This is a genomic window from Rhodoferax sp. (genome assembly GCF_013297935.1).
GTDB lineage: Bacteria > Pseudomonadota > Gammaproteobacteria > Burkholderiales > Burkholderiaceae_C > Allorhodoferax.
The window spans coordinates 57,381-112,265 of sequence record NZ_JAAFIX010000004.1 but is presented as its reverse complement, the minus strand read 5'-3'; the positions used below and the strand labels follow the sequence as shown (position 1 = coordinate 112,265).

Sequence of the window (54,885 nt, the reverse complement as noted above, 5' to 3'; positions counted from 1 at the left end):
CCTGCGCGAGCGCGGCTTCGGCACTTTTGAGGGCAAAACCTGGGCCGACATTGCCGAGAAGTGGCCCGACGAGTCCCGCCGCTGGAAACAGCGCGACCCGCACTTCGCCCCGCCCGGCGGTGAAACTCCGACCCAGCTGCTGGAGCGGGTGCGCAGCACCGTAGACGACATTGCAGCGCGGCACCCGGGCGAGCACATCGTGCTGGTGGCCCACGGCGGCGTGATGGACATGCTGTACCGGCTGGCCACCCGCCAGGAGCTGCACGCCGCGCGCACCTGGCACCTCGGCAACGCCGCCATCAACCGCCTGCTCTGGACGCCCGATGGCCTGAGCCTGGTCGGCTGGGGCGATGCGCGCCACCTCGAAGACGACACGCTGGACGAAACCACCACTTAAAGGCCCAGCGCCCCATGCTCCATTACGTGCTCCACGCAGGCTCAGTCCCTTGGCAAGACCAACTGCTGTATGCGGGCCTCATCGTCGCGGTCATCGCCGCAGTGTTCTTGGGTCTCTGGTGGCGCAAGCGGGCAACTCGCCCGCAACAAGGCGACTTTGCGGCGCTGGTGCAACAAGGCAATGTGGCTGAGGCGCTAGAAGCCCAAGCCCAAAGCCCGTTAGCCGATGCGGCGGATGCCTGGCAGGAAGCCCGGCACACCATGGAAAACGTCAAAACCGGCGTCGAGCGCTTTCTCGCGCTGCTGTGGGCCCTGCTCGCCGGGCTGCTGTGCTTGATCAGCGTGTCGGCCGTTGTCAGCGATGTCTGGCACTTTCCGGCAGTGGACTGACCTTTGTTTGCCTTTTATTTCGTGCTCGCCGGTGTCACGGGCTGGTTCACCCGAGACCAGTGGCGCACTTTCCGCGGACGGAAATAGACGCACGCCCACAGCGCGGCCTAGGGTTCCCCCGATCGGCACCAAGCGCTTGCTCGGCAAAAATGCCGCATGAGCAAAATCATCGTTTTCGCCACCCCGGTTTTTTTTCTGCTGATCGCGCTGGAGTTCGCCTGGAGCCGCCGCGCCACGGCTCGCGTGCCCGGCAGCCGCGCCTACCGGCTCAATGACGCCATCAACAGCATCAGCCTTGGCATCTTGAGCCAGGTGGCGGGGGTGCTGTCTAAGGTACTCACCGTCGGCATTTATACGGCGGTGTTTCACGCTGTAGCGCTCTACCCCGACCTTGCTTTTTGGAGCACCTGGTATGGCGTGGTGCTGGCCTTGGTGTTTTACGACTTCTGCTACTACTGGCTGCACCGCGCCGGTCACGTCGTGGCCTTATTCTGGGCCGCCCATGTGGTGCACCACCAGAGCCAGCACTACAACCTCTCGACCGCCCTGCGCCAAACCAGCAGCGGTGCATTTTTCGGCTGGGTGTTTTACCTGCCCATGGCAGTGGCCGGTGTGCCACCGCTGATTTTTGGCATCGTGGCGCTCATCGACCTGCTCTACCAGTTCTGGGTGCACACCGAGCAGGTGGGCAAGCTGGGCTGGTTTGACCGGGTGTTTTGCTCGCCCAGCAATCACCGGGTGCACCACGCGGTGAACGACCCGTACATCGACAAAAACTACGGTGGCATCCTGATGGTCTGGGATCGCCTGTTTGGCACCTTCCGTGAAGAAGATGAGCCTTGCGTCTACGGCACCCGCGGCGCGCTCAACAGCTGGGACCCGGTGTGGGCCAATGCCGAGGTGTACTGGGGCCTGGCCAAAGACAGCTGGGCCACCCGCCGTTGGATCGACAAGGTACGGGTGTGGTTCATGCCCCCCGGCTGGCAACCCGCTGACCTGGCCGCGGCCCACCCCAAACCGGCCTTCCGGCTGGAGCAGGTGGAGACCTTTAATCCGCCGCTCAGCAGGGCGCAGCAGTGGTTTGCAGCGCTGCAGTTCTTAGTCGTTTTAGGGGGTGTCGCCGCATTTTTGTGGGTCGCGGACAGCCTGCGCTTTGCCGACGCGGCCCTGTACGCCAGCGCCTTGTTCGCCTCGGTCTGGGCCATCGGCCGCTTCATGCAGCACGGCTTGAGCGCTCTGGAGGTAGTGGCCGTGGAGGCTGCGGCTTGGGCCAGTCTGAGCGCCGTAGACTTGCTGCCCGGACACCTGATCGCTAAGCCACTGGTGATGAGTATTGCTATTATTTTCGTAGCTATTCGCGCTTATTCTACGGGGTCTACCGCTACATTTGGCTTAAAAACTACCGCTTTGTTGCTGACCGCCCTCGTGTTTTCACTGGCGGGCGACGTGTTCCTGATGCTGCCGGGCGACTACTTCATTCCCGGCCTGGCGGCGTTTCTGGTGGCGCACGTGTTCTACATCGCGCTGTTCCGACAAGATGCACCCTGGTTTGCCAACCGCCGGGCCTTGTACGTAGTGCTCGCCTTCGGGGCCGGGGTCTACGCTGTGTTGTGGAGCCACCTGCCCGATACGGGGCTGCAACTCGCCGTGGCAGCCTACATCACCGTGATTTGCCTGATGACCGCCCAAGCCCTCGGGCGCGCCACACACACCAAGCTCCACGCTGCCCGCTGGGTGGGTGCCGGCGCCTGCATCTTCATGGCTAGCGACGCGCTGATCGCGGTCAACAAGTTCCTGGTGCCTTTGCCGCTGGCCCCGTTTGCGATTTTGGTGACTTACTTTGCTGCGCAGTTGCTGATCTGCCGCCACTGCAGGCCATGAAATTTATCGAGGGACATGAGCCGGCACACCGTTACTGGGCGGCTTACACGTCAGCGCAGTCCTATTCCCAGCCGCACCTTCAGCAATAAGGTTTTCCGTAGTTTTGCATGCAAAGGTTGCGGATGCGCTGTTGATCGATTGCCAGATTTCTTTGCGCTTCAGCTTGCGCTTGGTACTTGGCGTTTCTTTCGGCAGACTCTTTCCGCTGAGCTTCTGACCGCTCTAGATAGGCGCGTTGATTCTGCTGCGACAGGGCCAGGGAGTTTTGGTATTCCACATTTCTAGAGGAGACCAAGCTCTCACGGCGAAGTTTTTCTTCGTTGGCCTTTGCTTCGGCGTTCAATCTCGAAACCATTTCTTCGCGTTTAGCTTCCTCTGCCAGCTTTTGCTGAGCTTCCTTCTCTTCAATCTTGCGCTTTTCCAACTCCATCAACGCAATCTCACGCTTTCGCTCTTGGTTTTTGTTCTGCAGATAAAACCCTGTAGAAAACAGCGCTGCGACCAGCAGAGCGCCAATCAAGACAGGGCGCTGGTACCAAGCAGTCTCCGGAGCTTCTTCCACATAGCGCATCGAAAGTTTTGCAGTTGCGGAGCTCGCCAACAGCTTTCGGTCATGGGCGGCCCGCATTTCCGGATTCAAAAGTATCTTGGCCGCCTCCCGAATAGACAAGAGGCGTTCCATGTCCTCGGGGTGTTGGACCAGATGCTCCTTGGTGAACCTGGCTTGAGCAGTCGCAAATGCTTGTCGAATCTCTTCTGCTCGCGCATCGCCCGGCAAGCCAAGTGTCAAATAGGCAGACTTCATTTTTATTCCCTGTGATCATCACCAAGTCCACACAGAGATGTGGCGATTAGTGTGCTTTTCTGTGTTCTAGATTTATTTTACAAATCTTTACTTGAGATTCTGGCATCACCGCGCCCCTTAATGCGGCAGGGGACAACCAGCAGTGCTCCAGTGAGCTTTCGCTTAATCGCCCAACAAATCCACCGCCGGCCCGGCCGGGGCCGTCACCCCCAGGTGGCGGTAAGCGGCTAGCGTGGCAATGCGGCCACGCGGGGTGCGCTGCAGGTAGCCTTGTTGAATGAGGTAAGGCTCGATCACGTCTTCAATGGTTTCGCGCTCTTCCCCGATGCTGGCCGCAATGTTGTCCAGCCCTACGGGGCCGCCGTCGAAGCGGTGAATGACGGCCTCCAGCAACTTGCGGTCCATCAGGTCAAAGCCTTGCGGGTCAACGTCCAGCATGGCGAGTGCGCGGTTGGCAATATCGAGCGTGATCTTGCCGTCGCCCTTGACTTCGGCGTAGTCGCGCACCCGGCGCAACAGGCGGTTGGCAATACGCGGGGTGCCGCGCGAGCGGCGGGCAATCTCAAAGCCACCGTCTTCGTCCATGGGCACGCCCAGTAAGCCTGCACTACGTTTGACGATGCGGGCGAGCTCTTCATTCGTATAAAACTCCAGCCGCGCCACGATGCCGAAGCGGTCGCGCAGCGGGTTGGTCAGCATGCCGGCCCGCGTGGTGGCGCCCACCAGTGTGAAAGGCTGTAAATCGAGTTTGATGGAGCGGGCGGCCGGGCCCTCGCCGATCATGATGTCGATCTTGTAGTCCTCCAGCGCGGGGTACAAAATTTCTTCCACCACCGCAGAAAGGCGGTGAATTTCGTCGATGAAGAGAACGTCGTTCTTTTCCAGGTTGGTCAACAGCGCTGCCAAGTCCTTGGGCTTTTCGAGCACCGGGCCCGATGTCTGGCGCAGGTTCACGCCCAATTCATGGGCAATGATGTGGCTGAGCGTGGTTTTGCCCAGACCGGGCGGGCCGAACAGCAGCACATGGTCCAGCGCCTCCCCGCGCTTTTTGGCGGCACCGATAAAAATTTCCAGCTGCTCGCGCACCTTGGCCTGGCCCACGTATTCGTCGAGCAGCTTGGGGCGCAGGGCACGTTCGATGGCCTCTTCACTGCTGGACACAGGCGCCGCCGACACCATGCGCGACGCAGGAGGTGGTGGAACAGCAAAATCGTCGGTCTGAATGCTCACAGCAGCGGCCTATCCAAGCAGTAAAAAACAAGAACCCCAAGCGGGGTGCCCACTATAGCGTGCGGCTTGCGCCGCTCAAGTGAAGCGCGCAAACTGCCGATAGAAAACGCATCGTCTTCGTGCGCCCCGCTACCGGCGCCTGAAACCTGCACCCGTGTTTGCTTGAAAGGCAGCGTACAACATGCCCATCCGCCCCTCGCTACCCGCCCACCTGTTGCGCTACTGTGCGGCCCCCCTGCTGCTTTTGGGGACCCTAGGCATAGCACTCGCCAATGACCCGCCCGCTGCCGCCAAGCCCGCCAAAAAGCCGGTGATGGGGGAAATTTCAGCGACCAGCGCCTCCAACCCCAAAGAGGTGGGCGACCAACTCCGCGAAGCGCTGGGCACTGAGGTGGCCGGCAAAAAGAAGCTGCTCATCAATGTGTCCAAAGTCCCCGGGGCCGGGGGTTCGCCCGCCACCGGCAGCAGCAAAGCGGGAAGTGGCAGCGGCAGCAAAGGGGACAACAATCTCAACAGCCGCCAATACATCCAGGCACGTGCCGCTGCCCTCGCCGGTCATGGCGGTGACATGCCCACCACGACCGGCGATGCCCATGGCGGCGAAGTCCACTGGGCCTACGAGGGCGAAACCGGCCCCCAGGCCTGGGGCAAGCTCAAACCGGAGTTCAACCTGTGTGCGCTGGGCAAGAGGCAGTCCCCCATCAACATTGAAGACGGCACGACCTTACAAGGCCCGGCCGAGGCGGTGCAATTCAACTATGTGCCCAGCAATGGCACTGTGGTGAACAACGGGCACACCATCCAGGTCGATGTCCAGGGCGACAACAGCATTAGCGTGCGGGGCTCACGCTACCGCTTGCTGCAGTTCCACTTTCACACGCCCTCTGAAGAGGCCGTGAACTTCAAGCGCTTTGCGATGGTGGCGCACCTGGTGCACAAAAATGACGAAGGCCAATTGGCGGTGGTGGCCGTTTTGTTGGACCCGGGCACCACCAACCCGATGATCGACAAGGTCTGGACCTACATGCCGCTGGACGCCGGCGACCGGGTGCGCATGCCGCGCGAACTGCTCAACCTCAACGAGCTTTTGCCCGCCGACCAGCGCTATTACCAATTCATGGGTTCACTGACCACCCCCCCATGCTCGGAAGGTGTGCTGTGGATGGTGATGAAGCAACCTGTCAGCATCAGCCGCAATCAGCTCCGCCTCTTCACCCAGCTCTACCCGAACAACGCGCGACCGGTGCAGCCCATTAACGGGCGCCCCGTGCGCGATGCCCAGTAGCAGCTTAGTTGCGGGTGTAGACGATCTTCTTTTTGCCCGCTTCGCAGGTGCCGACCACCCGCTTTTTGCCGGAGTCGGCATCGCGGTCCATGACGTCGAGGGTGAAGTTCTTGGCGCCGTGGGACTCGATTTTGGCGCTGAGTTCGGTTTTCAGAACTTCGCAATCTTTGGCAGCCCACGCATTGGCCCCCGTCAGGGCAAGGGCCAGGGTGCTCAGGGTCAGCAAAGTTTTCATGGGGAAGCTCCTCTCTCGGTCAGTCTGTGGGATGGTGCAGCCTCTGCGGGCCGTTGCATCGCATAGTAGCCAAGTGCCCGCCCCGCCCCACCTATCGCAAACCCGCACAGGCGAAGGCCCTATTTGCTATAGAAATAATAGCTACTCGCGCAATTATTACCGGGGCCAGTGCCCTATTTGGCCAAAGATTTGAGTGCCATCTTGATACCATCGCTGACACCCACATCCTTGGGCAGGGCCTTCAGCGCAGCAGCGGCCTCTTTGTCGCTGTAGCCCAGCGCCAGCAGCGCCTGCAAGATGTCAGACTGCGCATCGCCCACGGCGCCCAAAGGCAGCCCAAGATCTGCCCCCAACTTGCCTTTGAGTTCCAGCAGCAAGCGCTCGGCCGTCTTTTTACCAATACCCGGTACCTTCACGAGTCGCCCCGCCTCCTGGCTAGTCACCGCCTGCGCCAAGTCCCCTACGCTCAAGCCCGACAGAATCGACAGCGCAGTGCGCGGCCCGACCCCTGAAATCTTGATGAGTTCGCGGAAGGCTTCACGCTCGGTGCTGGTGGCAAAGCCGTACAAGATTTGCGCGTCTTCGCGAACCACAAAGTGCGTGAGCAGCGTGACCTTGTTGCCATCAGCCGGCAGGTTGTAAAAGGTGCTCATGGGCACCTGCACCTCGTAGCCCACGCCGCCGCAGTCGATGATGACTTGCGGTGGATTTTTGTCGCTGACGATGCCTGTGAGTTTGCCGATCATGGTGCGGAGTCCGGGGTTCTTGGGGTGGTGGGTGGCCGTGGGGGCCAACATTAGGGACAATGCGGGGGGGGCGCACCTGTGACGCCCCTGTTGCAGTCCTCTGCTTTGCCGGATTATCAGCTTGATTCTCAAACACATCTTCACCCCACTCAACAACACCCGCCTCTCGCACCTGTGCGGCCCGACCGACGAGCACCTGCGCACCATTGAGCGCGAGCTGGCGGTCAAAATCGCGCACCGGCATGAGCAGTTCAAGGTCGAAGGGCCCAAGGACAAAGCCCAGCGCGCCATGGAAATGTTGCAAGCGATGTACGAGATTGCCGGCCGCCCGATTGCCGCCAGCACCGTGCAGCTCATGCTCAGTGGCGATGGCGGCATGGACGACGGCGGCCCCAGCCTCTCGACCCGCCGTGCGGACCTCAAACCCTGCAGCCAGAACCAGGCCCTGTACCTGGACAACATTGCCGAGTTCGACATCACCTTCGGCATCGGCCCCGCCGGCACCGGCAAGACCTACCTAGCCGTGGCTGCGGCCGTAGACGCGCTGCAGCGGAGCAGTGTGCAACGCATTGTGCTGACCCGCCCCGCGGTAGAAGCAGGTGAGCGCCTGGGCTTTTTGCCCGGCGATCTGAACCAGAAGGTGGACCCGTATCTGCGCCCCCTGTACGACGCGCTCTACGACCTGATGGGCTACGACCAGGTGCACAAAGCGTTTGAGCGCCAGCAGCTGGAAATCGCACCCCTAGCCTTCATGCGCGGGCGCACGCTGAACAACGCGTTTGTAATCTTGGACGAGGCGCAAAACACCACGCCCGAGCAAATGAAAATGTTTTTGACCCGCGTGGGCTTCGGCACCAAGACGGTGATCACCGGGGACGTGAGCCAGATCGACCTGCCCAAAGCGCAGATGAGCGGCTTGGTGGAGGCCGAGCGCATTCTGCGCCGCACGCCGGGCATTGCCATCACCCGCCTGACCAGTTCCGACATCGTGCGCCACCCGCTGGTGGCCCGCATCGTGGATGCCTACGAGGCCGCGCGGCTGGAAGACCTGCCGCAGATTGCCATTCCGGAGCCGGAGCCCGAACTCCCCCGCGTGGGCTTGCCCAAAACGCGCACTGCATCACGAACCGTGCGCCGCAGCTAAACCTTTTTTAATCCACTGAACCCCATGCTTCCAGAACTCAGCCTTTCCCTGCAATTCGGCAAAATCCAAGATGCCGACAAACACCGCGAGGCACTCAAGCGCCACAAAGTCATCCGCTGGATCCGCAACACCCTGGAAGTGGACGGCGAAATCACCGTGCGCATCGTGGACGCCGAAGAAGGCCAGACCTTGAACCGCGACTACCGCCAGAAGGACTACGCCACCAACGTGCTGACCTTCGACTACACCCAAGAGCCTGTCACCGCCGACCTAGTGCTGTGCGCGCCGGTCATTGCCAAGGAAGCCAAAGAGCAAAAGAAAACACTGGAAGCCCACTACGCCCACATGATCGTCCACGGCACCCTGCACGCCCAGGGCTGGGACCACGAGTTGGATGAAGACGCGGAAGTGATGGAGCTGCGCGAGAGCGAGATCATGGCGCGGTTGGGGTTTAAGAATCCGTATTGACTTGGCTTGAAATTGCGCTCCGGAGTAGCTGCCTCGGGCGCTTTGCTCCGTGTCCCCCGCGCTACGCGCTCCTCCTTGACCTGCGCAAAACACCCGAGGCAGCGCCTCCTGCGGGTTATTGTTTGCGAGAGCGGGCCTGCGGGCCTCAATCAGCGTAACGTGTCCTGCCGATGGTTGCGCGCTTACGCATACGCCCGATCAGCAGCAAGCACACGGCAGCCAACACCACCAGAGCCACCATGCCGAAGGTCCAGATCACCCACAACAGCGGGGCTACCCAATCCAGCAGCGGCGTGATCCAAGGCATGGCAGCGCCCAGCATTTCCACGGACCACACGATGCTTGCCCGCACTGCTTCCGCGGTGCCCGCGTCGGTCCACAGCGCGATCCATGGGGGCAGCGGCCACTGGGCGATGGTCTGAAGCCCGCCTTGCAGGTCCACGCCTTGGCCCGCCACCCAGTTGGCCAAGGCCGCTGAGAGGGCGATAAAGCCGGTCCACAACAGGGCGAGAAAGACTGTTCCGATAGCGAGTGCGATTTTCATGCGCAAATTATCGGGACCGCGCGTGAATTCACCGCGACATGCCGCGGCATGAGCCCTCGCTTGCAGGGGCCTTCGATGGGGAGCGGGCGCTCAGCTTTTTGAGTCTTTTAGGCCTCTAGCCCTTATAGAAAATGCGCGAGTCGCTACTAAATGCATAGCATCTAGACAGCAGGTTCCACCCGCATCGGAATCGTTACTGGCCCGTCATTCACCAGCTCCACCTGCATGTCCGCCGCAAAAATGCCGGTCTGCACGATGGGGTGCACGGTGCGGGCCTGGGCCACCAAATAGTCGTACAAACGCCGCCCCTCGTCGGGCGCGGCAGCCGCCTTGAAGCTGGGCCGGTTGCCGCCCGACGTGTCGGCCGCCAGCGTGAACTGGCTCACGATCAGCAGGCCGCCGTGCTGGCCTGCGCCGTCCAAATCCTGCACGCTGCGGTTCATCTTGCCCTCTGCATCACTGAAGATGCGCAGCTTGAGCAGCTTGGCCAGCAACTTGTCAGCCTGCGCCTCGCTGTCACCCTGCTCGGCGCACACCAGCACCAGCAGCCCCTGCTCAATCTTGCCGACCGTAGCGCCGTCCACCACCACTTGTGCGCGGCGCACGCGCTGTACCAAAGCCATCATCCCGAGTCCCCTTGAAACCTGTTGGCGGCCATGGTGCCGCGTACCCCTGTGCCACAATGAATCATCATGTTTGCACACCTTCAACGCCTCCGATTGTGGCTGCTCGCCTGGGCGGTGCTGTCGCTGTTGAGCGGTGTTTACATCGCGCGCGGGGAGCTGGCGCGCCAGCAAGATGTGTTCGACACCAACGCCCGCATCGTGCACCGCTTGCTCAGCCAGCAGGTGGTGCAGCACGATGCCATTCTGGCCACGCTGGCGCTGCTGCACGGGGGCAATGCGGCCGACCGGCCCGAGCAACGCTTGCCCGCGCTGTATGGCCAGATTGCGGCGGCCGCCCACCGGGGCGCGACTGAAGCCTGGCCCTCGCCCGAAATTGCCAAGGCCGAAGCCGAGTCCCTGCGTCTCAAGCGCGCGGTACTGGCCGATGTGGACCTGCAAAAAGGCACATACCAGCTGGTGCTGGCCGCGCAGCCGGACAGCTATGCCCTGACCATTGCCCTGCGCAACATGGTGCCGTGGACCGAATGGCCCATGAAGCCGGACACCAGCCCGGTGCAAGTGCGCCTGGATTTGGGCGACAAGAGGTACACCGTGCAAGCCGGTCGCTCTTTTGCCCCTGAGGATGCAGGCTGGACCTTCGCAGCCCGCAAAGTGCTGGCCGCAGAGAGCCAGCCGTTTGAGGTGGTGTCGCGCCTGCACGTGCCGTGGTCCGCGTTGCCATGGACCTATATGCTGATCAGCGCAGGCGCCATTGCGCTGGCCTTGCTGCGCGGTCGCATGCTGGTGCAGCAACGCACACAACAGCGCCGCGAGGAAGAACGCCAGCGCGTGGGACAGCGCACCCGGCTCAACACCTTGGGCGAGCTGGCAGCCGGCATGGCGCACGAAATCAACCAGCCCCTGACCGCCATCTTGGCCAACACGCAGGCCGCCAGCCGCCTGCTGGACGACGCCGAGCCAGACCTGAGCGCCGCCCGCAGCGCCATGCACATGGCCGCCCAGCAGGCGCGCCGTGCGTCGGATGTGGTGGGGCGCCTGCGCCGCACGGTCGAGCGCCCTGGCAGCGCCGCAGCGGTGCAAAGCGTGGACCTGCACGCGGCCTGCCAGCACGCGCTGTACCTGCTGGAGCCCGAGCTGCAGCGCAGCCGCTGCGCGCCCGTGCTGACCCTGGACGGAGCGCCCTTCCTGGTGCAGGCCGACCCGGTCGCGCTGGAGCAAATCATCCACAACCTGCTGACCAACGCGCTGCAAGCCATGGAGCAGGTGCCACCGGCGGCGCGCAGCCTGCAGCTGCTGCTGAGCCACACCGCCACCTACGGGGAGCTGCGGGTGCAAGACAGCGGGCCGGGCATCCCGCCGGACGCTCTGGCCAAGGTGTTTGAACCCTTTTTCTCCACCCGTGAAGGGGGCTTGGGTCTGGGCTTGAGCCTGTGTGAATCTTTGGCGCAGGGCATGGGGGCGCACCTGAGCGCGGCCAACCACTCCGCGCAAGGCGCTGAGTTCACCCTGCAAATGCCCCTCGCCACGCGCGCCCCATGACCGGACCGCTCTCCCCGCTCATCCACCTGATCGACGATGACGAAGCCGTGCGCAGCAGCTTGGCCTTGCTGATCAGCACCGTAGGCTTGCGCGTGCAGCCGTGGGGCGACCCGCAGACCTTTATCGACTCTTTTGACCGCGAAGGCATTGGTGCCATCGTGCTCGATGTGCGCATGCCCGGCATCAGCGGGCTCACAGTGCTCGACACCCTGATGGCACAAAAGGTGGACCAGCCGGTCATCATGCTCACGGGGCACGGCACCATCGACATGTGCCGCCGCGCTTTCAAGTCCGGCGCCGCCGAGTTTCTGGAGAAGCCGGTAGACGACGAGCGCTTGCTTGAAGCGCTGCAAACCGCCGTGCGCCAGCATGTGCAGTCCCGCCAACGCAACCAGGCCGACCGCGTCACGCGCCAGCGCTACGCCCAACTGTCGGAACGCGAGCGCGAGGTGCTGGGCCTGATCGTGTCCGGGCTGACCAACAAAGAGATTGGCCGCGCGCTCAACGTGTCCCCCCGCACCATAGAAACCCACCGCGCCAACCTCTTCGCCAAGCTGGAGATTGAGTCACTGGCGCAGCTGGTGCGCCAGTACGCGGCGCTGGTCGACGAAGACATCGCCACCTGACCCGGCGGGACTGACTCCGTAGTTCTACGGAGGTGCGGGCGTAGCGCTACGAATGGGCAATGTGCACCCGGATTTTTACAGTACGTACACGGTTGATCGAACCGCTTGTACCCCTCACTATCCGGAGCATTCCATGCGTACTTCCCACCTCCTCGCTTTGATTCTTTCCACCGTTGCCGGCGCAGCCAGTGCACAAGCTGTGCGCACCGAGCGCAACATGTCGCTGGAGCTGGCGAACCAGATTGCCACCGCCACGGTGGCTGCCTGCACCACCAGCGGCTACGCTGTGACCGCCACCGTGGTAGACCGTGCGGGCACCGTGCGCACCGTGCAACGCGCCGACAACGCTGGCCCCCACACCTTGGCCGCCAGCCAGCAAAAAGCCTTTACCTCGGCCTCTGCCAAAAACACCACCCTGGCCATGATGGAAGGCGCCCAGAAGAACCCGGCCGCGGCTAACTTGGTCTACATCCCCGGTTTCTTGCTGGTGGGTGGCGGTGTGCCGGTCAAGGTGGGTAACGAAGTGATTGGCGCCGTAGGCGTGGGCGGCGCACCCGGCGGCCACCTGGACGAGCAGTGCGCTATGGCTGCGCTGGAGAAGGTCAAGGAATCTTTGAAATAAATCGACCCCTAGCCCTCGTAGATATTGCGCAAGCAGCTCCGGTTTTTATAGCAATAAGGGAAAAAATCATGTCCAATCCTGCTAGCACCCGGCTCGCCCGGACCCTCCGATTCGCCCTGCTGCTAGCAGGTTTGGCATGGCTGCCGCTGTCTCAGGCACAGGTGGCGCCCACGGCCGCTGAGACTGCGGCCTACCGCGGCCTGCACGCTGCGGCAGCGCGGGGCGATATGGCCACGCTCTCGCAACTGCTGAGCGCCAAAGCCGACATCAACCAGCGCGATGCCTATGGCCGCACGCCCCTGCACGTGGCCACTTTTGCCAAACAGCGCGCGGCAGTGCGCGCCTTGATTCAAGCCGGGGCAGACACGAGTGCTATGGAAAATGACCGGTACGACGCTGTCACCATCGCTGCGGTGGCTGATGACGAAGAAACCTTGCGCACCCTGCTGAGCCTGGGTGCCAGCGCCAAGCTGGTGACCAGCCCCGCTATGGCGGTACAGCGCTGATCGCGGCCGCCCACCTGGGCCACGACGGCGTGGTGCGCCAGCTGATTGCCGCCAACGCCCCTTTGGACCATGTGAACAACCTGCACTGGACCGCGACCATTGAATCCATCGTGCTAGGCAACGGGGGCCCGCGCCACCAAGCCACACTCAGGGCATTGGTAGAAGCAGGCGCTAACTTGCAACTCAGCGACCGCCACGGCAAAACGCCGCTGGATCTGGCGCGCAGCTATGGCTACGCAGAGATGGTGCGCCTGCTGGAGAAGCGCTAAACCCGAGCTCAGGCCAGGGTCACACGGGCAAACTTACGCTTGCCCACTTGCAGCACATAGGTGCCCGCGCCGAGCTTCAAGCCCTTGTCGCTGACCACATTGCTGTCGATGCGTACACCGCCACCGTCAATCAAGCGGTTGCCTTCGCCGCTGCTGGCGGCCAGGTTGGCAGACTTGAGCAGCGCAGCAATACCCACCGCCGCACCACCCTCGCCCAGTGGCAAGCTGATTTCGTCGATCTGGTCCGGGATGCCGCCCTTGCTGCGGTTGATAAAGTCCTGTTCCGCCGCATCGGCCGCAGCAGCACTATGGAAGCGCGCCGTGATTTCTTTGGCCAGCGCCACCTTGGCGTCCTTGGGGTTGCGCCCGCCGTCCACCTCGGCCTTGAGCGCGGCAATTTCCGCCTCGCTCTTGAAGCTCAGCAGCGTGTACCACTTCCACATCAGTACGTCGGAAATGCTCAAGACCTTGGCGAACATGGTGTTGGGCTCTTCAGAGATGCCGATGTAGTTGTTTTTGCTCTTGGACATCTTCTCCACGCCGTCCAGCCCTTCGAGCAGCGGCATGGTCAAGATGCACTGAGGCTCCTGGCCGTATTCAGCTTGCAGGGTGCGGCCCATGAGCAGGTTGAACTTCTGGTCGGTACCGCCCAGCTCCAGGTCGCTGTGCAGCGCTACCGAGTCATACCCCTGCATCAGCGGGTACAAGAACTCGTGCACCGCAATCGGGGTGCCGGCTTTGAAGCGGTCGTGGAAGTCGTTGCGCTCCATCATGCGCGCCACGGTGTAGCGGCTCGCCAGCTGGATCATGCCGCGCGCGCCCAGCGGGTCGCTCCACTCGCTGTTGTAGCGCAGCTCGGTTTTGGACGGGTCCAAGATCTTGTCGGCCTGGGCGCGGTAGGTTTCGGCGTTGACCTTGATCTGCTCGGCGGTGAGCGGCGGGCGCGTGCTGTTGCGGCCCGACGGGTCGCCGATCATGCTGGTGAAGTCACCGATCAAAAAGATGACCGTGTGGCCCAGATCTTGCAACTGACGCATCTTGTTCAGCACCACGGTGTGGCCGATGTGGATGTCCGGCGCGGTGGGGTCCAGCCCCAGCTTGATACGCAGCGGTTTGCCCGTGGCTTCCGACTTGGCGAGCTTTTTCACCCACTCGTCTTGCGGGAGCAATTCTTCCACGCCGCGCAGGGTGACTGCCAAGGCCTCGCGGACACGGTCGGTTACAACAAATTGAGGGCTTAAGGCTTGATTCATAAGGGTTTTTCTTGTGGCCGGAGCAAGCGTGGCGGCTATACTGCCCGCTCCTTTGCGCAACGCTTTCGTTGCCAGCGGCTGGATTTTAGTCGGGCCGCATCCCCCACACCGGAGTCTTTGATTTGAAGCATGGACTGAACCAGGCTGTTGAGTTGTGCGTGGCGCGTGCCACGGCATTCATTCAGCACTACCCCAAACAGATTACTGCTGCGATTGCCGCCCTTTTGGTGGGCGGCACAGGCGCCACTTTCGCCGTCGCCAATTTCGCACCCAACGCCTCGGATTTGCCCGTGCGCACCGTGGTGGAAGTCGTCAAGAGCGAAGCCCTCGCCGCACTCACTGACGACATTCGCGACCAGGCCATGCGCCTCTACCGGACCGAGACCACCCGCTCCAGCGATACGGCCGATACTTTGCTCAAACGCCTGGGCGTCGTAGACCCGCAAGCCGCTGCATTTTTGCGTTCAGACAGCCAGAGCCAATCGGCACTGCTGGGCCGCGGTGGCCGCAACGTGAGTGCGGAAGTGAACGAACAACAAGGCTTGCAGAAACTCACTGCGCGCTGGAGCCCGAGTGATGACGGCACCTTCAAACGCCTGACCATCGAGAAAACGGTTAGCGGCTTCCGCGCTCGCACCGAGACCTTGCCCTTGGTCGCCAATAGTCGCTTGGCCAGCGGGGTGATCAGCAGCTCGCTGTTTGCCGCAACAGACGACGCCCGTTTACCCGATGCTGTGGCCACGCAGGTCGCTGAAATATTCGCCGGCGACATCGACTTTCACCGCGCATTGCGAAAAGGCGACCGCTTCTCGGTGGTCTACGAAACCCTGGAAGGCGATGGCGAGCCCCTGCGCTCTGGCCGGGTGCTGAGCGCGGAGTTTGTCAACGCCGGCAAGCCTTTCCAGGCCATGTGGTTCAAGGACCCCTTGGCCGCGGGCAAGGGCGCCTATTACACATTGGCTGGCGAGAGTTTGCGTCGCGCCTTTTTAGCATCGCCACTTGAGTTTTCGCGGGTGACGAGCGGTTTCAAAATGCGCTTCCACCCGATTCTGCAAACCTGGCGGGCGCATTTGGGCGTGGACTACGCTGCAGCGACCGGCACGCCCGTGCGCACGGTGGGCGATGGCGTGGTGGACTTTGCCGGGGTGCAGGGCGGCTTCGGCAACGTCGTGATGGTCAAGCACCGCAACAACCAAACCACGGTCTATGCCCACCTCAGCCGGATCAACGTCAAAAAAGGACAAACGGTAAGCCAGGGCCAGAACATCGGAGCTGTCGGCGCAACCGGCTGGGCCACGGGCCCGCACCTGCACTTTGAGTTCCGGGTTAATGGTGCCCACCAGGACCCCCTCACCATCGCTCGCCAGAGCGAGTCCACACCGGTTTCTCCGGGCGCGAAGCCCGTCTTTGAGCAAACTGCAGCGCAGGTCCGTAGTCAGTTGGCCAGCGCAGCGCAAATGTTGCCCGCCACGGCCGAATAAGTCCGCCCCGTGTCGGAGCTTTTTATCGGCCTGATGTCGGGCACATCGCTGGACGGCGTGGATGGCGTTTTGGTGGAGTTCGGGGGCGCATCCCCTGTCGTGTTAGCCCACCAAGCAATCGGGTTCCCCGAGGGTTTGCGCGCGGATTTTCTGGCCTTGAACACCAGCGGCCCTGATGAAATCCACCGCGGCGCCCTGGCGGCCAATGGCCTGGCCAGATCGTACGCTGCTGTTGTGCACGCGCTGCTGGAGTCGACCGGCGTATCCACTCACGCTGTGTGCGCTATCGGCGCCCATGGGCAGACAGTAAGGCACCGGCCAGGTGAGTTTGATGGCGTGGGCTACACCACACAGCTGAATCAGCCTGCACTGCTGGCAGAACTTTGCGGCATAGACGTGGTGGCTGATTTCCGCAGCCGCGATGTCGCCGCTGGCGGACAAGGGGCGCCCCTGGTGCCCCCTTTCCACCAGGCTTTTTTCAGCCCGCAGGGTGAGCGACTCGCGGTACTGAACATCGGTGGCATCTCCAACCTCACGCTGCTGCACGCCACACCACAGGCACCGGTCTTGGGCTTTGATTGCGGCCCTGGCAACGCGCTTATAGATGCTTGGTGCCAACAGCACACAGGCCAGCCCTACGATGCCAATGGCGCTTGGGCTGCGAGTGGCTCGGTAGTAATCGGGCTGCTGGAGTTGCTGCTGGCCGAGCCTTTCTTGCAAAAGCCCCCCCCGAAGAGCACCGGCCGGGATCTCTTCAACACCCCTTGGCTCGAAAGTCGCCTTAGCGAGTGGTCGAGGGCACATGGTGCACCCGCCGCGGTGGACGTGCAGTCCACCCTCACCGAGTTCACCGCACGGACCTGTGCAGATGCCCTGCAACGCAATATGTCTGCTTGTTCGCAATTGGCGGTGTGCGGCGGCGGGGCTTACAACGGCTCGTTGATGGCCCGCCTGCAAGCACTGTTGCCGGACACCAAGGTGCTGAGTTCGGCAGACCTAGGGCTCCCGCCTTTGCAGGTAGAGGCTACTGCATTTGCATGGCTTGCCCGGCAAACGGTGAAGCGAAGTACCTCCAGCCTTCCAAAAGTAACGGGCGCCCAAGGCGCCCGCATACTCGGTGCAATCTACCCGGCTTGACGGTCAGGTCGAGAAGGACGATCCGCAGCCACAGGTTGTCGTGGCATTGGGATTTTTGATCACGAACTGCGCACCCTGCAGGTCTTCTTTGTAGTCGATTTCTGCGCCCACCAGGTACTGGTAGCTCATCGCATCGATCAGCAAAGACACGCCATTTTTTGTCATGGTGGTGTCGTCTTCATTGGTGATTTCATCGAACGTGAAACCATACTGGAAGCCGGAGCAACCACCACCCTGCACGAATACGCGCAGTTTTAAATCGGGGTTGCCTTCTTCGGCAATCAGGTCCGCCACTTTGGCCGCGGCGCTGTCGGTAAACAGAATCGGGGCAGGCATGTCAGTTTGGATGTTTTCAGCAACGGCGCTCATGGCGACTCCATTCAGATACGGGAATTGGCAAATAGTACAGGAATTCGCTCGGGAATTCTCTTACTGGTTATTTGCCGCTAGTTTCAATGTGGGTTTTTCTTCATCAAGAAGCATCGGTCGCAATTGTCCTGAAATCAGGGCGCCCTGGTGCATTTCGAGTGCGGCGTATTCAATATCGCCTTCAATGCGCGCTTTGGGCTGCAATTCCAACATGCGGCGGGCATGAATCGGGCCCTTCACAGTCCCGTTAATGATGATGTGGTCTGCGGTGATTGAGCCGGTGATGCTGGCTGAGTCTGAAATCACCAGGATGCTGGTGACCGCTTCCGCAGCATGCACATTCCCCACAACGGTTCCGTCGACCCGGAGCCCGTCGGAAAATGTCAGGTTTCCTTGAATTTCTGTTCCGTCTGCGATCAGACTTTTGATGGGTGGCTGCTTATTTTTGTTAAACATGGCGTACCTCTGATTGGCTTAAAGCTTGAGGGTTTGGGTTGCACGGACCAAGGAACCCTCAAGGACACGCGCTGACACACTTTTCACCACGGTCTGTGGAGGAATAGGAAACTCCCCTTCCAGACGCCCGTACTGCTTCACCTTGAGAGCCAGCGCCCCTTCAGGGAGTGAAGCATTCCACGGCTTTCCGTTCGCCGTACCGACCAGAGTTATTTCCAAACGACCTGCAAACTCTGTGCTGTTACGGCCGGCTTGCATGACCAGCGCTTGCCATTTTAAGGTGCCCGGCGATGTAAGTTCCGCCTGAAGACCGCGGATGGCGATTCCCTCAACGCCACCCGCCGGAATGAGCTTTTCAAAAAAGCCGAGGTCGTCGCGCAAAGACCGGTTGTCTGCCTCCAACTGCTTCACTTGGGCAATGAGTTTCTCCTGGGAGGCTTTCTCGGCAGTCACCAAGGTGTCGGCAGTGTTGGCGACCGATTGCGCTTGATCGCGCTCCGTCTTGAGGGTGAGCATTTCGGCTTGCAGCGCAGCGGCAGTTGCGCGGAGCTGCACCAATTCGTCTTTGGAGCCCTTTTCAAGCCCGGCAATGTCTTTGCCGAACTCAAAAGCCCACAGCCCGATGGCGGCACAAAAGCCCAGGACGATCGCCAACAAGGCCCAACGGAATGGCCAAGGCATGGCGCTGCGGACAGCCATGCGAGGAGCGCTGATGGTGAGGCGGCGGCGGAGTAATCGAAATCTCATGGGAGGCGAAGTCTAGCAGCCAGAATAAAAACAGCCGCCGGAGTTTGACCTCGGGCGGCTGTAAATGTGCAACGTAATGTTGCAGCGTGATTAACGCTTGGAGAACTGCTTACGACGACGAGCGCCGTGGAAGCCGACCTTCTTACGTTCCACTTCACGTGCGTCACGAGTTACGAAGCCGGCTTGGCTCAGTGCGGGCTTGAGGCTCGCGTCGTAATCGATCAATGCACGTGTAATGCCGTGACGTGTAGCACCAGCCTGGCCGGATTCACCACCGCCTGCAACGTTGACCATGATGTCAAACGATTCAGCGTGGTTAGTCAGCATCAGGGGTTGCTTGCAGATCATGATGGAGGTTTGACGACCGAAGAAGTTTTCGATGTCTTTACCGTTCACAGTGATCTTGCCAGTGCCTTTTTTCAGGAAAACGCGGGCGACGCTGGATTTGCGACGGCCTGTTCCATTGTTCCATTCACCAATCATGAGAGCTCCTTACAGTTCCAACACTTTGGGTTGCTGGGCAGTGTGCGGGTGCTCAGCACCACCGTACACCTTGAGCTTCTTGATCATGGCGTAGCCCAGGGGACCCTTGGGCAACATGCCCTTGACGGCTTTTTCCAAAGCGCGTCCGGGATGCTTGGACTGCATGTCACGGAAGTTCGTAGCTGTGATACCGCCGGGATAACCGGAGTGGCGGTAGTACACCTTGTCCAAGGACTTGGTGCCAGTTACTTTGAGTTGGGCTGCGTTGATAACGACGATGAAATCACCGGTATCGACGTGAGGCGTGTAAATGGCCTTGTGTTTGCCGCGCAAACGGAGAGCAACTTCGCTGGCTACTCGTCCGAGGACCTTATCGGTCGCGTCAACCACAAACCACTCGTGCACGACCTCAGCGGGTTTTGCGCTGAATGTAGACATGAGTTTTCTCTTTAAAAAGAAGGTTTGGGAGGGCTCTTTTCCACGGTCGGCGTTCCTCTGTTGGGAATCTCTTAGGTGGGTTGAATTCTTCGCCGCGGAGCCACAAATGCGCTGCGAAGCCCTCGATTATACAAAGGCCAAGCAAAAACAGCAAACCCGCCGTGAGCGGATCAGTTTCGGTTCTTGTTTTGCTCGTCCCAGTGCTTGCGATCAGCCACGCACACCGGCAAGTTATAGAACTCTGGCTTCTGGCACTCCCGGTACACGCACATGGTCCGCGAAAAGACCGATGCCTCCGCACATGCCGCCAAAGGATCTTTGGAACTCGTTGAATGAACCGAGGGCTTCTCCGCAGCCGCAGTTGCGCCCGCCTCCGGCCGTAAGGGCGCCTTGGCGGGCTGCGCCTTTTCCGTGATGGCCGGAGCAGGCGGGTTGGCGGCGACAGCGCGCGATGCCGGGGCCGGCTTAACCGGGCTTGTGGCCAGCGGTCCACTCACTGCCTTAGCAGGTGGCGCCACCTGTGGCGCAGGTGGGCTGACCTCGGGCACACCGGCTTGCACTGCGGGTAGCTGCGCTGGCAGACCCTCTGGCGCAGCGCGCTCTGTCAACATCGGTTGTGGCTGGGGCACAGCTGGCCGCAAAGCCCACCATGCCAAGACAGCGAGCAATAACCCCACTGCAATCCACCACCCATGGAAGGTTACAGCACTGCTCCGGGTGGGCGACTCCGTCCGGCGGGCTTTGACAGGGGCACCACCCGGAGGAGGAACCTTCACCGTCTTGGCTGAATCCAGTGTCGTCGACTGAAACACCGTATCCGGGAAATCCGAGGCCGGCCGGGTGGTCAACATCTCGGTCGTTATCGGTGCGGGATCATCACCGGCTTCGGTCAAGGTCACCGACTCGCCCAAGGCCTTGCGCCAATCGAATCGCGCGAGGTCCGGCGGCGACTTCATCCCGATTTCTTGTGCCAGCGCTTCGACGCTAGGGGTTCGCTCAGCAGGCTCAATCACCAACGCATGAGCAATAGCCCGCACAAAATTGTCTGAATAGGTCTGCCCGAAGTGCGTCTCTGCCGTCTGGGCAACTTGGGCAAATGGCGGCAAACGGTCCCGCACTGCGCGAAAAGTCGCCGGTAGCGGGGGCTCATTACAAATACAGCCGTGCATCACCGCGGCCACCGCATACAGGTCGGTCCAAGGCCCTTCCTGCATATCGCGGGCGTCGGCATATTGCTCGATCGGGGCGTAGTTCACCTTCAACACCGCAGTGTGCTTCTGGCTGGTGTCGAGAATCGCCCGGCGTGCGGCGCCCAGATCCAGTAGCACCGGCGGGCCGATATTTTGCAGAAAAATATTGTCGGGAGACACATCGCGGTGCAGAGTGCTGTTGTCGTGCAACACCTTCAGGCCCGCCAACACAGACCACAACACGGATTGGAGCCACGCCTGAGGTGGCGGACCGCTCATGCGGCGCCGGGCCTCTTTGAGTGTGATGCCTTCGTACAAAGGCATGGCCATATAGGCAGTGTTGTTGGCCTCCCAGAAGCGATATACCTTGACCAGCGAGGGGTGGTCAAACCGGGCCAACAAGCGCGCTTCTGCAATAAAAGACCGCAGCCCCGACTCAAACGCCGCGGAATCGGTAGCCGACTTCACGGTTACCGCCGCCAGCGGGTCGCGGCCTGCGAGGCTGGTCGGCATGTACTCCTTGATCGCGACAGCGCGATGCAGGGAATGGTCATAGCCGCGATAGACCATCCCGAAACCGCCGACGCCCAACAAGCCTTTGATCTCGAACTCAGCCAAACGGGTACCGGGCGCCAAGGCGTCCAGATGCCCGGTCACAGGGACCTGCGGGGGAGCAGACGGTGCGTGTTGGTCAACCATGTCTTTGAGATGAACTCTGTATTTTTTATGCCCGCAAAGACCCGTGAGAGGCCTCTTTCCAAACTTGATGCACATGACACCGCGGGTCGCTAGGTATCATAGGGGATGTTTAGTTATCGACACGCCTTCCACGCCGGCAACCATGCCGACGTGTTGAAACACACCACTTTGCTGGCAGTTTTGCGACACATGACGCAAAAAGAAGCTGCGCTCAATGTGTTTGACACCCACGCAGGAGCGGGGCTCTACAAACTCGACGGAGACTTCGCAAAAACCAGTGAAGAAGCTGCAGAAGGCTTCCTCAAGCTGGTGGCCAGCAAGCCCGACACCCCGTTCGCTCCGGCTTTGCAGGACTACATTGATATGGTGGCGGGCTTCAATGCCGGCAATACCTGGTCGGTGTACCCGGGCTCGCCTTTCATCATCCAAAGCTTGCTCAGCGGCCGGGACAAGCTCAAACTTTTTGAGCTCCACCCTACCGACACGAAAACGCTGATCGCCAACGTAGCCCAGCTGGAAGCGGGCCGACAGGTGACAGTGCTGCGGGAAGATGGTTTTGAAGGGCTGAAGAAGTTTTTACCACCTCCGTCCCGCCGCGCCCTGGTGCTGTGCGACCCAAGTTATGAGGTCAAAAATGACTACATGCGGGTGGCGAGTATGGTGGCCGATTCGATGTTGCGCTTTGCCACCGGAACCTATGCCGTGTGGTACCCCATCATTCCGCGGCCCGAAGCACACGACCTGCCGAAGAAACTCAAAACCATGGCCAACAAGGCCGGCAAGTCCTGGCTTCACGCCACCTTGACCGTCAAATCGAGCAAGCTCACCACCGACGAGCAAGGTGAAGTGGTTCGCCCCGGCCTGCCCGCCAGCGGCATGTTTTTGATCAACCCGCCGCACACCCTGAAGGCAGCCCTGAAAGACGCGCTACCCCAGATGGTGAAGTTGCTCGGGCAAGACGCCAACGCAACCTCCACCCTCGATTCCGGCGGCTAAACCGGAGTAAGCGCTAGGCGCTCAGACCGAGGTTCTCACACAAGGCCAGAGTCGGTGCGCTCTGGTTCATGGTGTAGAAGTGCAGTGCCGGTGCGCCACCGGCACGCAGCTGCTCACACAAATCGGTCACCACCTCCAAGCCGAACGCCTTGATAGACGCCACGTCATCGCCGTAGCTCTGCAAACGCAGGCGGATCCAGCGCGGGATTTCGGCTCCGCAGGCGTCGGAGAAGCGCATCAGCTGGGTTGAACTGGTAATGGGCATGATGCCCGGCACCACCGGCACCGTAATGCCCAGAGCATCCACCTCTTCCTGGAAGCGGAAATAAGCGTCCGAGTTGTAGAAATACTGGGTAATGGCCGAGTTAGCGCCGGCCTTAACCTTGGCGGCAAACGCCTGCAAGTCACTGGCAGGCGACTTGGCCTGCGGGTGAACCTCAGGGTATGCAGCCACCTCGATGTGAAAGTCGTCGCCGGTCTCAGCGCGAATGAATTCCACCAAGTCACTGGCGTAATGAAACTCGCCACCCGCACCATAGCCACTGGGCAAGTCGCCCCGCAGCGCTACCAGCCGTTTGACGCCCATCGCCTTCAGGGTGGCCAATTGGACACGCACCGTGGCCTTGGTGGCGCCTACGCAAGAAAAGTGGGACGCTGCATCTGTGCCTTCGGCCAGAATATCTCGCACGGTGTTGAACGTGCCTTCCTGGGTGGAGCCACCGGCACCGAAAGTTACCGAGCAAAACTCCGGCTTCAGCCCGTAGAGCTGCTGGCGGACCACGCGCAGTTTTTCAGCACCTTCGGGCGTCTTAGGGGGGAAAAACTCCAGGCTCACTGGAATCCGGTTATTTGCAGACATAGTGTTCTCCGTCTCAGGCGCCCGCGCTATGGCGGCGCTGAGTTCAGCCCGCTTTGCGGGCAGCAATAAAGAATTCGCGGTTTCCGTCGCCACCTTCGATGGCGGAGTCGAACCAATGGGTCACCTCCAGACCGAGGTCTGCACAGGTGTCGCGCAAGCGCTGCTCCACGATGGGGTACATGGCCGGATCTTTGACAATACCGCCCTTGCCCACTTGCCCGGGCTGTAACTCGAACTGTGGCTTGACCAGTGTGAGCAGCACACCACCCTCTTTGAGCAGCTCCACCGCCGCTGGCAGCACCAGCGTCTGCGAGATGAAAGACAAGTCAGCCACCAGCAGGTCGAAAGGTGGCGCGAACTCCGGAGGCAACTCGACCGGCTCGGCCTCGGCCTTCGCCTGCGGTTCGAGGCCTTCGTCTTCGAAGTCGTCGTCATCGCCCCAATCATCGTCCAGCTCGGCTTCTTCCTCAAATTGGCCGCCAGCCCCGGTACTATCTGCGTAAGCAGCTACCAAATCCATAGCAGACAAGGTGCGGGCATTGACCGACTCCACACACAGCACGCGAGCATCGCTGCGCAAGGACGGATGCAATTGGGCGCTGCCCACATCCACCCCCACCACCGACTGCGCGCCGGCCTGCAACAAGCAGTCTGTGAATCCGCCGGTACTCTGGCCCACATCTAAGCAACGCAAACCGGTCACCGACAGGCCCACCTGCTTGAGCGCCGCCTCCAGCTTCAGCCCCCCGCGCGAAACGTAACGAGCCTCCGAATCGTCCAACAAACGGATCTTGGCGCCCTCGGGCACCTCATCTCCGTTTTTGGCTACACGTTTCCAGACTTCGCCCGAGAGCTCCATCTTCAGCCACTCCACGCCATCCGCAATCAGGCGCTGGGCCTGGGAACGGGTGCTGGCCAGCCCGCGCTGCACCAAAAGTTGATCAATTCGCATCGTTTTCCAAAGTTATCAGCCCCTTAAAGCCAGAGACACCGCGGGACCGGCTTCGCCGGACGGCTGGAGTCACCCCCTTGAGAGGGAGGCGCCCAAGGCACCTCGGGGGTGCTATCAATAGCGGTACGTATCTGCTTTGTACGGACCGGCTTGGCTCACACCGATGTACGCAGCCTGCTCTTCCGTCAGCTCGCTCAGCATCGCGCCGACTTTCTTCAGGTGCAAACGTGCCACTTTCTCATCCAAGTGCTTGGGCAACACATAAACCTTGCCGGCCTTGTATTCCTTGGGCTTGGTGAACAACTCGATCTGGGCGATCGTCTGGTTCGCAAAGCTGGACGACATGACGAAACTGGGGTGGCCCGTGCCACAACCCAGGTTCACCAGGCGGCCCTTCGCCAGCAAGATGATGCGCTTTTCGGCCTTCTTGCCGCTCTTGGGGAAGATCACGTGGTCGACTTGCGGCTTGATCTCTTCCCACTTCAACTTTTCCAGCGAAGCGACGTCGATTTCGTTGTCGAAGTGACCGATGTTGCAAACGATGGCCTGGTCCTTCATGGCCTCCATGTGCTTGTAGGTGATGACGTTTTTGTTGCCGGTGGCAGACACAAAAATATCAGCCTTGTCGGCAGCGTATTCCATGGTCACGACCTTGTAGCCTTCCATGGCGGCTTGCAGGGCATTGATCGGGTCAATTTCAGTTACCCAGACTTGGGCGCTCAAGGCGCGCAGTGCTTGGGCAGAGCCCTTGCCCACGTCACCGTAACCGGCCACCACAGCTACCTTGCCGGCAATCATCACGTCGGTAGCGCGCTTGATGGCATCCACCAAAGACTCGCGGCAACCGTACAGGTTGTCGAACTTGCTCTTGGTGACCGAGTCGTTCACGTTGATAGCGCGGAAGGCCAAAGTGCCCTTGGCGGACATTTCGTTCAAACGCAGCACGCCAGTGGTGGTTTCTTCGGTCACGCCGATGATGTTCTTCAGGCGGCGGCTGTACCAGGTGGGGTCCACCTTCAGCTTGGCCTTGATGGCGTTGAACAGGCACACCTCTTCTTCGCTGCCGGGCTTGGCCAGCACTTTGAGGTCTTTCTCAGCGCGGGCGCCGAGGTGCATCAACAAGGTGGCATCGCCGCCGTCGTCCAGAATCATGTTGGGGCCTTCGGCTGCAGTGCCTTTTTTGCCACCGAATTCAAAAATGCGGTGGGTGAAGTCCCAGTACTCTTCCAGCGACTCGCCCTTGTGCGCGAACACCGGTGTGCCCTTGGCTACCAGCGCAGCGGCTGCGTGGTCTTGAGTGGAGAAGATGTTGCACGAAGCCCAGCGCACATCAGCGCCCAGAGCTTGCAGGGTTTCGACCAGCACGCCGGTCTGAATGGTCATGTGCAGCGAGCCGGTGATGCGGGCGCCCTTAAGAGGCTGCGCCTTGGCGAACTCTTCACGGATAGCCATCAGGCCGGGCATTTCGGTCTCGGCGATGGTCAGCTCTTTGCGGCCCCAAGCAGCCAGGCTCAGGTCAGCAATCTTGAAGTCTTCTGCTTTCACCACGACTGCGGCTGCAGCTTTGGCGGGGGTTGCGGCCTTCACGGCCTTGGGGGTCTTGGCGTTTTTAACCAATTTCAATACAGCGCTCATGGTGTGCTCCAAACGTTGATTTGCATTGCCACTGGCGCACACGGGGGATTTGACAAGCAACTCACCGCACACATTTCCAGTGGGTGAGCGCCGTTGTGAAGACACGGTGCAAGGCGCACCGTGGGTTCCGAGCCTCACTCGCGGTATCTGTACAGATACATGGCGGGCTGCAACGCTCCTCGGAAATGCAAGATTTTAACCACGACTCCATTGCCACACCAAGTTGATGGGGCAATCGGGCGTCCGGCCCGTCATTCCGCGCGGCCGGTACTGCTCCCCAGTTGCAAGGCCGGCTGGCGCAGCAGTTGATACGGGCCACCATCGGGTTCGCGCAGCACCTTCATCACCATTTCGGCCAATGCAATCCCGGTGGTTTGCGGTGTGGGCTGGGTGACGGTAGTGACATTCAGGCCCGTGAGCAAGGTGTCTTGGGGAATATCCCCGTGCACCACCACCGAAATGTCTTTGCCCACGTGCAGGCCCGCGTCCAGCAAACCGCGGATCAGCCCCACACCGCCCAGGTTGTTGTCCACCAGCACCGCCGTGGGCCGGGGGAACAGAGCCAACACCTGCGCCACGGCCGCCAAGCCGCTACGCCGGTCATTCACCCCGCCGATGCAATACCCCGGCACGCAGGCCACACCCGCAGCCTGCAAAGCAGACACATAACCCCGGTGCCGCTGAAAGGCGAAGTTCAGCTCCAGCGGCGCGTGCACATAGGCAATGCGGGTGTGGCCCAGTGCCAGCAAATGCTCCACCGCCAGTTGGCTGCCGAGATCGTTGTCAAAGTCCAGCCAGGAGTAATGCGCGCAGTCGGCCGTGCGGCCGTAGCCTACAAAGGGGTAGTTTTTCTCCAGCAGGAAGTCCACGCGCGGGTCCTGGACCCGGGTATTGGGCACGATGACCGCGTCGACCCGGCCGCCTCTGAACAAGCGCTCATAAATTTCGAGTTCGGTTTCGTTTTTGGCCACCGCCAGCAACAAATCCTGGTGCTCGCGCTCCAAGCGCTCGCCCAAGCCGTCGGCCATGTCCAGAAACTGCGGGTTACCCAGATTTTCGACCGCGGCGGAATACACGATTCCGATGGCATCGGTATTGCCGCGCACCAGCCGGCGCGCACCGGCATCGGGACGGTAGCCCAGGGTGTCCGCCATTTCTTTGACGCGCGCGCGGGTCAAGGCATTGACGTCGGCATACCCGTTCAGAGCCCGGCTCACGGTGGAAGTTGACAGCCCCAAGGCTTGGGCCATTTGCTTGATGCTCACACTGGTCTCCGCGAATACTGGTTTCTTGTGGCCGCGAGTTTAAGGGTGCGGCTTCAGCCACGGCAGACGCACTCCGCCCGGGGAGCCTAAAATCCCCCCCTTTGCCTCAGCCGCTGCCTGCAGCCCTCCCCCTTCATGACCTTTCTTGCCGAGACCCGCCGCCGCCGCACATTTGCGATCATTTCCCACCCGGACGCCGGCAAGACCACGCTCACTGAAAAGCTCTTGCTATTCTCGGGCGCGATCCAGATCGCCGGCTCGGTGAAGGCCCGCAAAGCCAGTCGCCACGCCACGAGTGACTGGATGGAAATTGAAAAGCAACGCGGAATCTCGGTCGCATCCTCGGTGATGCAGATGTCGTACCGCGACCACGTGGTCAACCTGCTCGACACTCCCGGCCACAAAGACTTCTCGGAAGACACCTACCGCGTGCTGACCGCCGTGGACTCGGCGCTGATGGTGATTGACGCGGCCAACGGCGTGGAAGCCCAGACCCGCCGCTTGATTGAGGTGTGCCGCCAGCGCGATACGCCCATCATCACCTTTGTGAACAAGATGGACCGCGAAGTGCGCGAGCCGCTCGACATCCTGGACGAAATCGAGCGCGAGCTGGGCATGCCCTGCGTGCCCATGACCTGGCCCGTGGGCCAGGGCAAGGCGTTCGGCGGCATCATCAATTTGCGCACCCAGGCCATGACCGTGTTTGAGTCCGGCAGCGAGCGCCGCCCGCAAGACTTCGACACCGTGCCCCTGAACGACGCGGACTCCCTGCAACAGCGCTTCGGCCACGAGTGGACCACCGCCATCGAGAGCATGGAGCTGGCCACCGGCGCCAGCCCCGCCTGGGACCACGAGGCCTTTTTGGCCGGCAAGCAAACCCCCGTGTTCTTCGGCTCCGGGGTGAACAACTTCGGTGTGATGGAGGTGCTGGACGCGCTGGTCGACCTCGCTCCCGCTCCGCAGCAACGCGTGAGCACCACCATGGTGAACCGCCAGCCGGTGGTGAAAGAAGTGCAACCGGAAGACGAGGCCTTCAGCGGCGTGGTGTTCAAGGTCCAGGCCAATATGGACGCCAACCACCGCGACCGCATTGCGTTCGTGCGCATGGCGTCTGGCAAGTACACGCCGGGCATGAAGCTCAAAGTCATGCGCACCGCCAAAGAGCTGCGCCCTACCAGCGTGGTGACCTTCATGAGCCAGCGCCGCGAGGCCGTGGAAGAGGCCTATGCGGGCGATATCGTGGGCTTTACCACCCACGGCGGCGTGCAACTGGGCGACACCATTACCGATGGCAGCGTCAACCTCATGTACACCGGCCTGCCCTTTTTTGCACCCGAAATGTTCATGACCGTGGTGCTGAAAAACCCCTTGCGCACCAAGCAGCTGCAGCAAGGCCTGGCCCAGCTGGGCGAGGAAGGTGCCATCCAGGTGTTCAAGCCCGAAATGGGCGGCAACATGCTGCTGGGCGCGGTGGGCCAGTTGCAATTTGAAGTGGTGCAGCACCGCCTGAAGGGCGAGTACGACGCCGACATCCGCCTCGAAGGCAGTCAGTACACCGGCGCCCGCTGGATTACCGCCGACACGCCCAAAGAGCTGCAAGAGTTTGTGAACGCCTACCCCCTGCGCATGGCGCGGGACGCGGCCGACACCCTGGCCTACCTGTGCACCAGCCCGTACGACGTGCGCTTGGCGCAAGAGCGCTTCCCCAAAATCCACTTCCACCCGCTGCGCGAGCACGCGGGCTTGGCGCTGCAAAACGCGGGGTAGACCCGTGAAACCCTTGGCAGATTGGCCCGCCGAGGCCCGCCGCCGCATCACCGGCGTCTTCACCGATATCGATGACACCCTGACGCACGAGGGCCACATTGCCCCCGAGGCGCTACAGGCGCTGGGGGACTTGAAGGCGGCCGGGCTTACGGTGATACCCATCACCGGGCGGCCCATCGGCTGGTGCGAGCCCTTCGTGGCGGGCACTCTTGGGTCTGCCTGGCCGGTGGACGCCATGGTGGCCGAGAACGGTGCGGTGGCGTTTGCGCCCGACTGCTCCGGCGAAGCAAATTCAAGCCCAATAGGCCTCCAGCCCACGCAGAATATGCGCAAGGCGCTATCAAAAAGATACCAACAGACGGCCGCCGAGCGCACCGCCAACCAAGCCCGCATGCACGCCATTGCCGCGCAGGTGGTGGCAGAGGTGCCCGGCGTGGAGCTCAGTCGCGACAGCGCGGGCCGCGAAACCGACCTCGCGTTTGACTACGCGGAGTTCGCACAGCACCCGCCCGAAACAGTGCACCGTGTGCTGGCCCTGCTACAAAGCCACGGCATGCAGACCACTGTGAGCAGCATCCACATCCACGGCTGCTTTGGGGACTTCAATAAGTGGACCGGCGCCTGCTGGATCGTCCGCGAGCTGCTGGGCCGTGATCTGGCGGCCGAGGCGGACCACTGGGCGTTTGTAGGCGACTCGGGCAATGACCAAGTCATGTTCCAGCACCTGCCCCAGAGCATCGGGGTGGCCAATATTGCGCGGTTTGCACCGCAGCTGACCCACCTGCCGGCCTACGTGACGCCCTCCGCCCGTGGCGCGGGTTTTGCCGAGGTGGCGCGGGCTCTGCTGGCCGCACAGCACCATGGCTGAGCCGCACGCCCCCGCACCGGCTGCCCGGCGCAGCCCCGCCATGGGGCTGCTGGCGGTGTTTGGCTCGACGCTGTTTCAGCTCTCGGGCGTGTTCATGCTCTCGCCGTTGATGCTGGTGCTGCTCAAGGAGCGCGAGGTGTCCACCACCTTGGCCGGCCTGTTTGCGGCCACCACCTGGCTGGGTATTTTTATAGTGACGCCGTTTGCCTCGGCACTCACCCAGCGGTGGGGGCGGCGGCAAACCATGTGGTTTGCGTCTGGTATGCCACTGCTTGCAGCCATTGGTTTTCTGACTACGGACCACTTGGGGCTCTGGTTTGCGCTGGAGTTGCTGGCGGGCATTGCCGGAGGGCTGCGCTGGGTGCTGGCGGAGGCCTATATTGCCGAGTTTTCGCCGCCCGAGCGGCTGGGGCGCACCATGGGCATGTACGCCACCATGGTGGGCATGACCTTTGTGATCGGCCCGACCCTACTGGCCTGGGCTGGCAGCGAAGGGCGCACGGCGCTTGCCTGGGTGATCGGGTTGCTGAGTGCGGGCTTGCTGTGGACGGCGTTCATTCCGGCCATCGCCCCACCGCAAGAGCCTGACACTGCACACCTCGGGCCGCGCGGTCTATGGCTGGCAGTGCAGCAGCACCCTATCCTGATGCTGGCGGGCTTTATCGGCGGCTTTTTTGAGCTGGGCCTAGCGTCCATCCTCCCGCTCTACGGTCTCACACTGGGCATGGGGGCCAGTGCGGCGGCGCTCATGATTTCGGTGAGCGGAGCCGGCAGCACGCTGATCGCTATTCCGGTGGGCATGGTGGCAGACCGCTTTGCCCAACCGGCCCGGGGCCGGCGCATGCTGATGCGTGGCATCACCGGCATGGCCCTAGTGTGCGCGGCTGCTCTTCTAGCGGTCCAGCAAGCACCCTGGCTGGTCTGGCCGGTGGTGTTTTTGCTGGGCGCTGCAGGCAGCGCGCTTTACACCCTGTGCATGACCGACATAGGCGCCCGTGAGAAAGGCAACGCGCTGGTCAACAGCACCGCAGTGCTGGTACTGAACTACACCTTGGGTGGGCTGGTGGCATCAGGCGTCAGCGGGGCGCTGATCGAGTGGTCAGCCACCACGCTGTTCCCGGTGGTACTCATGCTGGTAGCCGCCATCGGCTTGGCGGCATTGCTGCGCACCCGCCCCACAGTGGACTGAGGCTGCCTGCCTACTTTTTGGCAGCTGCAGGTTTGGCCTTGCTGGATGCCGCCTTGGTCGCTTTACCAGTGGCTTTCTTGACGCCGGACTTGGCTCCGGCTTTGCCCTTGGGGGAGGACTTTGCCTTGGCGCTGGTTTTCGCTTTCCCTTTGGCACCCGCTTTGGCCTTTGCCTTGGCAGAGGGCTCCATCAGTCGCTTGACGACGACTGGCTTACCCGGCGGGGGCAGCATGTCTTCGGTGGTCAGCCCGTAGCGGTCCGCCATGGTGGCCCAGCCGGTGCCCTGCGCTTTTAGGGGGAGCACGCCCTCCAGGGTCTGCTCACCTTGGGCGGTATGTAGCACGCCACCATGCAAAGCCGCTTGTAGTTGCGCCGCATCGGGGTACGCGACCCCTTGCTGTGCCAAAGCACCCTGTGCGAGCTTGAGCGCTAGGCGCACCTCGCCATACCCCAGCGCACCGGTGGCCGGCTCGCGGCTGGCCGCACCGGCGGTGGCGGTGGGCCTGCCACTGCGCAGGGTGGTGATGAGTTGGTCGGCGTCGTGGTGGTTGCCGATCCAGCCACCGAACTCGGCAATCAGGCGCTCGGTGGAGGCGGCGTTGTCCAGCGTGGCGGTAACGCCTTGGGCTTGCACGAGGGCGGGTACCGCCACCGCCGCGGCAACCGCCAACACGGTGGCCCGCAGGCAACGCTGAAGCCACTCGGGGCTGCAAAATTGAATAAATGTCGTCATAAACATGAGCTTAGCCGCTACGGGGCGGGGTTTCCGGCGGGCGGATGTTACGGGTTCGTAAAGCCTTGCAACACGTTGACCGCATTGATGCCCACCTCTTCGACAGCGTAGCCGCCCTCAAAGATAAACACGGTGGGCAAGCCGGCCTTGGCCAGGCGCTCGCCGATTCGCAGGTAGTCGCCTGACTTGAGCTTGAAGCCCGAAATCGGATCGCCTTCAAACGTGTCCATGCCCAGCGACACGACCAGCGCGTCTGCGCCGAACTTTTCGATGCCCGCCAACGCCGTTTCCAAGGCTTGGGCCCAGGTGGCGTAGTCGGTGCCACGCGGCAGCGGCAGGTTGAGGTTGGCACCCCATCCAGCGCCGGAGCCAGTTTCATCTGCATGGCCCAGATAGAACGGGTACTCGGTGCGCGGGTCGCCGTGGATGCTGGCGAAGTACACATCGGGCCGGTCGTAAAAGATGGCTTGGGTGCCGTTGCCGTGGTGGTAGTCCACGTCCAGCACCGCCACTTTTTTGATGCCCGCCCCTTCACCCTGGTCCAGCAGATGTTGGGCGGCCAAGGCTGCGTTGTTCAAGAAACAGTAGCCGCCAAAAAAGTCGGCCCCCGCATGGTGGCCGGGCGGGCGACTCAGGGCAAAGGCGGCGCGGTCTCCTGCTAGCACGGCTTGCGCCGCACTCAAGGCGCAGTCAGCCCCGGCGCGCGCAGCCACCCAGGTGCCGCTGGTGAAAGGCGTGCCTGCGTCATAGGAATACAAGCCCATCTTGGCGGCAAAGTTGTCGGGCTCGATGTCGGTGCGGAAGGTGCGCGTGGGCCACACCGAGGGCAGGATGTCCTTGTCCGCGTTGGCCGCGTCCAGCGCCACCCACTGGTCCCAGGCGCTAGCCAAAAAGCGCAGGTAGCGCGGGCTGTGGATGGCGGTGAGCGCCGCCTCGCCAAAGGCTTGCGGCTCCAGCACCGCACCCAGAGGGCGGCGCTGCAGTTCGGCCAACACATGGTCGGCTCGGGCCGGCACCTCAAAGCACGGCACCAGCGCGCCGCGGAACATTTCGACTTTGCCCTGGTGCTGGGCGTGGAGGTGGTTGAAAAAGGTTTTCATGGTGTTTTACTCAATAGCGCCTTCGGTCATGTCTGCCGCAATCAGTTTGAACTGCTCCAGCGCGGCTTGCAGGTCTTCCACAATTTCCAGCGCAATCACGCCGGGTGCGGGCAGGTTGTCACTGTCGGCCAATGAATCATCTTTGAGCCAGAAGATGTCCAGGCTAGTCTTGTCACGGGCCACCAGCTCGTCATAGCTGTAGGCGCGCCAGCGGCCGTCCGGGTTCTCGGTTGACCATGTGTCCTGACGCTGGTGCCGGTTGCCAACCCGGTACAGGTCTACAAACTCATCGAGGTCCGCTCGCGAGAGCGGGTTGGTCTTGAGCGTGAAGTGCTTGTTGGTACGCAAGTCGTAAATCCACAGCTGCTTGGTCCACGGCGTCTCAGACGCGCCCTTCTTTTCAAAAAACACCACATTGGCCTTGACGCCCTGCGCGTAGAACAAACCGGTAGGCAGGCGTAAGAGCGTGTGCACATCGCACTCGTGCAGCAGTTTTTTGCGAATGGTCTCGCCCGCACCGCCTTCAAACAGCACGTTGTCCGGCAACACCACCGCTGCACGGCCATGGGTGGCGAGCAGTGTTTTGATGTGCTGCACAAAGTTGAGCTGCTTGTTGCTGGTGGTGGCCCAAAAGTCGTCGCGCTCGATGGTGTCTTTCTCGGTGCTGGTGCGGCCGTCTTCGCCCACGATGACGGTGCTGCTCTTCTTGCCAAACGGCGGGTTGGCCAGCACCACTTCAAAGCGCTCGCCGGGGTCAGCGGCCAGCGCGTCGCCCACCACCACAGGCACCTGCTTCTCAGACCCAATGCCGTGCAGCATCATGTTCATGGCGCACACCCGTGCGGTGGCCTGCACCAGCTCGTAGCCGGTGAAGGCTTTTTCTTTCAGGTGCTTGAGATGGTCACGCGTGAGGCTCTTGTTATGGCTGGTAATAAAGTTGTGCGCGGTGAATAAAAAGCCGCCCGTGCCGCAGGCCGGGTCGGTAATGCGCTCACCCGGCTGCGGGGCCATGCAGTCCACCATGGCTTGGATGAGCGCGCGGGGCGTGAAGTATTGGCCCGCACCGCTCTTGGTGTCTTGCGCGTTCTTCTCCAGCAGGCCCTCATAGGCATCTCCCTTCACGTCCGCACCCAGCACCGTCCAAGTCTCGGCGTCTATCAAATCGACAATCACGCGGCGCAGCTTGGCCGGGTCTTGAAACTTGTTTTGTGCCTTGCCGAAAATCAGGCCCAGCGTGCCTTTCTCCTGGCCCAGCTTCTCCAGCAGGTGGCGGTAGTGGTCAAACAGCTCGTCGCCGTCTTTGGCCAGCAGCGTGGGCCAGGCGTAGGCGGCGGGCACGATGCTGCTTTGGTTGTAGGGCGGCGCGCTGCGCTCGTCGGCCATCTTGAGAAACAGCAGGTAGGTGAGCTGCTCCACATAGTCGCCATAGCTCATGCCGTCGTCGCGCAGCACGTTGCAATAGTTCCAGAGCTTCTGGACGAGGGAGTTGGTGGTGGTGTTCATGGGTTTTCTATAACTCGGAAATGTGTGTAAACCGCTGCAGTACCAGGCCGGTGCGATTGCTTTGTGAAACGATACCGGGCAGTACGTTGGTGAAATCGGTGTGTCGCAATATGCCCCGCAAGGTTTGCGCCACGAAATCGCGTACATCGGGTGGAGCGGAACTTAGCTCGCTGATCAACTCTTCACGACCATCCACCACGGTGATGACATCCTCCAGGTCGTGACTCAGGTACACGTCGTTGTTGCCCCGGTCCTGAAACGCTTCCAGCTTGGTCGCCATGAAGTATGGCGCTGAAAGATGCCGCAGCACTAAACCTGAAGGCAGCGTTGCCGTGGCTGCTGTCTCAAACCCCGGCTTGTACCAGCGGTTTGCAAAACCCAGCACCTTTTCGTCGAGTGGCACCAAGTCCAGCTGCATGCCATTCCAGTACCAGCGAAACGGCGGCGTGTTGTCGGCCATGGTTTGTTGGAAGCCTTGCTCCATCAACTGCCCAGCCAGCGCGTGGTAGCCCACCAATGACGCCACCTCCACAATGGCATCCACGTCTTCGGTGGCCCGAGCGTCTGCTACCAAGGGCTGTGTAATCAGCAGCCCGGTTGCGCATCCGCCCACAAACACCACCTGCTCCCGCAAATCGCCCATCGCATTGGCAATGGAGGTAAGTAATTCAATGTTTGGATTAGCCATACATGGGCCTCTCAGCAGGTTTCGGGCCGTCTGGATAGATCAACAACGGCAAGCGCTTGAGTGCCATTCCTCGCTCCCGTGCCCTGCCCACACGCAAGGCATCGAACAGGGCCAACATCTCGTAAAGCTTGGCATCTTGCATTGCGGCGTAGGGCACGCTGGGGTGCAAGGGCTCCAGACCTGGTCCGCGTACCGTGCCATTGGGGTGCGGCCACACCCAATCGTCTGAGCCCGGGGCAAACACGCCCGCAAAAGCAGGTGCGCTGTGGCTGGTGGGCACGCCCACCGAGACTGGCAGCTTCTCTGCCGGGAAAGCATATTTGGCCCCGTGCACTGCAAACTCAGCCAAATTTCGGCTATTCACCCGAGCCGGGTTGTCGGCGTTGGTGGCCATCGCCGCTTTGGCTCGGCGCGGCCTGGCCTGCACGCGATACACCGCCACCGCCTCCTGTACCCCCGGCGTGGCCTCTGGCGGTGGTGCCAACAAAGCCGTATCGACCAGCAACCCCGCCTGTAGCCCGCGTTTGATGCACGCATGCGCCTCAGACACGCTAATGCCCAGCTCCTGCGCCAGCCGCGCATACGTCCAGCGCTGCTCACCCCAAGCCACTAGCTTGAGGGCAACCAGGAAGTCTTGGGGCTTGAGCTGCATTTACATTCAATATTCGTGAATCGCGAATATTGAATGTAAATGAATTGCCATGCAAAGGCAAGTTAAGAAAGAAATGTGCCTCTATCTCCCGTAAATATTGCGCAAGCAGCTATAAAAGAAATAGCACCTCAACCCTGCGCCCGGATCACCAGCTCGTCATAGCCGGTGCCGGCATCTGGCTCGCGGGTGAACTGCCAGTCGGGCAGCAGGGCCAGCAGCACCTCGGCCGTGGTGAGCACGATGCAGCCCGGCGCCACATGCCCGCCCAGCACCTGCCCGGTGGCGGTGGAAATGGCCATGTGCATGTGCGAGGCCGTTTTGTCGCCACCGGCGGCCACGGTGCCCGAGAGGGTGAGGATCTCCATGCTCTCGGTCAGCCGCGTGGGCTGCGCCGCCCCTGCCAGGCGGATGCCCGCCGTGGACAGGCTGCCGATGCCAGACAGCACAAACGCAGCGCGGCAGTTGTGGGCTTGCACAGCGGCTTCCAGCGCGGCGCGCAGGTCTTGGCCGGGCAAGAGACGTACGGGCAGTGTCTTCATAAAATTTATGCCAAATCAGGCTCTAGCGCACATGGATCTTGCGCAAGAAGCTATCAAAATTGAAGCAGAGCATTGCCCGGCCGTGGTCGTAGAGCATGTCGCCCTCTCCGTCCGAGCGCGGCCCCAGCAGCAGGTACACCCCGGTCTGCGCCAGCTCGGGCCGGACCTTAACCTGCGGCAGCAGCGCACGCGGGAACACCAGCGCCTTGCCAATCCAGTTGGACTTGTCGACGATGCGCAGACCGTCGGGGTCGCCGTCGGCTAAGAAGATGCGGAGGGAGAAAGGGGTTTGCATATGCTGTCAGTCCTCTTTGCATTCAAGCTTTGGTCCAGCCCACCTCATGTAGCAATAGTGCGATGGCCTGCAAAGCAAATGCAGCATCGGACTCCTTAATGTCCCGCGCCAACTCACCAAACTTCTCCTTTACGTTTGGCTTATTGCGGTTGTGAAAGAGGCCGAGTGTTCTTCCCGTATTCAGGAGTATTTGACGATCCTTGCCAACATCATTCTTCTCGATTTTCTTAATTAAATCGCCAAGGTCATCGGCCCTTGCATTTATTCCAGCAACAGCGTCAAACCAGTGCGAAAGAATAACCTGCGCCGTTGGTCGGCATTGCTCCACTACCGAGCTGGCCTGCTCTCTGTATGCAGCAACACGCAATTTGGTCAGTGCCGCCAGTACGGCCTCTTTTGAAGCAGCGGGCACCTTAACGAAATCGAGCTCTGGCAAAACTCCCAAATTCGACCTGGCCTTGATGGACAAAAGCTCTTGCCCTGAGGCGATGCGTTCGACTTGCACCACCGTCCATAAAGACAAGGCATCACTGGTACCAAGCGCAATTACCAATTCGCCATTCGCGGCCAACACCCGGCCAGCAAAGGGATTCGCGTCATGGTAAGTGAGCAACTCTTTTCGGAATCGCCCGGCTGTGTCTCGATGTCCCACATCCTCAAACACTGCGGGGTGCTGGTGGACATACCAAGTACTAGGCTGAGTCTGCCCATCGTGCCACTGGTAAAGCCGTCCACGCCTCAAGCCAGTGACCGGGTCGAACATGTCTTCGCGAAAGACGAGTTTTGCATCATCTATATGCATTGAGGTTGGAAGCTTGCCCCAGTCTTCTTCAACTGCGACTATGGTTGCGCGCAACACAACTGGCGTTGGCCAAACACCATGCCCATACATGGATGTCCCTTCGTAGACTAGCCAGTTGTTTCGATCAATACCTATCACGGTGAACCCTCTACGCAGTCGAGGTGCGGCAGCAGCTCACGCGGGAACACCAGCGCCTTGCCGATCCTGTTGGACTTGTCGACGATGCACAGGCCGTCGGGGTCGCCGTCGGCGACGAAGATGCAGAGGGAGAAGGGTGTACTCATTTGCATCTACAGCTTCAAAGAAGCTTTCAACGCTTTAGATGCAGCGTTACTGTCTCCCTGAGTTGCATTGAACAATCCTCGGACCCAAAGCTCATTGAGCATTTTTGTTTTCTTGATGTTGTAAAGATCTGGGTTGGATCGGAGCGCAGCCGCAATAAGCCAATCCTCCAAGAACTCAATTGCCGGTTTCTTAGCGTCACCTTTGGCAACCTTTGACGGCGCACCAGAACTTGTAATCTGCGGCAAAAATATCAACGCAGGATGCCCCTTTTTGTATGTATCCAATATCTCGTTGTAGACCTGCAAATGAGCAGCGTTAGTGGCCTCCTTGAACACAGACTGCTTTTCTGACTTTCCCACGTACCAAGGAACTACCCGCTTTGAACCAGTTGATTTGATGCCAAAGACATAGCAACCTGGTGCTGCTAGCAAGCTAGATTGCGCCGCGTTTTCGGAGATCATCAATTTCAATTGCTTGATGTCATCGATTTTTATGATGCTAGGCGTCTTGATGAAAAATGGACCGACGACTTCGAATTTCATGAATGCTCCCTATAAATACTATTTACTAACTGCTCCTCTCGTAAGTGATCAGACATGTCGCCGACACACACATCTCACATCTCACATCTCACATCTCACATCTCAAATCTCACATCAAGGATTTCCAGAAACCACCCCAATCTGCTGCAAAGTTTCTTCCAAATTTTCAGCAATCCCGGCTGGCCGCGCTCTTGCAATCGACACAGCCCTATTCCCTAACAAAGAATTCCTTACGATCTGTGCGATTTTTTCGGACGAAACGCCTCGGGTTCCAATCCAGCCTTCACGCAGTAACTCTGAAAAAAGCGTGTTCGTCAAATGCCGACCAGAATTTTCAAACGTCAAGATACGACCGCCACGCTCGCCCAACGACCTAGAGTCATTCAAAACAGACGCCATGAACTCTCGGGGTAAGTACATCCCTGGTAACAACGTATCGGACAACACCTCCAGCTGGATTCTGGAACAGAACTTGAAAAAGAAGCCGTCACCACTCAGGCGATAGGCGTCAGGGCTATCCGCAACTGACCACGCGTCAGGTGTTTGCTGGCGGAAGTCGACCATACGTTGCAGTTCACTATCAAAGGTCGTATCTGGTCTATAAACAGCGCGCTTGTCTGGCGCCCCATCATCACGCTCCATGGACTTGTATTGAACAAGCGTCCATGCGTTGCATTGCTCATGGAAATAAAGTAAGTCAGCCCCAGTCGCATGCTCAACGCGGGTCCGGTTCAAGTTAAAAACCTCCAACGTCCGCCCACCCACTTTGAACACAGCACCGACGGTCGTAAGCCTGCGCTCTTCGGCGGTTGGAAAAGTTGCTGCATCCCTCGCTATGAGCTGGTCCTCAATTGTGCGAACCTCTGAGAGTCCATCCAAAAATGAAGTCAAAACATTACCTTCAGGCGCGGCCCAACTTTGAAGTGTCCGCTTGCGCAATTGGCCCGTTTGATCAAACGCGTCTAACGCTACACCTAGCGCATCCCGCTGCTGGGCGACCACTTCAACACCGGGGCGAACAATGATGTTTCGACTCTGCACTTTCATCCGCTCAAGACGCTCTAGCACCCTCAAGGAGTCTTCATCCAGTTGACCAATGGCCTCCTTCAGGCTCTTCCAGGTCGGCTCACCAATTGCACCGCCAACTCCAGAGCGTGCGCTGACAATCTTGACCTGCGATGCATTCGCCATCAGCGATTTGACCGCCTCGATTTGAATGGACGTCGGTGTAACTTCTGTGAACTCAACACGAACCTTCCCGGTGGCAACTTTGTTGCCCTTGCGCGCCAACGCCCAATGAGTGATCTTTCCTGGCTCAAAAAGCAAGCCACAGACCTCCCAGTGCCGAACAGGCCAATCGTCGCTACTCAGTGCATCGGTAAAACCGTTCTCTAAGTCACGTACCTCTTTCAGGAACGCGTTCCGCTGTGACTCATCAAAAGAGATTAGAAATCCGCCAATGGGTGAAGACATGCAGCAGTCCTAGTAAACCGTTTGTGAGAAAGACTTCGCCAGCGTCGCCTGCCGCAGCGCCTGCGCGCGCTTGAGGTTGGTGTCGACCTCGGCCTCGACTTCGCGGACGATTGACAGGTGGCGGTCGACTTCGGCGAGGATTCGGACTTGCTCGCTCACGGGTGGGACAGGCACGGCAAATCGCTTTACATCGCCCACATTGATGTGTGCCACCGTGCTACCGAGTGCTTGAGCCCGATACTGAGTTTTGACAACCTCGGAGTGCAAAACATGCACCAACAGCCCATTCGAATACTCAGGTGAAGTACGCAAGAGCATTACGCGTTGACCGAGGCACGGCGTCATTCGCTCTGGAATAAGTACTGCCGTACCGATGGTGCCTTCGCGAGCAAACACGATGTCGCCAGTCTTTGGCGCCAGCCGCGATATTCGGTCTTTGTAAGTTGCGTCATCAACAAAGCGCGCGCGCTCAGGCGCCAGTCCTTCAGTTGTCATCCACGTTGTGTCGACACAGGGATACCCTTGAGCCTGAAACTTTGCAGTGCTGTGGGGACAGTCCACGATTGCGTCACAAACCATTTCAACTGCAGCCCAAGTCCACCCCTCAGGGAGATCTTGCAAACCGGCGGCCAAAGGAGCAGGTTCCTTGTACTTGCCCTTGCCCGCCCACTTCGCCCGCCGCTCCTCAAGAATCCGCTGCAAAAGCTGCTCGCCGGTTTCGAAGGTGCGGCCTTCGCGGTGGGCTTGGGTGGCTTCGGTTTCTACGAGGCGGCCTTCGACGGCGGCTTTGAGGACGGAGGCTTTGTAGCGTTTGAGGTTGGCTTTGACGCGCTGGAGGTTGGCGACGGCTTCGTCGAGGCGGGAGAACTGTTTTTCGAGTTCGGCGACGATTTCGCGTTGCTCATCTAGCGGCGGCGTGAACAGATCAAGGGTGAGCAGCTTCTTGGTAGAAACGTTCGATATGTTTGTCGTCGTTGATGCGGTTTCGCGGATGCGCGATTGCGTCTTGCCCCAAGCGAGCTGGTGATAGAGGAACTTGGGCTCAACACGTTCGTTCGGACGGATGAGCGAGATGAATGCGCCAAGGGTTGCCTTGTGCGGCATACCCATAACAGGAGCAACCTTGCCGACAAGCTCATAGCTGTTTGCAGTGGAGATGAGAATGTCGCCGGGGCGAACAATCTGCTCTTCGCGCTTGACGTGCTTTTCTGGAACGAACCAGAGGTCTTCCCATTCGACTGAACGCTGTACGTTGGTGGTCCGCAAGCAGGCAACGTGACCCGGAAGCGGTTCGGCTCGCTTGTCCTCTTTTGGGAAGGCAATGCCGCGAACGATGCTTGCGATTTCTCCGAGTTGCGCTGTCGTCACGCCGCCAACTCCCGATTCAATTCCTCAATCACCTTGGGCAGTGCCGCGCCAAATAGCTGGTGCACTTTGCCCAGGCCGCCTTCGGTGTTGAAGGGGGCGTATTCGAAGTCGTCTATTTCTATGCCGAGGTTGGCGGCGATGTGGTCGCGGATCATTTCTAGCCAGTGTTGTTGTTCGGTGGTGAAGGGGGTGGCGTGGGCCTGCTGGTGCTGGGCCAGCCAGGCTTTGAAGTTGGCTTGCACGCGCTCGGGGTAGGGCACCAGCTCGTTGGTCTGCTGCATGGCAAAGCGCACCAGGCTGACCAAGTCGGTGAGCAGGCGGCGCTGGCTCGCGCCCTTCACCTTGTCTTTGCGCAGCGCGGCGTAGGCTTGCCACAGGGCGCCTTCGTCAATGTTCAGCGGCGGGGCGTGCAGGGCGTCGGCCAAGGCTTTTACGTCTTCAAACTTGAGCGGCGCTCGGGTGGGCCTGCTGTACAAGATTTGCAGGGCGGTGATTTCGTCTTTGTGCTGCGTGATGAAATCTTCAAAGGTCTGCACCAGCGCTGCGGCACGGTCGCTGCCTTCGGCAAAACCGGCGCTGAGCAGGGTGTCTTGCGTCACGGTGTCGATGACCATGTCCGCCTTTTGCTTCATTTTTAATAGCTGCTCGCGCAATGCTGGTGCGGAGAAGGGCTTGGTTGCTTCTCTCAATTGCCCTTCGACAAGCTCAGGGCGAACGGCTATTTCGTCTGGCGGATTGAGGGCTTCGACAATGCCGCGTGCCAGGTCGCGCAGGGTTTTGCCGCCGCTTAATTCCATCACCTTGGCTTGGTCGGCGTCGCTGGCGTCACGGTCCAGCCGGGCCAGGCGGGCGGCGATGCTGCTCAGCACGTCGTCTTCCACATTGCCCAGGCTGACGGCTTGCAGCAGTTTGTCCAGGGGCACGCTTTTTTTGGCGTCCATGGGGCGGCTGTCGGTTTTGTCGCGCTCGCACACGCCCACGGCGTCGACGATGACGAAGTGGTCTTTCTTCACCCCTTCGCCGGGGTTGACGGCGGCCAGGTCGGTGGGGTTGCAGATGCGCACACCCCGGCCTTTCATCTGCTCAAAGAAGCTGCGGCTTTTGACCGAGCGCATGAAGACGACGATTTCCACCGGCTTGATGTCGGTGCCGGTGGCGATCATGTCCACCGTCACCGCCACGCGCGGGTAGTAGGCGGTGCGGAAGTCTTTGATGAGCTGCTCGGGGCTGGTGCCGGTGGTTCTGTACGTGATCTTCTGCGCGAACTCATTGCCACGGCCAAACTCTTCGCGCAAGATTTCGACAATCTTTTCGGCGTGGTTGTCGTCTTTGGCAAAGACCAGGGTTTTGGGCAGCTCCTGGCGCTGGGGGAAGAGGTCTGCCTTCCAGTTGTCGCGCAGGGTGCGCACCACGGTGCGGATTTGGTCGGGCGTTTGCACGGCGCGGTCCAGCTCGGCGGGGTCGTATTCAAAGTCTTCGTCCAGCTGCCAGGCGGTCTTGCGGCGGGTGGCTTTGTCTTGCGTTTCCAGCCAGTAGCCCTTGTCCACCTTGGCGCCCTGCTCGGTTACCTCGGTCTTGATGCGGTAGACGTCGTAGTTCACATTCACACCATCGGCCACGGCCTGGGCGTGGCCGTATTCCATGACCAGGTTTTGGTTGAAGAAGCCAAAGGTTTGTTTGTTGGGCGTGGCGGTCAGGCCGATCAAATACGCGTCAAAGTACTCCAGCACTTGGCGCCACAGGTTGTAGATGCTGCGGTGGGCCTCATCCGTCACCACAATGTCAAAGCTCTCGATGGGGATGGCCGGGTTGTAGCCAATGGGCTCGGGGTCTTTGAACAGGCCCTCTATCCGCTCCGTGCTTTCTTCGTCCGCCTCGTCCGGCAGATCGCGCCCCTTGAGCATGCTGAACATGCGCTGGATGGTGCAGATGACCACGCGGGCGCTGGTGTCGAGCTGGTTGCCCTGCAGGTGCTGGACGATGTATTCCTCGCCAAACTTGTAGGCGTTGTAGGGGCTGGCGTAGGCGTCGAACTCTTTCTTGGTCTGGCGGGCCAAGTTGCCACGGTCTACCAAAAACAGCACGCGGCGGGCACCGCCGAACTTGATGAGGCGGTAAATGAAGCCGATGCTGGTGAAGGTTTTGCCGCTGCCGGTGGCCATTTGGATCAGGGCCTTGGGTTTGTTGGCGGCCAGGGACTTTTCCAGATTGGTGATGGCGCTGATTTGCGCGGGCCAGAGCTGGTAATGCGCGCCGCCGCTGCCCCATTCGGTGATGAGCTGGGGCATGTGTTGCATGCGGGCGAGGAATGTGCCGCTGGCTTCGTGTGCCGTGTTGGGCGCGGCAGCGGCAGGAATGTAGGCCAACCACTGCACCAGCAGCTCGGGGCGGAAGAAGGCGAACACGCCTCTGGCGCGCGGCTCGGGGTCCAGGCCATTGGTGAAGTGGGTTTCTACGCCCGTGCTCTCCCACAAAAAGGGCAGCGGCCTGCGCTATGCGGGCAAGGCGGCGGGCAGGCCTTGGGCGTAGCGGCCAGACTGCACTTCTACGCCAGTGAGCGTGGCGCCCTCTTTCTTGGCCTCGATCACGCCGCAGGCTTTACCGTTGACATACAGCAGGTAGTCGGCAAAGCCAAAGCCGGGGTTCAATGGGAATTCGCGGATGGCGACGCCGGTGCTGGCGTGGATGTTGGCGTCTGCCACACCGCAGACGTGCCAGCCCGCGGCCACCAATAGTGCGTCGATGCTGACTCTGGCTTTTTGCTCTGGCGTCATGCCCCGTTTCCTCCCATTGCCTGCATTCTAGGTTACAAACAAAAAGAGCCGCTAGCGCTTATGGAATGTGCGCCGGCAGCTCTTTATTTGATAGCAAACACGCTTTCGCGTGCTGCCTTTAGTTGGGTTTGTGGATGATGCGTGCGCCCAGGGCGAGCAGCTTTTCGTCCAACTTTTCGTAGCCGCGTTGGATCATGTTGGCGTTTTGCACCGTGGACTTGCCAGTGGCGCACAGGGCGGCGCTCAGCAGGGCCATGCCGGCGCGGATGTCGGGGCTGGGCAAGGTGGTGCCGCGCAGGCGGCTCTTGCCGCTGATGACCACGCGGTGCGGGTCGCACACCACGGCGGCGGCGCCCATGCCGATGAGCTTGTCCACAAAGTACAGGCGGGACTCAAACATCTTCTCGAAAAACAGCACATTGCCCTCGACTTGCGTGGCGAGCGTAATCATGCAGCTCATCTGGTCGGTGGCGAACTGGGGCCAGGGGCCGTCGCCGATGACGGGCATAGCGCCGTCAAAGTCGCGGGTGACCTGCATGCGCTGGTTGCCGGACAGGAAGATGTGCTTGTCGTGCAAATCAATCTTCACACCCAGGGTCTCGAACACGCGGTGGCACATGCCATAGGCGTGTTTGTCGGTGCCCTCGACCGTGATTTCGCCACCCGTGGCCGCGGCCAGCGCCAGGTAGGACGCGGCCTCGATGTGGTCATGGCACACGGTGTGGGTGGCGCCGTGCAGCGAGTCCACGCCTTCCACGCTGAGCTGGTTGGTGCCAATGCCGCTGATCTTGGCGCCCATGGCGTTGAGCAGGTGCGCCAGGTCTTGCACATGCGGCTCGCAAGCGGCGTTGCGGATCAGGGTGTGGCCCCGGCTCACGGCGGCGGCCATAAGGATGTGCTCGGTGCCGGTGACCGACGGCTCGTCAAAAAACAGCTCTGAGCCGGTGAGCGGGCCTGGCATGGTGAAGTCGTACACGCCGTTGAGGCTGACCTTGGCGCCCAGCTTCATGAGGCCGTAAAAGTGCGTGTCCAGGCGGCGGCGGCCAATGACATCGCCACCCGGCGGGTACAGGCGCGCCTTGCCAGTGCGGTGCAGTAGGCCTGCCACACACAAAATGGAGGTGCGCACTTTGTTGCACAGGGCCTGGCCGATTTCGCTGGTGCGCACGCTGGCCACATGGATGCTGACGCGCTCGCCGCTGCGCTCGACCTTGCCGCCGATCTCGACGATCACGTCCAGCATGTGGCGCACGTCGATGATGTCGGGCACGTTGTCGAGGATGACCTCCTGGTCCGTCAGGATGCAGGCCGCGATCATGGGCAGGATGGCGTTTTTATTGCCGGAAGCGCGAATGGTGCCTCGCAGGGGCACGCCGCCTTCAATTTCAAATGTCGACATGGTGAGATTCAGTGTTGGGAGGCCTGGGTTTTCCGGCCGAGGGGGAGATTGTTACCGCTCCGGGCCTGTTTTTTGTAACCGGGGTACCGAAAGAGTTACAGCTTGGCCGGCAAGAGTACGTCGACCTGCAGCCCAGGCTGGGCATTGCGCACCGCGAAGCTGCCGCCATGCGCCTGCGCCACCAGGCGGCACAGATAAAGGCCCAGCCCCACGCCGCCGCCTTCGCGGGTGCGGGCCGCATCGGGGCGGAAGAAGGGCTGGCCCAGGTGGGGGAGCTGGTTTTCCTCGACACCGGAGCCGAAGTCGCGCACGGTGATAGAAAGTTGGCCCGAGACTAGTGCCAGGGTAATTTGGGGAGGTCGTCCGGCGCTGGCGCTGTGACGCAACGCGTTGTCGAGCAGGTTGCGCACCAGCAGGCGCATGCGGGTCGGGTCCAGTTGCAATCGGGGCAGGTCGGGTGGGAGCTGCAGGTCGATACGCGGGCCGGCCTCCGCGTCAGCCCTGGCGTGGGAGGCTTGGAGTTCACAGACTACGTCTTCCACCAGCGCGCACACGTCCACCGCCTCGCGGTGCAGCGCAGCGTGCGGGCTGGCGAGGCGCTCACTCTCCAGCAGGTCGGTCACCAGGTCGCGCATGACAGCCAGGTCGCGCAGCAGGGCCTCACGGCTGGGGGCAACGTCAGCGGTTTCGGGCAGCAGCTCGGTGTTCAGCCGGGCGCGGGTGAGCGGGCTGCGCAGCTCGTGGCTGATGGCCAATAGCAGTGCGCGCTTGGCGTCAAGCATTTGGTGAATGTCTGCACCCATGGTGTTGATGGTGGCGGCCAGTTCGCCCAATTCGTCAGGGCGGTGTGCGTGCCGCACGGGAATAGCCTGGGCAAAGTCGCCTGCGCCAAAACGGCGGGCGCCGTCGCGAATGTCGTCCAGCGGGCGCAGCATGCGGCGCACCCGCCAGTAGCCCAGCGCTGTCAACAACAAGATGACGATCACCATGTTGCCCACGGTGTAGTCTTTGCGCTGTGCCCAGGCTTGCACACTCAGGCTGAACTGGATGCGGTGGCCGTCTGCAGTGTTGCGCTCAAAGAACTTGGCGCCCTCAGAGTCCCAGCGCGGGTCGTTGGCGTGGTCGGCATGCCACTGTTCTGCATAGTCGGGCTCGTTGGGGTGGCTGCGCCAGTTGACCACCGGCCCGCTGATGCGAACGGAGAGGGGCAAGCGCTCCACAATGGCCTGCGCATGGGCAATGTCGGGGGGGCTGCCGATGTCTGCGGCAAGCCGGTCCAGATAGTCCACCACGATGGGCTTAGCGCCTACGTTCCAGCCGATAGTGATGGCTTTTTGCATGCCATAGAACAAGGTGCCAGCCACCGCTAGAGCCAGCAAGAAAAACAGGCCCAGCAAGCGCAGGCGCAGCGAATAGCCGAATGCGCGGCGCTGCCTTGTGCACTGTTCTTTGAAACGGCGCCAGTTCATACAAGCCCCGGGGCAGCGGCCTCCAGTGCCAGGGTGTAGCCCGCGTTGCGCAATGTCTTGATGCAGTCCAGCGGCTCCAGTTTTTTGCGCAAACGGCTGACCACAATGTCCACCGCACGGGTGTAGAGCTCTGCTTCATGGCCGCGCAGTTGGTTCAATATGTCGTCACGGCTGAAGACCTTGCCCGGTGCGCGGGCCAGCAGCAGGAGCAGATCGAACTCGGTGCTGGTCAGGTCCAGCAGTTGGCCCTGGCGCTGTGCGGTGCGCGTGGTGGCGTTGACCAGCAGGCCATTGAAAGTCAGCAGGTTCGGGTCGGCGGGTAGTGCGGCCTTGCCGCCAGGTGCGCGACGGCGCAACACGGTTTGCACCCGGGCCACCAGTTCGCGGGGTTCAAAGGGTTTGGGCACGTAATCGTCAGCACCCAGCTCCAGGCCGACTACGCGGTCCATCACCTCGCCGCGGGCGGTGAGCATGATGATGGGCAGGTCGTTGTCTTTGCGGATGGTGCGGCACAGCGCAAAGCCGTCCATCTCAGGCAGCATCACATCCAGAATGGCGGCGTCAATGCCGCCCTGCTTCAGACGCGCCAGACCCGCGCTGGGCGACAGGGCCGACTCCAGCGCCATGTCAAAGCGCGCAAAGTAGGCTGCCAACGGGGGGCCGAGTTGGGTGTCGTCGTCGATGAGCAGGATGCGGTGCATGGCACTAGTGGGTTGCGCCTGCATTGTCCCACCGGCTGCGGTGCCGCAGGATCAGCATCCGCAGGCGGTTGCGCTCTTCTTCAGCCAAGCGGTCAAACAGGTCGGCGGCCTGTTGCACATCGTGCAGCACACGGGGCACGTAGCCCGGCCGCCTGTCTAGCAATGCGCGGGCGTGCTCGCGGTCGAACAGGGGCCCCCACACCAGGGCCATCAGCTCGGCGTGGGGTTCGTCATAGCCGTCGAGCACCACGGCCCCGTAGGCCCGTAGCGGCGCTGCAATGGCGTTGATGGCTGCGGTGGCCATGGTGCTCAGCCGCGGTGGAACCAGCGGCCCCGGCCTTCCATGTAGTCACGCACTTTTTGCTGCTGCGTGGCGTTCAGGCTGTTGTAGAAGTCGGCCAGCGCGGCAATCACTTCAGGGCTCTTGGTATTGAGCGCGGCCGTCTTTTCATTGATCATGGCCTGGGCCTTGGCGGCATCAAACTTGTCGCTGGCCACCAGCGCGGACAATTCGGCACGCGGGTCTTTGGTGGTGCCGATGAGGGCAGTGCGCTGCTCAAAAAGGCGGTCGCCCAAGACGGTCAGGCGCTTTTTCTGGTCTTCATTGAGGTCCAGTTTGCTGGCGGCTTTGTCTACCATCTTGTCGCGCTTGGCGGCGTATTGCTCGGCGCTCATGTTGGCACCGTAGCTCTCGTCGCGGTGTCCGCAGGCCGAGAGACCACCCACCAACAGGGTGGCGGCGAATGCACCGATCAGGGTGCGCTTGAGGTGGCGGCGAAAAAAGAGTTTCATAAGAGGCTTTCTGTCTCACAAGGAGTGGTTGAACATGCCGCTATGGTGCCGCCGCACCCTTGATACAGGGTGTCAGCGCAGTTTCGGTTTGTTTCGGTTTATTTCAAAGGCGCTTGATCGGCTTCTTGCGCCACACCATCCGGTAGTAAGTGGTTTGCATGGCAAGCATGGCTACAAATGCGACCGGATAAGCAGCCCATACGCCATCCAAGCCGTAGCGCTGGCTCAGCAGCCAAGCCACCGGCACCTGCACCCCGATGATTGCCAGCACACTCAGGGCCGTGGGCACTACCACCGTGCCACTGGCACGCATCAGCCCCGACAGCACGGTGGACATGCCCATAATCACAATGCTCCACAGCATGATGTGCAGCAGCGACTGGGCGGTGTCCACCACTGTGGAGTCCGCTATAAACAGCCCCAGAATGGGCCGCGACAGTGCGTAGCCCGCAACCACGAGCGCACCCGTGAACACCAGGTTCAACACAATGCCGGTCTTGGCAATCTGCCCCAGCATGTGGGTACGCCCCGCGCCAATCGCCTGCGCGCCGAGGATAGAGGCAGAGATGGAAATGGACAGCGCCGGGAACTGCACGTACGAGATGATCTGGTTCACCGCACCGTAGGCTGCAGTGGCGTGCGAGCCGAAGCCGTTCACCAGAAACAGCACCGACAACTCCGACAACGCCATGGTCAGCACCGTGACCGCCGTGGGCAGCCCGATGCGCACCACCTTGGCCAAAACTGGCTTGTTGATGCCCAGGTGCTTGCGAAACGCCGCATCAGGCGCCATGGGGTGGCGGGTGTGGCGCATGTAGCGCGCGGTCCACGCCAGGGCCACAAACAGCCCAATGGCTGATGCTGTTGCTGAACCAGCCACACCCAGCTGCGGCAGGCCCAGCCAGCCTTTGATGAGTGCAGGTGCCAACACCAGCCCCACAGCGGTAGAGATGATGAGAGTTTTGAGCGGTGTTTTGGTATCGCCCACACCACGCTGCATGGACGTGATGAGCAAGAACACAAACAGCACCGGCGAAGTGACCAAGGTTACGCGTGCATTGGTCACAGCATCGGCAAGGATATCCTGCGGGGTGCCGAGAGCGCGCAAAACGTCTTCGGTCCAGATGCCACCACACACCGCAACCACCAGTCCTGCGATTGCGCCTACGGTAAGCGTGGTGGCGGCGATCTCACGCACCCGCTCCGGCTCTTTAGCCCCCCAGGCTTGGCCGATGAGCACGGAGGCGCCCATGCCCAAACCGATCATGAAAGAGATCAGCATGAAGATCAGCGGAAACGACGCCGTACCGGCCGCCAGCGCCTGCACGCCCAACATTTGCCCCAGGTAAATGTTGTTCACCGTGCCGGACACCGCCTGCAGGATGTTGCTGATCACCATGGGCACGAGGAACGCTAAGTAGGCCTTCCACAGCGGTGGCGTTTGTGCGCCGGGCGCCGGGGTTGTTGTGTGAGGATGTGCCAAGGCTAGTGCTCCAGTGTGAGAAAGGCATCGCGTGCGATGGCCATGAGATGGGTTTGAACGTCGGCAGACCACAGTGCGATGCAAGCCTGAAAACCCATGGCGTTGCCTGCAAACAGTGCGCGGCTGGCTTCTTCAAAGCTGGCCTCGTGGGACGCCATGGTGGACATGAACTTGTAGGTCACGGCTGCGCTGCGGCGCACGCGGTCTGCGGTTTCACTTGATTTGCGCGCCGCCTCCACCAGCTTGCGCAGCGCCACCGAGGCACCGCCAGGCTGCGAGGCAAGCCACTCCCAGTGGCGCGGCAGCAGGGTCACTTCGCGCGCTTGCACACCCAGCTTGGGCCGCCCGCGACCACGCGGTTCATTGGCAACAGGTTCGTCTTCGGGTTCTGCCGACGGCGGCTGATTTGCGGCATCCATAGCCGGGGCCAACACGCTCAGGCGGTGCACCACATCACTCAGTGACCCCCGCCAATCCAGATCGATCACCTCGCTGGTGGCCGCGTCGAAAATGAGAATGGGCGGCGGGCTCACGCTGCTGGCCCACTGGTCCACCACGGGCTTGGTGGCCAGCGCCACCTCGCGCAGCGTGCCACTGGCAATGCGGCGGCTGCCTTCAAATGCCGTAGACGGCGTATCTAACCATGCCATATATTTATCCGGATTTAATTTATACATTAATTATACCCGGGTAAATTAAAGGCATGGTTGCGTGGGCAGACTTGCCGGAGCCACTTATGCTTGTGACGGCGAACAACAGGTGGTGCCCGGTATACGACTCCGGTGCGGCCTGCACATCGGCAAGCGTGCCCAGGGCCACCTAATCTTCCGGCGTATCACACGCCCTTCGCCTTCGGATGGAGGCAGAGTAACAATCGGTTTCGGCGACTACATCCAGAGTCGATAGGCCCAGAAGCCTTCGTCATGCTGAATGCCCTGGCTTAATGCCTGCGGCGAAAGACCGGTCACGCGGCGGGTGGCACGGATCATGTGCGACTGATCTGAATAGCCGGTGTCCGCCGCAATCTGCGCCCAATCCACTTTGCGATCGGTTCGTGCGGCCATGGCGGACGCAGCCAGAAAGGCATCTTCTGCGCGCTCCATCACCAGCAACTCCCGCATTGGCAGGCCGGACCAGCGTTTGACGCGACGCTCCCACTGACGCAGGCTACGCCCCGGCCCGGACAATGCTGCACGCTGCGCCAGGTAAGCAACCCAATCCGCATAGCGTCGCATCATCCCACTCTGATGGGATCGGCACTGTTGCCACCGCGGGGCTAAAAAGTCTTCCAAGCGCTGCAAGGCCTGCCTATCGTCGGGCGCTTGCTGCACGGTCTCGAGCATGGGCAGCCAATCGGTTGGCAGGATTTCGTTTGCGTCAAGCAGTTGATCGGTCAGATTCTCCAGCCGCAACCCCGTCAACGCCTCCAAAGCATCCGGCATGATCAGCACCATCAGGAAGTGGGTGGGCCCCGGGCACCAGGTCGAAACCGGACCGGTTTGCGGCCCACTGAATACCCATCGCCCGGGCATCGGTTTCTTGGACGCTAACGCAGAGTCCCACCCCACGCTGCCAGGCGGCGCCACGCTGAAGCCAGCGCCGCTGAACCACCATGTCAGGCTGCACAGCGGAGCTGCCGGGAAGTGATTGAATCGCTGCGCATCAGCGAGATCAGCGCCCAGTGTGCTGCGCACCAGCGTTGCACGAATGCAAGCGCCAAGCGAAACCCGGGGTTGCCACAACGTTCCGCTGGGCCACAGCGCGTGATCAAACGCAAGGGTGCTGACACTGGGATTGGCCATTGCGCCAGTTTAAATGCTGCCCACAAACCTGCGAGGTCCAGGTGTCGAAAACGTTCAATACAACATTTCCCCCGCCGCGCAGAATTCCCAGCAGCAACCAATAGCCTTGACTTACGAAAGCCTCTATGAACCGTCCCCTGCTGGCCGCGACCCTACTCGCGGGTTTTACCGCCGCGCTCCACACCTTTGGCGGAACGCTCGAAATCGAAGCGCCGCTGCTGCAATCCAACATCAGCCCCAGAATCAGTTTGATGCTACTGGCGTGCTGGCATATGGTGACGGTCGTACTCGCCATTTCAGCCATTGCTTTGGCGCTGGCGTATCGCAAGCCCACTCCGGCATCCATGGCCACCGTCACCCTCGTGTCGTACCTGTGGTTGAGCTTCGGCGCGGTGTTCATTGGTATTGACCTTTTCTATGCCGGGCCAGCGATGCTTTTGCAGCTGCCGCAATGGGTCTTGCTGCTGCCGGTGGGCGTTTTGGGGCTGTGGAGCGTTCGGTACCCGGCGCTACCCCGCTGAAAGCTCAACCCTATGCCGGAGACCACGCACTACATCCTCCTCACCGTAGGCACTACGGGCGATGTTCACCCCTTTATGTCCATGGCACGCGCAGTGCGGGCATTGGGCCAACACGTCACCGTCATTTCCAACAGCATCCACGCCCCACTGGTTCAGGACGCGAACTTGCCCTTCGTGGGGATCGGGAGTGAGGCAGAGTACCAGCGGGTACTGGCCAACCCCGACCTATGGAATCCCAAAAAGGGCTTTGAAGCGTTGATGAAGGACTATGGCGACCAACTGCAGCAAGTCCGTGGTGCCATTCAATCCGTGGCGCACGGGCGTCGCACCGTGGTCATTGCCCATCCGTTTGCGGTACCAGGGGCCGTGATCGCACGAGAGCAAGGTTGGGTTCAGTCCGTGGTCGCCACCTACCTGGCACCCGGCAACTTGAAGAGTTGCCACGACCCACTCACTATAGGCGCCACCGCCATACCGCACTGGGTCCCCATGGCATGGCGTCGGGCTCTGTGGCACTTCGTGGAGAAGGGCTGGATTGACCCATTCACCGTTGCGCAAATCAATACCGTGCGGGCTGCTTTGGGCCTGGCGCAAGTGCCGTCATTTCTGAACCACATCGCCCAGGCCCCCGACCTCTCGATTACCTTGTTTCCTGCCTGGTATGCCCCCACCCCGCCCGATTGGCCAAAGCCCTTGATTTCTGGCGATTTCCCCTTGTTTGAGGGTAGCCACGAAGCGGCGCTTTCTACTGCGCTTGGCGACTTTCTCGACGGCGGCGAGCGGCCTGTCGTGTTCACACCCGGCACGGGCAACCTGCACGCAGCCCACTTCTTTACCTGTGCGTTGGCAGCGGTTCAACAATTGGGCCGCCGCGCTATTTTTCTGACGCGGGATCGTGGCCAGGTGCCGGCCGAACTGCCCGCCTCGGTGCTATGGCAGTCCTATGCGCCCTTGGCAACACTGCTCCCGCGCTGTGCTGCGCTGGTTCACCACGGTGGCATTGGCACCACCGCAGAGGCCTTGCGGGCAGGAACGTCCCAACTGGTCGTTCCTTTTGCGTGGGACCAGTTCGATAACGCCAACCGCGTCAAAGCCCTCGGCGTTGGTACGGTGATTCACGCGCAACACCTCAGTACCCGCAAGCTGGCGCGTCACCTGCGCACGCTTGGCAATGCCCCATCCATTCAAACCCAGTGCGCGGTTGCTGCAGCGCGCTTCAACCAAAGTCACGATCCCAAGACCCTATGCAAGGCCATCGAAAGCGCATTGCACAATTGCTGATTCAAATGCCGGTGCACAAGGGCTGACATTGGCTTCTATGCTAAAAATTTGAGAAGAATATATAAATGCTGGTACTTCATCTTTTGTCGATCGGGTTGTGGCTCGGATGTGTTTTGACCGAAGCCTTGTTTGAACGTGCCTTGCTGGGCCAAGGGCGGGCGTCGGAACTGCTGCTGGCCGACCTGCACAAGCGGGTGGACATTTGGGTCGAAATTCCAGCCTTTATGGCCGTGGTGGTGACAGGCGGCCTGATTCTGGCGCAGGTCCCACCGAGTTTCTGGCTCGCCCTCAAAGTGGGCTTGGGTCTACTGGCGGTATTGGCCAACAGCCTATGCGTAGGCGTGGTGTTTGCGCGGGCCAAAGCGGCACATGCGGGCCAGTGGGAACGATTTGAGCAACTCGATAGCGTGCAACACAAGCTCGGCGCGATCGTACTCGTGGGCATGCTGGGAGCACTGCTGGTTGGCTTGTCGCTGGCCACTGTTGTGAAGGCAGGTGTGTCATGAGAAAGACCATTGCCTCGGTATCCGTCTGCGAAGTGCCACGGCCCAGTGAGATCGCCACGCGTCTGGCTGGGGCAACGTTTTACGACAGCTATGTTCTAACCCTGCGGGCGGAGGACTCGCAGGCCGCCGCCGCTGCGTTGGCGCTGCGTATTTTTTCGAGAGTACCGGCCTGGGTTGACGCGCTGATGCGCGTGCGCAACCGCATTGTGGGCTTGGTGGGCTTGAAGAACCAGGGTAGCTTCACGCAAGCGTTCGACGCAAGAAAAGCCGCAAGCGACTACATGGTCGGCGACCGACTCGGTTTTTTTACCGTGATGCACGTGTCCGACGACGAATTCATCATGGGCGATGATGACAAGCACTTGAAGGTACAGGTGTCTGTCTGCAAAATAAGCCAAAACGGTGTGCCGCAATTGGTGCTCACGACCGTGGTGCACGAAAAGAACTGGCTCGGATGGCTGTACATGCTGTTTGTTGGCCCCGCGCACAAGGTCATCGCCCCAGCCACCTTGCGTTATGGGTATTGACGGCCGGGGCGGCTGCGCACTCCATCATCAAGTCCGCGCCAGCACCGCCTCCAGCGCCTTGCCGGTGTGGGTGCCCAGCTTGACCACGTCTTCCGGCGTTGTGGCGGCCACCACGCGCCCCCCGCCGTTGCCGCCTTCAGGCCCCAGGTCCAGCACCCAGTCGGCTTCGGCGATCACATCTAGGTCGTGCTCAATCACCACCACACTGTGGCCGCCGTTGACCAGGCGGTGCAGCACGTGGATGAGCTTTTCCACATCGGCCATGTGCAGGCCCACCGTGGGCTCATCGAGTACGTAGAGGGTGTGCGGCACTTTGTTGCCGCGCTTGCCAATGTCGTCACGCACCTTGGATAGCTCGGTCACCAGCTTGATGCGCTGTGCCTCGCCACCACTGAGCGTGGGTGAGGGCTGGCCCAGCGTGAGGTAGCCCAGGCCCACGTCTTTGAGCAGCTGCAACGGATGCGCGATGACGGGCATGGCGGCAAAGAACTCCACCGCTTCGTCCACTTCCATTTGCAGCACGTCGCCAATGTTTTTGCCGCGCCACGTCACCG

Annotated in this window: 59 protein-coding genes, 1 pseudogene and 1 riboswitch (2 of these 61 running past the window's edge); of the genes and pseudogenes, 20 read left to right on the top strand and 40 right to left on the bottom strand. The window is 61.0% G+C overall.

From position 1 onward, the window contains the following. The 3 genes from QZW03_RS07800 to QZW03_RS07790 form a co-directional block, all read left to right on the top strand. A protein-coding gene (locus tag QZW03_RS07800; protein ID WP_296509414.1) for a histidine phosphatase family protein crosses the window boundary here: on the top strand, positions 1 to 397 show its 3' portion. Its footprint begins 254 nt before the window's first position; 397 of the gene's 651 nt are visible here — the last part of the coding sequence; its start codon lies beyond the left edge, outside the window; its stop codon occupies positions 395 to 397. A gap of 14 nt (positions 398 to 411) precedes the next feature. After that, positions 412 to 786 (top strand): hypothetical protein, encoded by a 375-nt coding sequence (locus QZW03_RS07795; RefSeq protein ID WP_296509413.1) that lies wholly within the window; start codon positions 412 to 414, stop codon positions 784 to 786. 156 nt (positions 787 to 942) lie between these two features. Beyond that, complete coding sequence (locus QZW03_RS07790) at positions 943 to 2,667, top strand: lysoplasmalogenase family protein (RefSeq protein WP_296509412.1); 1,725 nt, start codon at positions 943 to 945, stop codon at positions 2,665 to 2,667. A 79-nt stretch (positions 2,668 to 2,746) separates the two neighbouring features. Here QZW03_RS07790 and QZW03_RS07785 read toward each other — a convergent pair whose 3' ends face one another. Both QZW03_RS07785 and ruvB read right to left on the bottom strand, forming a co-directional pair. Then, on the bottom strand, positions 2,747 to 3,472 hold the full coding sequence (locus QZW03_RS07785) for a hypothetical protein (RefSeq protein WP_296509411.1): 726 nt from the start codon (positions 3,470 to 3,472) through the stop codon (positions 2,747 to 2,749). 162 nt (positions 3,473 to 3,634) lie between these two features. Next, on the bottom strand, positions 3,635 to 4,702 hold the full coding sequence (gene ruvB / locus QZW03_RS07780) for a Holliday junction branch migration DNA helicase RuvB (RefSeq protein ID WP_296509410.1): 1,068 nt from the start codon (positions 4,700 to 4,702) through the stop codon (positions 3,635 to 3,637). A 181-nt stretch (positions 4,703 to 4,883) separates the two neighbouring features. Between ruvB and QZW03_RS07775 the strand changes: the two genes are divergently transcribed. Next, positions 4,884 to 5,987, top strand: coding sequence for a carbonic anhydrase family protein (locus QZW03_RS07775; protein ID WP_296509409.1), 1,104 nt, complete (start codon positions 4,884 to 4,886; stop codon positions 5,985 to 5,987). Between the two features lie 4 nt (positions 5,988 to 5,991). Here QZW03_RS07775 and QZW03_RS07770 read toward each other — a convergent pair whose 3' ends face one another. Both QZW03_RS07770 and ruvA read right to left on the bottom strand, forming a co-directional pair. Beyond that, positions 5,992 to 6,222: a DUF1161 domain-containing protein gene (locus QZW03_RS07770; protein WP_296509408.1), complete on the bottom strand. Its 231-nt coding sequence runs from the start codon at positions 6,220 to 6,222 to the stop codon at positions 5,992 to 5,994. Positions 6,223 to 6,395: 173 nt separating this feature from the next. Beyond that, positions 6,396 to 6,968, bottom strand: coding sequence for a Holliday junction branch migration protein RuvA (gene ruvA / locus QZW03_RS07765; RefSeq protein WP_296509576.1), 573 nt, complete (start codon positions 6,966 to 6,968; stop codon positions 6,396 to 6,398). Positions 6,969 to 7,089: 121 nt separating this feature from the next. On the opposite strand from ruvA, the gene QZW03_RS07760 reads away from it, so the two are divergent. Together QZW03_RS07760 and ybeY are read left to right on the top strand one after the other, a co-directional pair. Beyond that, positions 7,090 to 8,112: a PhoH family protein gene (locus QZW03_RS07760; protein ID WP_296509407.1), complete on the top strand. Its 1,023-nt coding sequence runs from the start codon at positions 7,090 to 7,092 to the stop codon at positions 8,110 to 8,112. Positions 8,113 to 8,136: 24 nt separating this feature from the next. Then, a complete protein-coding gene (gene ybeY, locus QZW03_RS07755) occupies positions 8,137 to 8,580 on the top strand; it encodes an rRNA maturation RNase YbeY (RefSeq protein WP_296509406.1) in 444 nt (147 codons plus the stop codon). A 145-nt stretch (positions 8,581 to 8,725) separates the two neighbouring features. Here ybeY and QZW03_RS07750 read toward each other — a convergent pair whose 3' ends face one another. Then, the gene (locus tag QZW03_RS07750) at positions 8,726 to 9,124 is read right to left on the bottom strand and encodes a hypothetical protein (RefSeq protein ID WP_296509405.1); all 399 of its coding nucleotides are present in this window, start codon (positions 9,122 to 9,124) and stop codon (positions 8,726 to 8,728) included. 161 nt (positions 9,125 to 9,285) lie between these two features. Beyond that, positions 9,286 to 9,750 (bottom strand): D-aminoacyl-tRNA deacylase, encoded by a 465-nt coding sequence (dtd, locus tag QZW03_RS07745; RefSeq protein ID WP_296509404.1) that lies wholly within the window; start codon positions 9,748 to 9,750, stop codon positions 9,286 to 9,288. A gap of 66 nt (positions 9,751 to 9,816) precedes the next feature. Between dtd and QZW03_RS07740 the strand changes: the two genes are divergently transcribed. From QZW03_RS07740 to QZW03_RS07725, 4 genes and pseudogenes are all read left to right on the top strand, one after another. Beyond that, positions 9,817 to 11,289 carry an ATP-binding protein gene (locus QZW03_RS07740; RefSeq protein WP_296509403.1) on the top strand — a complete coding sequence of 491 codons (1,473 nt, stop codon included), beginning with the start codon at positions 9,817 to 9,819 and terminating at the stop codon, positions 11,287 to 11,289. Further along, positions 11,286 to 11,915, top strand: a complete 630-nt coding sequence (locus QZW03_RS07735) for a response regulator (RefSeq protein ID WP_296509402.1) — start codon at positions 11,286 to 11,288, stop codon at positions 11,913 to 11,915. Before QZW03_RS07740 ends, QZW03_RS07735 begins: the two co-directional genes overlap by 4 nt. 133 nt (positions 11,916 to 12,048) lie before the next feature. Beyond that, positions 12,049 to 12,537: a heme-binding protein gene (locus QZW03_RS07730; protein WP_296509401.1), complete on the top strand. Its 489-nt coding sequence runs from the start codon at positions 12,049 to 12,051 to the stop codon at positions 12,535 to 12,537. A 68-nt stretch (positions 12,538 to 12,605) separates the two neighbouring features. Further along, positions 12,606 to 13,312: pseudogene (locus tag QZW03_RS07725) on the top strand (ankyrin repeat domain-containing protein). An 8-nt stretch (positions 13,313 to 13,320) separates the two neighbouring features. Here QZW03_RS07725 and tyrS read toward each other — a convergent pair. Continuing rightward, positions 13,321 to 14,565, bottom strand: a complete 1,245-nt coding sequence (gene tyrS / locus QZW03_RS07720) for a tyrosine--tRNA ligase (protein WP_296509400.1) — start codon at positions 14,563 to 14,565, stop codon at positions 13,321 to 13,323. A 122-nt stretch (positions 14,566 to 14,687) separates the two neighbouring features. On the opposite strand from tyrS, the gene QZW03_RS07715 reads away from it, so the two are divergent. Then, positions 14,688 to 16,046, top strand: a complete 1,359-nt coding sequence (locus QZW03_RS07715; RefSeq protein ID WP_296509399.1) for a M23 family metallopeptidase — start codon at positions 14,688 to 14,690, stop codon at positions 16,044 to 16,046. A gap of 9 nt (positions 16,047 to 16,055) precedes the next feature. Beyond that, positions 16,056 to 17,183 carry an anhydro-N-acetylmuramic acid kinase gene (locus QZW03_RS07710; protein WP_296509398.1) on the top strand — a complete coding sequence of 376 codons (1,128 nt, stop codon included), beginning with the start codon at positions 16,056 to 16,058 and terminating at the stop codon, positions 17,181 to 17,183. A 3-nt stretch (positions 17,184 to 17,186) separates the two neighbouring features. Here QZW03_RS07710 and erpA read toward each other — a convergent pair whose 3' ends face one another. The 6 genes from erpA to QZW03_RS07680 form a co-directional block, all read right to left on the bottom strand. Then, positions 17,187 to 17,552, bottom strand: a complete 366-nt coding sequence (gene erpA / locus QZW03_RS07705) for an iron-sulfur cluster insertion protein ErpA (RefSeq protein WP_138517021.1) — start codon at positions 17,550 to 17,552, stop codon at positions 17,187 to 17,189. Positions 17,553 to 17,612: 60 nt separating this feature from the next. Then, the gene (locus tag QZW03_RS07700) at positions 17,613 to 18,008 is read right to left on the bottom strand and encodes a polymer-forming cytoskeletal protein (protein WP_296509397.1); all 396 of its coding nucleotides are present in this window, start codon (positions 18,006 to 18,008) and stop codon (positions 17,613 to 17,615) included. Between the two features lie 18 nt (positions 18,009 to 18,026). Then, positions 18,027 to 18,755, bottom strand: coding sequence for a DUF6776 family protein (locus QZW03_RS07695; RefSeq protein ID WP_296509396.1), 729 nt, complete (start codon positions 18,753 to 18,755; stop codon positions 18,027 to 18,029). Between the two features lie 90 nt (positions 18,756 to 18,845). Further along, positions 18,846 to 19,238 carry a 30S ribosomal protein S9 gene (gene rpsI, locus QZW03_RS07690; protein ID WP_138517015.1) on the bottom strand — a complete coding sequence of 131 codons (393 nt, stop codon included), beginning with the start codon at positions 19,236 to 19,238 and terminating at the stop codon, positions 18,846 to 18,848. Between the two features lie 9 nt (positions 19,239 to 19,247). After that, the gene (rplM, locus tag QZW03_RS07685; RefSeq protein ID WP_087495115.1) at positions 19,248 to 19,676 is read right to left on the bottom strand and encodes a 50S ribosomal protein L13; all 429 of its coding nucleotides are present in this window, start codon (positions 19,674 to 19,676) and stop codon (positions 19,248 to 19,250) included. A gap of 170 nt (positions 19,677 to 19,846) precedes the next feature. Beyond that, positions 19,847 to 21,565 carry a serine/threonine-protein kinase gene (locus QZW03_RS07680; RefSeq protein ID WP_296509395.1) on the bottom strand — a complete coding sequence of 573 codons (1,719 nt, stop codon included), beginning with the start codon at positions 21,563 to 21,565 and terminating at the stop codon, positions 19,847 to 19,849. Between the two features lie 105 nt (positions 21,566 to 21,670). On the opposite strand from QZW03_RS07680, the gene rlmJ reads away from it, so the two are divergent. Next, entirely contained in the window at positions 21,671 to 22,561 is an 891-nt protein-coding gene (gene rlmJ, locus QZW03_RS07675; RefSeq protein ID WP_296509394.1) for a 23S rRNA (adenine(2030)-N(6))-methyltransferase RlmJ, read from the top strand. Positions 22,562 to 22,574: 13 nt separating this feature from the next. Here rlmJ and metF read toward each other — a convergent pair whose 3' ends face one another. The 4 genes from metF to QZW03_RS07655 form a co-directional block, all read right to left on the bottom strand. Next, complete coding sequence (metF, locus tag QZW03_RS07670) at positions 22,575 to 23,420, bottom strand: methylenetetrahydrofolate reductase [NAD(P)H] (RefSeq protein ID WP_296509393.1); 846 nt, start codon at positions 23,418 to 23,420, stop codon at positions 22,575 to 22,577. A gap of 43 nt (positions 23,421 to 23,463) precedes the next feature. Continuing rightward, on the bottom strand, positions 23,464 to 24,372 hold the full coding sequence (locus QZW03_RS07665) for a TlyA family RNA methyltransferase (protein ID WP_296509392.1): 909 nt from the start codon (positions 24,370 to 24,372) through the stop codon (positions 23,464 to 23,466). 114 nt (positions 24,373 to 24,486) lie between these two features. Further along, the gene (gene ahcY / locus QZW03_RS07660; protein ID WP_296509391.1) at positions 24,487 to 26,007 is read right to left on the bottom strand and encodes an adenosylhomocysteinase; all 1,521 of its coding nucleotides are present in this window, start codon (positions 26,005 to 26,007) and stop codon (positions 24,487 to 24,489) included. Between the two features lie 78 nt (positions 26,008 to 26,085). Further along, positions 26,086 to 26,194, bottom strand: a riboswitch (S-adenosyl-L-homocysteine riboswitch). A 64-nt stretch (positions 26,195 to 26,258) separates the two neighbouring features. Next, positions 26,259 to 27,272: a substrate-binding domain-containing protein gene (locus QZW03_RS07655; RefSeq protein ID WP_296509390.1), complete on the bottom strand. Its 1,014-nt coding sequence runs from the start codon at positions 27,270 to 27,272 to the stop codon at positions 26,259 to 26,261. A 135-nt stretch (positions 27,273 to 27,407) separates the two neighbouring features. On the opposite strand from QZW03_RS07655, the gene QZW03_RS07650 reads away from it, so the two are divergent. The 3 genes from QZW03_RS07650 to QZW03_RS07640 are packed head-to-tail and all read left to right on the top strand — an operon-like array spanning position 27,408 to position 31,096. After that, positions 27,408 to 29,039, top strand: coding sequence for a peptide chain release factor 3 (locus tag QZW03_RS07650; protein WP_296509389.1), 1,632 nt, complete (start codon positions 27,408 to 27,410; stop codon positions 29,037 to 29,039). 4 nt (positions 29,040 to 29,043) lie between these two features. Further along, on the top strand, positions 29,044 to 29,907 hold the full coding sequence (locus QZW03_RS07645; RefSeq protein WP_296509388.1) for an HAD-IIB family hydrolase: 864 nt from the start codon (positions 29,044 to 29,046) through the stop codon (positions 29,905 to 29,907). Further along, on the top strand, positions 29,900 to 31,096 hold the full coding sequence (locus QZW03_RS07640) for an MFS transporter (RefSeq protein ID WP_296509387.1): 1,197 nt from the start codon (positions 29,900 to 29,902) through the stop codon (positions 31,094 to 31,096). Before QZW03_RS07645 ends, QZW03_RS07640 begins: the two co-directional genes overlap by 8 nt. 10 nt (positions 31,097 to 31,106) lie before the next feature. Here QZW03_RS07640 and QZW03_RS07635 read toward each other — a convergent pair whose 3' ends face one another. The 22 genes from QZW03_RS07635 to QZW03_RS07530 form a co-directional block, all read right to left on the bottom strand. Next, positions 31,107 to 31,829: a hypothetical protein gene (locus QZW03_RS07635; protein WP_296509386.1), complete on the bottom strand. Its 723-nt coding sequence runs from the start codon at positions 31,827 to 31,829 to the stop codon at positions 31,107 to 31,109. Between the two features lie 47 nt (positions 31,830 to 31,876). After that, entirely contained in the window at positions 31,877 to 32,929 is a 1,053-nt protein-coding gene (locus tag QZW03_RS07630; protein ID WP_296509385.1) for a histone deacetylase family protein, read from the bottom strand. Positions 32,930 to 32,935: 6 nt separating this feature from the next. Continuing rightward, on the bottom strand, positions 32,936 to 34,432 hold the full coding sequence (locus QZW03_RS07625; protein WP_296509384.1) for a class I SAM-dependent DNA methyltransferase: 1,497 nt from the start codon (positions 34,430 to 34,432) through the stop codon (positions 32,936 to 32,938). Between the two features lie 7 nt (positions 34,433 to 34,439). Further along, positions 34,440 to 35,120, bottom strand: coding sequence for a hypothetical protein (locus QZW03_RS07620; protein ID WP_296509383.1), 681 nt, complete (start codon positions 35,118 to 35,120; stop codon positions 34,440 to 34,442). Next, complete coding sequence (locus QZW03_RS07615; protein WP_296509382.1) at positions 35,113 to 35,772, bottom strand: hypothetical protein; 660 nt, start codon at positions 35,770 to 35,772, stop codon at positions 35,113 to 35,115. The genes QZW03_RS07620 and QZW03_RS07615 overlap by 8 nt, the downstream gene beginning before the upstream one ends. Before the next feature lie 128 nt (positions 35,773 to 35,900). Beyond that, on the bottom strand, positions 35,901 to 36,311 hold the full coding sequence (locus QZW03_RS07610; RefSeq protein WP_296509381.1) for a PPC domain-containing DNA-binding protein: 411 nt from the start codon (positions 36,309 to 36,311) through the stop codon (positions 35,901 to 35,903). 22 nt (positions 36,312 to 36,333) lie between these two features. Beyond that, entirely contained in the window at positions 36,334 to 36,606 is a 273-nt protein-coding gene (locus QZW03_RS07605) for a hypothetical protein (RefSeq protein ID WP_296509380.1), read from the bottom strand. A 22-nt stretch (positions 36,607 to 36,628) separates the two neighbouring features. Further along, positions 36,629 to 37,546, bottom strand: coding sequence for a hypothetical protein (locus QZW03_RS07600; RefSeq protein WP_296509379.1), 918 nt, complete (start codon positions 37,544 to 37,546; stop codon positions 36,629 to 36,631). Then, the gene (locus QZW03_RS07595; protein WP_296509378.1) at positions 37,543 to 37,692 is read right to left on the bottom strand and encodes a hypothetical protein; all 150 of its coding nucleotides are present in this window, start codon (positions 37,690 to 37,692) and stop codon (positions 37,543 to 37,545) included. The genes QZW03_RS07600 and QZW03_RS07595 overlap by 4 nt, the downstream gene beginning before the upstream one ends. A 6-nt stretch (positions 37,693 to 37,698) precedes the next feature. Beyond that, a complete protein-coding gene (locus tag QZW03_RS07590) occupies positions 37,699 to 38,235 on the bottom strand; it encodes a hypothetical protein (protein ID WP_296509377.1) in 537 nt (178 codons plus the stop codon). Positions 38,236 to 38,349: 114 nt separating this feature from the next. Further along, positions 38,350 to 39,708, bottom strand: coding sequence for a hypothetical protein (locus tag QZW03_RS07585; protein ID WP_296509376.1), 1,359 nt, complete (start codon positions 39,706 to 39,708; stop codon positions 38,350 to 38,352). A 9-nt stretch (positions 39,709 to 39,717) separates the two neighbouring features. Continuing rightward, the gene (locus QZW03_RS07580) at positions 39,718 to 41,076 is read right to left on the bottom strand and encodes a restriction endonuclease subunit S (protein ID WP_296509375.1); all 1,359 of its coding nucleotides are present in this window, start codon (positions 41,074 to 41,076) and stop codon (positions 39,718 to 39,720) included. Continuing rightward, positions 41,073 to 43,550: a type I restriction-modification enzyme R subunit C-terminal domain-containing protein gene (locus tag QZW03_RS07575; protein WP_296509374.1), complete on the bottom strand. Its 2,478-nt coding sequence runs from the start codon at positions 43,548 to 43,550 to the stop codon at positions 41,073 to 41,075. Before QZW03_RS07575 ends, QZW03_RS07580 begins: the two co-directional genes overlap by 4 nt. Before the next feature lie 18 nt (positions 43,551 to 43,568). Beyond that, positions 43,569 to 43,850, bottom strand: a complete 282-nt coding sequence (locus tag QZW03_RS07570) for a hypothetical protein (protein WP_296509373.1) — start codon at positions 43,848 to 43,850, stop codon at positions 43,569 to 43,571. 118 nt (positions 43,851 to 43,968) lie between these two features. After that, complete coding sequence (gene murA / locus QZW03_RS07565) at positions 43,969 to 45,249, bottom strand: UDP-N-acetylglucosamine 1-carboxyvinyltransferase (protein ID WP_296509372.1); 1,281 nt, start codon at positions 45,247 to 45,249, stop codon at positions 43,969 to 43,971. Between the two features lie 95 nt (positions 45,250 to 45,344). Beyond that, positions 45,345 to 46,718, bottom strand: a complete 1,374-nt coding sequence (locus QZW03_RS07560) for a HAMP domain-containing sensor histidine kinase (protein WP_296509371.1) — start codon at positions 46,716 to 46,718, stop codon at positions 45,345 to 45,347. Next, a complete protein-coding gene (locus tag QZW03_RS07555; RefSeq protein WP_296509370.1) occupies positions 46,715 to 47,419 on the bottom strand; it encodes a response regulator transcription factor in 705 nt (234 codons plus the stop codon). Before QZW03_RS07555 ends, QZW03_RS07560 begins: the two co-directional genes overlap by 4 nt. A gap of 4 nt (positions 47,420 to 47,423) precedes the next feature. Beyond that, positions 47,424 to 47,723 (bottom strand): hypothetical protein, encoded by a 300-nt coding sequence (locus tag QZW03_RS07550; protein WP_296509369.1) that lies wholly within the window; start codon positions 47,721 to 47,723, stop codon positions 47,424 to 47,426. A 5-nt stretch (positions 47,724 to 47,728) separates the two neighbouring features. Then, on the bottom strand, positions 47,729 to 48,211 hold the full coding sequence (locus QZW03_RS07545; protein ID WP_296509368.1) for a Spy/CpxP family protein refolding chaperone: 483 nt from the start codon (positions 48,209 to 48,211) through the stop codon (positions 47,729 to 47,731). A gap of 103 nt (positions 48,212 to 48,314) precedes the next feature. Beyond that, complete coding sequence (locus QZW03_RS07540) at positions 48,315 to 49,610, bottom strand: MATE family efflux transporter (RefSeq protein ID WP_296509575.1); 1,296 nt, start codon at positions 49,608 to 49,610, stop codon at positions 48,315 to 48,317. An 86-nt stretch (positions 49,611 to 49,696) separates the two neighbouring features. Beyond that, entirely contained in the window at positions 49,697 to 50,344 is a 648-nt protein-coding gene (locus QZW03_RS07535; protein ID WP_296509367.1) for a DUF2239 family protein, read from the bottom strand. A 237-nt stretch (positions 50,345 to 50,581) separates the two neighbouring features. Next, on the bottom strand, positions 50,582 to 51,496 hold the full coding sequence (locus QZW03_RS07530) for a helix-turn-helix domain-containing protein (protein ID WP_296509366.1): 915 nt from the start codon (positions 51,494 to 51,496) through the stop codon (positions 50,582 to 50,584). Between the two features lie 125 nt (positions 51,497 to 51,621). Between QZW03_RS07530 and QZW03_RS07525 the strand changes: the two genes are divergently transcribed. The 4 genes from QZW03_RS07525 (at position 51,622) to QZW03_RS07510 (ending at position 54,331) form a co-directional block, all read left to right on the top strand. After that, positions 51,622 to 52,017 (top strand): hypothetical protein, encoded by a 396-nt coding sequence (locus QZW03_RS07525; RefSeq protein ID WP_296509365.1) that lies wholly within the window; start codon positions 51,622 to 51,624, stop codon positions 52,015 to 52,017. 12 nt (positions 52,018 to 52,029) lie between these two features. Then, on the top strand, positions 52,030 to 53,298 hold the full coding sequence (locus QZW03_RS07520) for a glycosyltransferase (protein WP_296509364.1): 1,269 nt from the start codon (positions 52,030 to 52,032) through the stop codon (positions 53,296 to 53,298). 65 nt (positions 53,299 to 53,363) lie between these two features. Continuing rightward, the gene (locus QZW03_RS07515; protein ID WP_296509363.1) at positions 53,364 to 53,804 is read left to right on the top strand and encodes a hypothetical protein; all 441 of its coding nucleotides are present in this window, start codon (positions 53,364 to 53,366) and stop codon (positions 53,802 to 53,804) included. After that, positions 53,801 to 54,331 carry a DUF2867 domain-containing protein gene (locus tag QZW03_RS07510; protein ID WP_296509362.1) on the top strand — a complete coding sequence of 177 codons (531 nt, stop codon included), beginning with the start codon at positions 53,801 to 53,803 and terminating at the stop codon, positions 54,329 to 54,331. The genes QZW03_RS07515 and QZW03_RS07510 overlap by 4 nt, the downstream gene beginning before the upstream one ends. Before the next feature lie 27 nt (positions 54,332 to 54,358). Here the strand turns inward: QZW03_RS07510 and QZW03_RS07505 are convergent, their stop codons facing one another. After that, positions 54,359 to 54,885 carry the 3' portion of an excinuclease ABC subunit UvrA gene (locus QZW03_RS07505; protein ID WP_296509361.1) on the bottom strand. The gene runs 6,010 nt beyond the window's last position, so 527 of the gene's 6,537 nt are visible here — the last part of the coding sequence; its start codon lies beyond the right edge, outside the window — the gene reads right to left on this strand; its stop codon occupies positions 54,359 to 54,361.

Excerpts from the sequence above, each read along its gene's own strand:
- QZW03_RS07785 (WP_296509411.1), bottom strand. The coding sequence starts at position 3,472 with ATGAAGTCTGCCTATTTGACACTTGGCTTGCCGGGCGATGCGCGAGCA.
- QZW03_RS07630 (WP_296509385.1), bottom strand. The coding sequence starts at position 32,929 with ATGAAAACCTTTTTCAACCACCTCCACGCCCAGCACCAGGGCAAAGTC.
- ahcY (WP_296509391.1), bottom strand. The coding sequence starts at position 26,007 with ATGAGCGCTGTATTGAAATTGGTTAAAAACGCCAAGACCCCCAAGGCC.
- QZW03_RS07595 (WP_296509378.1), bottom strand. The coding sequence starts at position 37,692 with ATGAGTACACCCTTCTCCCTCTGCATCTTCGTCGCCGACGGCGACCCC.
- rplM (WP_087495115.1), bottom strand. The coding sequence starts at position 19,676 with ATGTCTACATTCAGCGCAAAACCCGCTGAGGTCGTGCACGAGTGGTTT.
- QZW03_RS07770 (WP_296509408.1), bottom strand. The coding sequence starts at position 6,222 with ATGAAAACTTTGCTGACCCTGAGCACCCTGGCCCTTGCCCTGACGGGG.
- ybeY (WP_296509406.1), top strand. The coding sequence starts at position 8,137 with ATGCTTCCAGAACTCAGCCTTTCCCTGCAATTCGGCAAAATCCAAGAT.
- QZW03_RS07615 (WP_296509382.1), bottom strand. The coding sequence starts at position 35,772 with ATGCAGCTCAAGCCCCAAGACTTCCTGGTTGCCCTCAAGCTAGTGGCT.
- QZW03_RS07605 (WP_296509380.1), bottom strand. The coding sequence starts at position 36,606 with ATGCAAACCCCTTTCTCCCTCCGCATCTTCTTAGCCGACGGCGACCCC.
- QZW03_RS07790 (WP_296509412.1), top strand. The coding sequence starts at position 943 with ATGAGCAAAATCATCGTTTTCGCCACCCCGGTTTTTTTTCTGCTGATC.
- QZW03_RS07665 (WP_296509392.1), bottom strand. The coding sequence starts at position 24,372 with ATGCGAATTGATCAACTTTTGGTGCAGCGCGGGCTGGCCAGCACCCGT.
- erpA (WP_138517021.1), bottom strand. The coding sequence starts at position 17,552 with ATGAGCGCCGTTGCTGAAAACATCCAAACTGACATGCCTGCCCCGATT.
- QZW03_RS07650 (WP_296509389.1), top strand. The coding sequence starts at position 27,408 with ATGACCTTTCTTGCCGAGACCCGCCGCCGCCGCACATTTGCGATCATT.
- dtd (WP_296509404.1), bottom strand. The coding sequence starts at position 9,750 with ATGATGGCTTTGGTACAGCGCGTGCGCCGCGCACAAGTGGTGGTGGAC.
- QZW03_RS07795 (WP_296509413.1), top strand. The coding sequence starts at position 412 with ATGCTCCATTACGTGCTCCACGCAGGCTCAGTCCCTTGGCAAGACCAA.
- QZW03_RS07510 (WP_296509362.1), top strand. The coding sequence starts at position 53,801 with ATGAGAAAGACCATTGCCTCGGTATCCGTCTGCGAAGTGCCACGGCCC.
- QZW03_RS07550 (WP_296509369.1), bottom strand. The coding sequence starts at position 47,723 with ATGGCCACCGCAGCCATCAACGCCATTGCAGCGCCGCTACGGGCCTAC.
- QZW03_RS07515 (WP_296509363.1), top strand. The coding sequence starts at position 53,364 with ATGCTGGTACTTCATCTTTTGTCGATCGGGTTGTGGCTCGGATGTGTT.
- QZW03_RS07730 (WP_296509401.1), top strand. The coding sequence starts at position 12,049 with ATGCGTACTTCCCACCTCCTCGCTTTGATTCTTTCCACCGTTGCCGGC.
- QZW03_RS07570 (WP_296509373.1), bottom strand. The coding sequence starts at position 43,850 with ATGACGCCAGAGCAAAAAGCCAGAGTCAGCATCGACGCACTATTGGTG.
- QZW03_RS07530 (WP_296509366.1), bottom strand. The coding sequence starts at position 51,496 with ATGGCCAATCCCAGTGTCAGCACCCTTGCGTTTGATCACGCGCTGTGG.
- QZW03_RS07735 (WP_296509402.1), top strand. The coding sequence starts at position 11,286 with ATGACCGGACCGCTCTCCCCGCTCATCCACCTGATCGACGATGACGAA.
- QZW03_RS07540 (WP_296509575.1), bottom strand. The coding sequence starts at position 49,610 with ATGGTGATCAGCAACATCCTGCAGGCGGTGTCCGGCACGGTGAACAAC.
- murA (WP_296509372.1), bottom strand. The coding sequence starts at position 45,249 with ATGTCGACATTTGAAATTGAAGGCGGCGTGCCCCTGCGAGGCACCATT.
- metF (WP_296509393.1), bottom strand. The coding sequence starts at position 23,420 with ATGTCTGCAAATAACCGGATTCCAGTGAGCCTGGAGTTTTTCCCCCCT.
- QZW03_RS07545 (WP_296509368.1), bottom strand. The coding sequence starts at position 48,211 with ATGAAACTCTTTTTTCGCCGCCACCTCAAGCGCACCCTGATCGGTGCA.
- rlmJ (WP_296509394.1), top strand. The coding sequence starts at position 21,671 with ATGTTTAGTTATCGACACGCCTTCCACGCCGGCAACCATGCCGACGTG.
- QZW03_RS07680 (WP_296509395.1), bottom strand. The coding sequence starts at position 21,565 with ATGGTTGACCAACACGCACCGTCTGCTCCCCCGCAGGTCCCTGTGACC.
- rpsI (WP_138517015.1), bottom strand. The coding sequence starts at position 19,238 with ATGATTGGTGAATGGAACAATGGAACAGGCCGTCGCAAATCCAGCGTC.
- QZW03_RS07525 (WP_296509365.1), top strand. The coding sequence starts at position 51,622 with ATGAACCGTCCCCTGCTGGCCGCGACCCTACTCGCGGGTTTTACCGCC.
- QZW03_RS07520 (WP_296509364.1), top strand. The coding sequence starts at position 52,030 with ATGCCGGAGACCACGCACTACATCCTCCTCACCGTAGGCACTACGGGC.
- QZW03_RS07535 (WP_296509367.1), bottom strand. The coding sequence starts at position 50,344 with ATGGCATGGTTAGATACGCCGTCTACGGCATTTGAAGGCAGCCGCCGC.
- QZW03_RS07635 (WP_296509386.1), bottom strand. The coding sequence starts at position 31,829 with ATGACGACATTTATTCAATTTTGCAGCCCCGAGTGGCTTCAGCGTTGC.
- QZW03_RS07695 (WP_296509396.1), bottom strand. The coding sequence starts at position 18,755 with ATGAGATTTCGATTACTCCGCCGCCGCCTCACCATCAGCGCTCCTCGC.
- QZW03_RS07640 (WP_296509387.1), top strand. The coding sequence starts at position 29,900 with ATGGCTGAGCCGCACGCCCCCGCACCGGCTGCCCGGCGCAGCCCCGCC.
- QZW03_RS07750 (WP_296509405.1), bottom strand. The coding sequence starts at position 9,124 with ATGAAAATCGCACTCGCTATCGGAACAGTCTTTCTCGCCCTGTTGTGG.
- QZW03_RS07555 (WP_296509370.1), bottom strand. The coding sequence starts at position 47,419 with ATGCACCGCATCCTGCTCATCGACGACGACACCCAACTCGGCCCCCCG.
- tyrS (WP_296509400.1), bottom strand. The coding sequence starts at position 14,565 with ATGAATCAAGCCTTAAGCCCTCAATTTGTTGTAACCGACCGTGTCCGC.
- QZW03_RS07700 (WP_296509397.1), bottom strand. The coding sequence starts at position 18,008 with ATGTTTAACAAAAATAAGCAGCCACCCATCAAAAGTCTGATCGCAGAC.
- QZW03_RS07740 (WP_296509403.1), top strand. The coding sequence starts at position 9,817 with ATGTTTGCACACCTTCAACGCCTCCGATTGTGGCTGCTCGCCTGGGCG.
- QZW03_RS07620 (WP_296509383.1), bottom strand. The coding sequence starts at position 35,120 with ATGGCTAATCCAAACATTGAATTACTTACCTCCATTGCCAATGCGATG.
- ruvA (WP_296509576.1), bottom strand. The coding sequence starts at position 6,968 with ATGATCGGCAAACTCACAGGCATCGTCAGCGACAAAAATCCACCGCAA.
- QZW03_RS07775 (WP_296509409.1), top strand. The coding sequence starts at position 4,884 with ATGCCCATCCGCCCCTCGCTACCCGCCCACCTGTTGCGCTACTGTGCG.
- QZW03_RS07625 (WP_296509384.1), bottom strand. The coding sequence starts at position 34,432 with ATGAACACCACCACCAACTCCCTCGTCCAGAAGCTCTGGAACTATTGC.
- QZW03_RS07590 (WP_296509377.1), bottom strand. The coding sequence starts at position 38,235 with ATGAAATTCGAAGTCGTCGGTCCATTTTTCATCAAGACGCCTAGCATC.
- QZW03_RS07585 (WP_296509376.1), bottom strand. The coding sequence starts at position 39,708 with ATGTCTTCACCCATTGGCGGATTTCTAATCTCTTTTGATGAGTCACAG.
- QZW03_RS07610 (WP_296509381.1), bottom strand. The coding sequence starts at position 36,311 with ATGAAGACACTGCCCGTACGTCTCTTGCCCGGCCAAGACCTGCGCGCC.
- QZW03_RS07560 (WP_296509371.1), bottom strand. The coding sequence starts at position 46,718 with ATGAACTGGCGCCGTTTCAAAGAACAGTGCACAAGGCAGCGCCGCGCA.